This window comes from Caballeronia eucalypticola (assembly GCF_047608185.1).
Taxonomy (GTDB): domain Bacteria; phylum Pseudomonadota; class Gammaproteobacteria; order Burkholderiales; family Burkholderiaceae; genus Caballeronia.
Map to the genome: position 1 here is coordinate 57,672 of NZ_JBLKRU010000004.1, position 56,349 is coordinate 114,020.

The window sequence follows — 56,349 nt, forward strand, 5'->3', positions numbered from 1 at the left end:
GCCCGAACTCTACGCGCGCGGCCACGCATGGCGCGCGGCGATCGGGGATCGCCCGGTTTGGGTCGCGGCGAGCACGCGCGAGGGCGAGGAAGCGCTGGTGTTGCAGGCGTTCACCACGTTGCGGACCCGCGTGCCCGATGCGTTGCTGATCCTGGTGCCACGCCATCCGCAGCGATTCGATGAAGTGGCCGTGTTGATCGATGCCGCCGCGCAGTCCTACGTCCGGCGTACCGCGTGGGCGGGAAAGGCGGCGGCAGCGGGATCGGGAATCGATGCAGCGCCCGTCTTGCCTGCGAACGTCAACGTGCTGCTCGGCGATTCGATGGGCGAGCTGAGCGCGTATTACGCCACATCGGACCTGGCGTTTATCGGGGGGAGTTTGTTGCCGCTGGGCGGGCAGAATCTGATCGAGGCGTGTGCGGCGGGCGTTCCGGTGCTGATTGGTCCGCACACCTTCAACTTCACGCAAGCGACCAACGATGCAATCACCGAAGGCGCGGCATTGCGCGTGAGCGATCCGGCGGCATTGGCGCGCGGCCTGCAAGAACTTCTCTCCGATAAACCCCGCCGGCTCGCCATGAGCGCAGCGGCGTCGGCATTCGCGGCGAAGCATCGCGGGGCGACGCAGAGGACGGTGGCGGTGCTGGGGGCTTTGTTGCGAACGCAGGCCGAGGAGCAGTGATCCAGGCAGTAAGGGCGCCTACCCGCGCTCTTTTAGAATTCGCGTCACGCACGCCACAAACCGTTCATTGCTCGCCTCCACGCCATACGCCCGCGCCCGTTCCAGCGCTTCACGCGTAAAACCATCGCGCAGGGCATGGTCCGACAATAACCGCGACAGCGCCCCGGCCATGGCGTCTACATCGCCGATAGGAACCAGCAGTCCGAACCGGCCGTCGTCCAGAATTTCACGCGGCCCCGTCGGGCAATCGGTTGAAATCACGGGCTTGCCAAGCGCCAGCGCCTCGAGCAGCACCATCGGCATGCCTTCGTAGCGCGAGCTCAGTACCAGCGCGCTTGCGTGCGCGACCACCGCATGCGGATTGTTCCGATACCCCGTGAAATGCACGCGCTTGCCCACGCCCAGTTCCACGGCCAGCGCTTCCAGCTCGGCGCGAAATCCACCGTCGCCGACAATCACCAGATCTTCCGGCAACTCACCGCCGCCCTGCGTCCTGAGAAGCTTTGCGTAAGCGTGCAGCAAGGTCCTGTGATCCTTCTGGATCTCGTCGAGCCGCGCCACCGAAACGATGTACGGCCCCGGACACGGCGGCGGTTCCACATACGCGCCGTTCTCGCGAATCCGGTCGATATCGATCGCATTCGGCAGCACAAACACATTGCGCAGATGGCCGTCGAACAACTCGCGCGCTTCATCGGCCATTTGGTGGTTCAGCGCGGCAATGCCGTCATATCGGCCGTATTGCGCAAGCAGGCGTTTCATTTTCCGGCGCCGGCCGCCCAAACGTGCATCGAAGCTGAAATGGTTCACGCCGAGCCACGCCACGCCGAAGCGGCCGGCCAGACGACGCAGCGACATGTCGAAGTCGATGATAATGTCGTGACGCAACGCCAGCGCAGCCACACGCGCTTTCACGTAGGGGCGCACGGCGAGCGTGTTGAACACATCGCGCCCGACGCGGCCGAGCTTGCTCAGCCGATGCTCGTAGCGACGCGCCTGGAACAGGTTGAGCCAGGGTTTATCGGTGAGAATCTCGACGCTGACATCCGCGGGAACCAGCGCGCGAAAGCGCTGTTCGAACGCGGGGGACGAAAACATCACGGACAGCGTCACCGTGAAGCGCGCGCGGTCATAGATCTGCAGCCACTGGATCAACGACGATTCGATGCCGCCGTCGTTGAAATCCGCGATGTGAAACAGCACGGCAACGCGCTTGGAGGGTTGCGCCATGGGTGTCGAGGACGCTGCGGGCGACGGGTTGAGCCGCACGGCGGTGTCGCGAATGAGGAGCGTGTTGGGGCTGTCGATCAGAGGTCTCCGAAAAGCGGGCCTATGGCCGTAAAAAAGGGCAAGGCGACATGCTAACGCACTCGATCGGCCGGGAACAGTTTCTCCCCCACGCCGAAACCTGCCCTCAGACCGCCAGCAGCCCTTTCTTTTCGATAAAACGAACCACCACGTCGAGCCCTTCCAGCGCCTTCAGGTTACACATGACAAATGGCCGTTCTCCGCGCATCTTCCGGGCATCGGAGGCCATGATGTCGAGATTTGCCCCTACATACGGTGCAAGATCGATCTTGTTGATCACCAGCAGGTCGGACTTCGTGATGCCCGGACCGCCCTTGCGCGGGATTTTTTCGCCGCCTGCGACATCGATCACATAAATAGTCAGATCCGATAATTCCGGGCTGAAAGTGGCTGCCAGATTATCCCCACCCGATTCGATGAACACGATATCCGCGTCCGGGAAACGCTCGATCATCTGGTCGACGGCTTCCAGGTTGATGGATGCGTCTTCGCGGATCGCCGTGTGCGGGCAGCCGCCCGTTTCCACGCCCATGATGCGTTCGGCCGGCAACGCGCCCGCGACCGTGAGCAGGCGTTGATCTTCTTTAGTGTAGATGTCGTTGGTGATCGCGACGAGGTCGTATTTGTCGCGCATCGCCTTGCAGAGCATTTCGAGCAAGGTGGTCTTGCCTGAACCGACCGGACCTCCCACGCCCACGCGCAAGGGCGGCAGTTTCTTGGAGCGGCGGGCAGCGGCGGAATAGACAGGTGCGTTCATGGTTTTAAGAGCGGAACAAGCGTGAATATTGTGATTCGTGGCGCGCCGACAGAATGCCGAGTTGCGGCGCGAAGGTGTTGATTTCATCCGGCGACGTATCGAGCGCTTTTTCCACAGCGGTATCGATGGCAACGCGCAACGCAACGATGATCCGCTGCCCCGCGATCTGGCCCAGCGGCACCGCTTTTAGCGCGGCGGCGGCCTGGTTTTCGACCCAGGAGAATGCGTAGGCGGCGAGGGCGGCGTCAGTGGCGGCATCGTGAGCGTAAGCGGCGAAGGCAAATGCGGTGGGCTGCGAGACTGGCTTGATGGCGTTTAACGTGGCTAAACGCGCGGCATCGCCCCATTCGAGTTGCGTGCACAACTGGGCAAGCGACCAGCCCATTTGCTGCGTCTCGCGACGTAGTTCTGCCGACTCGCGGCTGGCGAGGAATTCTTCATCGGCACCGGCGAGGCCTGCTGCATCGTGATCGCGCCAGCGGGTCATCTGGTGCGCGAGAAAGGGCAGCTCGCCGCGGGCGAGGACGTTGGTCAGCCCGCTTGCGATCCATTCGCGAGCGCTGTCGCCATCGTGGATCAAGCCGTGTTCTATCGCCGACTCAAGACCCTGCGAATAACTGAACGCGCCAATAGGCAGTGCCGGCGACGCCAGATGCAGCAGCGCAGTAAGCTCAGCGATGCGCATGACCGTGGTCGTGGTTATGGTTGTGATCGTGGCCTTCGTGGCTGCACTGCGAGTGATCGCCGTGGTCGTGGCCTGCGCCGTGAGCGTGGGTGGCGTGGTCGTGTGCTTGATCATGAGCGCCATGGTCCGCATGCCCATGCGAGCACTGCGAATGGTCGCCATGATCGTGGCCTGCGCCATGTGCATGACCGTGATCGTGTCCATGATGTTCATCGAAGACTTTTTGCGCGAGCGCGTAGTCTTCTACAAACGTCTCGTCATGCCCGTGTTTGTGACCGCCGCCATACGCGCCCGTCTCCGGTTGGAACGGCGCTGTCGCGTGATCCACGTGCGCGCCCAGGCGCTTGAGCATGTCTTCGAGCACCGGATCAGCTTCCAGTTTCAACTGTCCCGCGGTCACTTCAACCGGCGTGTGGCGATTGCCCAAGTGATAGGCGGCACGCGTCAGCGTAATGGGATCGTGAGCGTGTACAACCATCACATCTTGCGGCGCGGCAATCACGCGCACCAGGCCGCCATCGTCGGCGACCAGCATGTCGCCATCGCGCAGCACCGTTCCGCGCGGCAGCACCAAGGCCACTTCCTCACCGTTATCCAGTGTCGCGGCCAACCGGCTCTTGCAGCGCTCATCGAAGGCAAGGGTCAAGGTCGGCGCGCGTTTGATCAGCGGTGCGGCAAGTTTCGCTTCGATACGTTTATCGATCGTGCGCATAGAGTCTCGGCAATCAGAAAAGGAAGTAGCGCTGCGCCATGGGCAAGACGGTTGCCGGCTCGCAGGTGAGCAACTGGCCGTCGGCTACCACCTGATACGTTTCCGGATCGACGGTAATGAACGGCCTGTACGCATTGTGAACCATGTCGGCCTTCGAGATATTCCGGCAGTTCTTCACCGCGACCACTTGCTTCTTCAATCCATATCGTTCGCCGATGCCGTCATCCAGCGCCATCTGCGATACAAACGTCAGCGAGGTCTTGCCCAACGCACCGCCGCGTGTCGCGAACATCTCGCGATAATGCACCGGCTGCGGCGTGGGAATCGATGCGTTCGGATCGCCCATCTGCGCGACCGCGATCATGCCGCCCTTCAGGATCATGGCGGGTTTCACGCCAAAGAACGCGGGTTCCCAGAACACGAGATCCGCCCATTTGCCCGGTTCGATAGAACCCACTTCATGCGCGATGCCATGCGTGATGGCCGGGTTGATCGTGTACTTGGCGACGTAGCGTTTCGCGCGGAAATTATCGTTGCGCGATGAGTCTTCGGGCAACGCGCCGCGCTGCGTTTTCATCTTGTGCGCGGTCTGCCACGTGCGCATGACGACTTCGCCAACACGCCCCATCGCCTGCGAATCCGATGACAACATGGACAACGCGCCCAGGTCATGAAGAATGTCTTCGGCGGCAATGGTTTCGCGTCGAATCCGCGATTCGGCGAACGCGATATCTTCAGCAATCGATGGATCCAGGTGATGGCAGACCATCAGCATGTCGAGGTGTTCATCGAGCGTGTTGATGGTGTACGGCCGCGTAGGATTCGTCGAAGAAGGCAGCACGTTCGACTCGCCGCAGACCTTGATGATGTCCGGCGCATGGCCGCCGCCCGCGCCTTCGGTGTGATACGTGTGGATCGTGCGGCCCTTGAACGCGGCCACGGTCGTTTCAACAAAACCCGCTTCGTTCAGCGTGTCCGTGTGAATGGCGACTTGCGTGTCGGTATCGTCGGCAACGGATAAACAGTTGTCGATAGCAGCCGGCGTCGTGCCCCAGTCTTCATGCAGCTTGAGCCCGATCGCGCCGGCCTTGATCTGTTCGATCGCGGGGGCAGGCAGGCTCACATTGCCCTTGCCGAGAAAGCCGAGGTTCACTGGCCAGCCATCGGCGGCTTGAAGCATGCGTTCAAGATGCCACGGTCCCGGCGTGCAGGTCGTGGCGTTCGTGCCCGTTGCCGGACCGGTGCCGCCGCCGAGCATTGTCGTGATGCCGGAGGCCAATGCTTCATCAATTTGCTGCGGGCTGATGAAGTGAATATGCGAGTCGATACCCCCCGCCGTCACGATCATGCCTTCACCGGCAATCACCTCGGTCGCCGCGCCAATTGCTATGGTCACCCCCGGCTGGATATCCGGATTGCCCGCCTTGCCGATCGCAAACACGCGCCCGTTCTTGATGCCGATGTCCGCCTTCACGATGCCCCAGTGATCGAGGATCAGCGCGTTCGTCACGACCGTATCCACCACGTCGGCGTGCACGCGTTGCGACTGGCCCATGCCGTCGCGGATCACCTTGCCGCCGCCGAACTTGACCTCCTCGCCGTAGGTCGTGAAGTCGCGTTCGACTTCGATCAGCAGGTCGGTATCGGCGAGACGCACGCGGTCGCCGGTGGTCGGGCCGAACATCTCCGCGTAAGCGCGGCGTCCGATGCGTAGCGTCATTTTTGTAATCCTGAAGGTGAAATCAAAGCGGACCCATCACGAGGCCGTTGAATCCGAAGACCTTGCGATCGCCTGAAAGCGCCACGAGTTCAACCGTGCGTTCCTGGCCGGGTTCGAAGCGCACGGCCGTGCCTGACGCAATGTTCAGCCGGAAGCCTCGGGCGTTGTCGCGATCGAAGGTGAGCGCCGTGTTGACTTCGAAGAAATGAAAATGCGAGCCGACCTGCACGGGCCGGTCACCCGTATTCGATACCGTCACGGACACCGTCTCGCGGCCCGCGTTGAGTTCGTGTTCACCATCGTCGATCAGATATTCGCCAGGGATCACGGGCGGCTCCTTCAGGGAATCGGATGATGGACGGTCACGAGCTTGGTGCCGTCGGGGAAGGTCGCTTCTATCTGGATGTCCGGGATCATTTCCGGCACGCCGTCCATCACATCGTCGCGGGTGAGCAGCGTGGTGCCGTAGTGCATGACGTCGGCGACGGTGCGGCCGTCGCGCGCCGCTTCCATCAGCGCTGCCGAAATGAACGCGATGGCCTCCGGATAGTTCAGCTTCAGCCCGCGTGCGCGACGCCGTTCGGCGAGCAGCGCGGCGGTGAAGATCAGCAGCTTGTCTTTTTCGCGGTGAGTGAGCTTCATGGGTTCGGAGCGTGTCTTGTTTGAAGTGCTGAAGTTAAATGAAATCCTAGCATTGCTATCCTACGATTTCATTGGATGAACTTCTGTAACTCGACGGTCGTCGGCCGCTCGAAGATCTCTTCCGGGGTGCCGCTTTCCCACACGCGCCCCTGATGCATGAAGACGACCTTGTTCGACACGCGCCGCGCGAAGCGCATCTCGTGCGTGACCATGATGAGCGTCATGCCGTCGGCGGCGAGGCTTTCCACAACGGCCAATACTTCACCCACGAGTTCGGGGTCGAGCGCGGAGGTGATTTCATCGCAGAGCAGGACCGAGGGCTTCATGGCAAGCGCCCGTGCAATCGCCACGCGCTGCTGCTGTCCACCTGAAAGTTGTTCGGGATAGGCGTTGAATTTATCGCCGAGGCCCACGCGTTCAAGCACTTGCTCAGCGGTCGCGCGCGCCTTCGCCTTGTGAACCTTCTTCACCACCGTCTGCGCGAGCATCACGTTCTGTCCTGCGGTCAGATGCGGAAACAGGTTGTACTGCTGGAACACCATGCCGACCTTGAGGCGCAATGCACGCAGATCCGCATGACGTGCGTCCATGTGCTCGCCGTCGATTTCGATCGACCCTTCGTCGATACTTTCCAGTCCGTTCAAGGTGCGCAGCAGCGTGCTTTTACCTGAGCCGCTGCGTCCGATGATTGCCACCACCTGACCCGACTCCACCGAAAAATCGATGCCCTTCAGGACCTGGTTCGCGCCGAACTGCTTCTTGAGGTTTTGCGTTTCAACGAGCGGCATTCCATTTCCTTTCGAGCGTGCGCGCGGTGCGGGTAAGCGGATAACAAATCACGAAATAGATCACGGCGACGAGACCGTAGACCACGAACGGCCTGAACGTCGCGTTCGAAATCATCGTGCCGGCTTTCGTGAGTTCGGTGAAACCGATGATTGACACCAGCGCCGTGTCCTTCACGGCTTGCACACCGAAGCCGACCGTCGGGCCGATGGCAATGCGCGTGGCTTGCGGAAGAATCACATGACGCAGTTGTTCGAAGTAATTCATCGCGAGACTGGACGATGCTTCCCATTGACCCTTGGGAATAGCCTCGACGCAGCCGCGCCAGATCTCGGCGAGATAGGCGCTGGTGAACAACGTAAGTCCAACCGTTGCAGCAATCCACGGCTGAACTTCGATGCCGAGCAGCGGCAAGCCGAAGAACACGAGGAACAGTTGCATCAGCAGCGGCGTGCCCTGGAATATCTCGATGTAAACCTTCACGATGGTCCGCAAAACCCGCGAACTCGACACGCGCATCACAAGCAGCACGAAGCCCACGATCCCGCCGGCCACGAAGGAAACAATCGACAACACGATGGTCCAGCGCGCCGCGAGCAGCAGGTTCGTAAGGATCTGTTCAAACGTAAATTCGATCATCGGGCGCCTCGCAGGTTGCGGGCGAACAGGCGTTTGCCTGCTTCGTTGAGGACGAAGCGCAAGAGGATCGCCATCACGAGGTACGCGGCCGTGATCAGGAAATACGTTTCGAACGCGCGGAAGTTGCGCGACTGGATGTAGCTTGCGGCATAGGTGAGATCAGAGACGGATATCTGCGATACCACCGCCGAGCCAAGCATCGTGATCACGATCTGGCTTGTCAGCGCCGGGAACACCTTGGCGATGGCTTGCGGCAAGACCACATGCCTGAACGTCTCGCCGCGAGTCATGGCAAGCGACGCCGCCGCTTCAAGATGCCCCTTCGGCACGGCCGCGATACCCGAGCGGATGATCTCCACCGAATACGCGCCGAGATTGAGCGTCATCGCGAGGACGGCGGCCACGTATTCATCGATGCGAATGCCCAGCGCCGGCAGCCCGAAAAACACGAAGAACAATTGCACGATGAACGGCGTATTGCGGATCGCTTCCACGTAACCGCCAACGAACGAACGCACCGCCGGATACTTGCTGCCTTTGCCCGCTGCACCGAGTATGCCGACCGCGAGGCCGAGCACCGTTGACACGGCGGTCAGGCCAAGCGTGACTGCCGCGCCGCTCGCGAACATGCCGGCGTACTGCCCGAGATCGCCGAACTGGAGTTGATAAGCCATTGAATCGGCGCCTTGTTATTTGAGCTTTGTTTTTAAGCTTGATGTCGAGTGACGCGCAAGATTACAAACCGGCCGGCAATGGCGCCTTGAACCATTTCTCCGACATCGCTTCGAGCGAGCCGTCCTTTTTCGACTGGGCGATGGCTGCATCGACCTTAGCCAGCAAGCGCGGTTCGTTCTTGTTCATGCCGACGAAACACGGCGAGTTCTTGATGATGAATTTCGGTTCCGGACGGCGCGGCGGATTCTTCGAAAGGATGGCTGCGGCCACGATATTGCCCGCCGCAATCAGATCAACCTGGCCGGAGAGGAATGCCTGGATGGTTGCGTTGTTGTCCTCGAAACGCTTGATGGTCGCGTTCGGCGCCATTTGCGTCAGCGCGATTTCTTCGAGCGCGCCGCGGGTTGCGCCGACCGTCTTGCCGGTGAGATCGGCGGGGCCGGTGACCTTGACATTGGCGGGCCCGAACACGCCCTGGAAGTACGGCGCGTAAGGCGCTGAGAAGTCCATGACCTTCTCGCGATCCGGCGTCTTGCCCAGCGACGAAATCACGAGATCCACTTTGTTTGTCGTCAGATACGGCACGCGATTCGCGCTGTTGACCGGCACGAGTTCCAGCTTCACGCCGAGCGACTTGGCGAGCAGCGCGGCCATGTCGATGTCATAACCTTGCGGCTGCATGTCTGCGCCGACGGCGCCGAACGGCGGGTAATCCTCCGGCACGGCCACTTTCAGGACGCCGGCTTTCGTGACGTTATCGAGCGCATCGGCTTGGGCGGTCAGCGGGATTAGAGCAAACGCCGGGAGGGCGATGAGAGCGGCAACTGCAGAGCGAAGCGCGTGGCGGCGAAGCGTGTTGGTCATTTGATTCTCTTTCCTTGGATCGCGGTGTGGCGCGGTGCGTCTCGTTGATGGTCACTGATGGACGCACTCGTCGGAAAGGGATTTAAGCGAGAGTCGTGCCATTGCTTTTGCGCCTTGCTGGACGGGCTTGAGCGGGGCACAAGCCGTTGCGATGCACAAAACATGGGCTTAATTGTGCGCTTTTGTAGTGCGCATTTTATGAGGAATAACCCGGCTACGTTGTCCAAAGCCGCAACGGTCTGGCATCGACGCGATGAATGAGCGGGCGCAACGTGGTCCAGCATTCGGTCATTAATCGTTGGAGAGGTTCCATCGAGTGGCTGGCGGCACGGATGATCAGTATGCCCGGCGCGACGCAGGAAGCGGCGGCGCGGAGGCTGTCATTGAACGGAAATTGCGATGTCAGGGACTCCGCCAGCGCGTCGTCGCACCCCGCACCGAGTGCCCATAGCGTGCCGTAGGCGGGAAAGCCCGCAAGGCCTTGTGGCGCAAGCCGCAGGGGGTCATTGGCGCTGAGCAGCGCGCGTTCGAACCAGCGCAACCGGCCCTTGCTGTCCTTGATCCGCGCGGTGGAAACCAGGCGGCCGTCCGACCATCGTTCACCCGCTGCTTGCCGGCCCAACTGCATTGCGTCCCAGCCGATAGCCGTTGCCGATTCATCCATTGTCAGCGTGAAATCCAGCGCCACATTTGATGACTCGAACACGATGTTGTTCTGCGGCAGCCAGTCGAGCTTTGCGTTCGCGTCGACGCGGATATGAATGCGCTGCGTGGCAAGTTTGCCGTTCGCCTTGTACCACTTGGTCGCGCCGGGCGTCGTGATGACCGCGTGCGTTTGCTCGCCCAAGTTGATATTGATTGCCAGCCGGTCGCCGCCTGCCACGCCGCCTGGCGGATGCACGATGACCGCGTGGCAGATGGCATCGCCTTCGGGGTACAAGGGCCGTTGCATGCGCAGCGGGCCCATATGCTTGCGATGCGTGAGCGCGGTGCGTTCGGGAGGCTGATGTGTAAAGCCGAGTTCGAGCTGGCCGTGCCACTCGCCGGAATCAGAGTCAGGGTCCGGGACAGTCGAGGGCAACAGCGCAGCGATAGGTTCGTGATGCATGGGGCTTTCTGGAGTAGAGCGAGTCGCCAATAGTACGGCGAGCGTCAGACTGCGATCAACTCCCGCACGCCTTCGGCTTCCATGTCCGTGCCCGCGCCGCCGGCTACGATTTCGCCGCGGCTCATGACCCAATATCTGTCCGCCAGTTCCCGGGCGAAGTCGTAGTACTGTTCGACGAGCAATACCGTCATGCCCATTTCATCGACGAGTTGACGCAACGTGCGCCCGATATCCTGGATGATGGACGGCTGGATGCCCTCGGTGGGTTCATCGAGAATGAGCAGTTGCGGTTCGCTCATCAGCGCGCGGCCGATTGCAAGTTGCTGTTGCTGACCGCCCGATAGATCGCCGCCACGGCGGCTTTTCATGTCTTTGAGCACGGGGAAGAGTTCGTAGATTCGGTCCGGTACTTTCGATGGCGTCTTGCGGCTTGCTGCGCCGACGAGCAGGTTTTCTTCAACGGTCAGGCGGCCGAAGATGTCGCGGCCTTGGGGTACATAGGCGAGGCCGCTTGCGACGCGCTTGTAGGTCGGCATGGAGGAGATTTTTGCGCCGCGCCAGGAGATTGTGCCGCTTTTGGTCGGCACTACGCCCATCAGGCAGCGCAGCAGGGTGGTCTTGCCTACGCCGTTGCGGCCGAGTAGAACGGTTAGCTTTCCATCCGGCACGGTCATCTTCACATCGCGCAGGATGTGGCTGCCGCCGTAGAACTGGTTAAGTGAATCGACTTCGAGCATTTTTATAATCCCGGGGTGGCCAGATCAACGACCAAGATACGACTCGATCACTTTCTCGTTGCGCTTCACTTCGTCAAGCGTGCCGTGCGCGAGTACGCTGCCTTCGGCCATCACCGTCACGCGTCCGGTATCGCCTGAGAGCGCAGCGACAAATTCCATGTCATGCTCGACAACCATCATCGAACACGTACCGCGCAGCTTATTGAGCAATTCCGCAAGCTGCATCGTCTCGTGGTCCGTCATACCGGCGGCCGGTTCATCAAGGAGAAGCAATGCCGGCTGCTGCATCAGCAACATGCCAATCTCCAGCCGCTGCTTCTGACCGTGCGACAACTCGCCGGCATAACGCGTGGCATCGGCTTCGAGATGGATCAGCTCCAGCGTTTCTTCAATGCGCGCTTGCGCTTGCCGATCCAGCTTTGACCTGAGCGATGCAAGCCACCCTTTGTCAGTTTTCATCGCGAGCTCGAGGTTCTCCCACACCGGATGATTCTCGAACACAGTCGGCTTCTGGAACTTGCGCCCGATTCCCGTACGCGCAATGACCGGCTCCGACATGCGCGCGAGATCGAACGTCTGCCCAAGAAAAACCTTGCCGGAATCCGGCCGCGTCTTACCCGTAATGACGTCCATCATCGTGGTCTTGCCAGCGCCATTGGGCCCGATCACGCAACGCAGTTCGCCTACATCAATAGACAGCGTCAGCTTGTTCAGCGCGCGAAAACCATCGAAGCTCACGGTCACATCTTCAAGGTACAAAATCGTGCCGTGCGAGACATCGATCTCACCGGGCTCCAGCACGTGACCGAGACCCGTGATGCCGTTCTGGTTACGCTCGTTGATTTCCGGCAGCGGCGGCAGATCGACGATCAAGGCGTTGTACGCATTCGCTAATGTGTTCAATGTGGATGTCCTCCGGCTTTCTTCTTGCGCAGCGCGATATCGATAAGACCCATGATGCCGTTTGGCAAAAGCAAGGGCACGAGCGTGAAGATCAGGCCCAGGAAGAACAGCCAGTATTCAGGGAAGTTCGCCGTAAAAAAGCTCTTCGCGCCGTTCACCGCGAACGCACCGATAATCGGCCCAATCAAGGTTCCGCGCCCACCCACGGCGACCCAGATCGCCATTTCGATAGAGTTACCCGGCGACATCTCGTTCGGGTTGATGATGCCGACTTGCGGCACGTACAACGCCCCCGCAATGCCGCACAGAATTGCTGATACGGTCCAGATAAAAAGCTTGTACGACAGCGGGCTATAGCCAAGAAACATCAGCCGCGCTTCGCCATCGCGAACGCCCGTAACCACACGCCCGAGCTTCGACGTCACAATCGCCCGTGCCGCGATAAACGCAAGAATCAGCACGCCCAGCGTCATCATGAACAACACCGTGCGCGTACTCGCCGACGTGATCGGAAAGCCCGCTATGCGCTTGAAATCGGTGAAACCATTGTTGCCGCCGAAGCCGGTTTCGTTGCGATAGAACAGCAGCATCGCGGCGAAGGTCATGGCTTGCGTGATGATCGACAGATACACACCTTTGACGCGCGAGCGGAAGGTGAAAAAGCCAAAGATCCATGCAAGCACCCCCGGCACCACGATCACCAGCAACAGCGCGTACCAAAGGTGCTCAGTGCCTTGCCAATACCAAGGCAGCTTGTGCCAGTCGAGGAACACCATGAAGTCGGGCAGATCGCTTTGATAGTTTCCTTCGCGGCCAATCGAGCGCATCAGGTACATGCCCATTGCGTAACCGCCGAGCGCGAAGAACAGCGCGTGCCCGAGGCTCAAGATCCCGCAATATCCCCAGACGAGATCGAGCGCCAATGCACCTATCGCGTAGCACATGAGCTTGCCGACAAGCGTCATCGAATAAGCACTTAAGTGGAACGTGCTCGACTCCGGCAGCACCAGCGCCGCGACCGGCACGTAGATACCCATCGCAATGATGAACGCGATCAGCGCAATCCAGCCGTTGCGAGGAAGGAGAGCTGCGCGCGGCGGCAGGCCCAACGCGAAACCTTCGCGCTTTGCCTGCTCGTCGGGCTGCGGCGCGACGTCGAGATTCGCGGAGACGTTGGGTGTATTCATCTCAAACCTCGGCGCTTCGGCCCTTCAAGGCGAACATGCCTTGAGGACGTTTCTGGATAAACAACACGATCAGCACGAGCACCGCGATCTTCGCAAGCACCGCGCCCCAGAACGGCTCGATCGTCTTGCTGACAAGCCCGAGACCAAACCCGCCGATCACTGTTCCCGCCAGTTGTCCGACACCGCCAAGCACGACCGTCATGAATGAATCGATGATGTAGCTTTGCCCCAGATCCGGTCCGATATTGCCGATCTGCGAGAGCGCACAGCCGCCGAGCCCGGCGATGCCGGCGCCAAACGCAAATGCATAGGAATCCACGCGAGCGGTCTTCACGCCAACGCACGCCGCCATGCGGCGGTTTTGCGTGACGGCGCGCACGAACAAGCCGAGGCGTGTCTTGGTTAGCACGACCCAGGCGAGCAGCACGACGACCAACGAGAAGCCGAGAATGGTGAGACGGTTGTACGGCAGGATCAGGTTCTGCATGACGGAGACGCCGCCGCTCATCCACGATGGGTTCGTCACCTGCACATTTTGCGCGCCGAAAATCGTACGCGTGGCCTGGATCAGGATCAGGCTGATGCCGAAAGTGGTCAGCAGCGTTTCGAGCGGACGCCCGTAGAGATGTTTGATTACCAACCGTTCAAGCACGATGCCGACGACCGCCGCCGCCGCGAACGACACCGGCACGGCGAACAGCGGATACCAGTTGAACGCGCCCGGTGCGTAGTGCTGGACGAGGTTCTGGACCACATACGTGGCATACGCGCCGATCATCAGGAACTCGCCATGCGCCATGTTGATCACGCCGATCAAGCCGTACGTGATCGCAAGGCCCAGTGCCGCGAGCAACAGCACGCTGCCGAGCGACAACCCCGCGAAGATCGTGCCGACAATCTCGCCGCGTCGTTGTATCGAGTTCAGTTCTTCGATGCCTGCCTGCGCTGCGGCCCGCACGCGTGCGTCGGGCTCGGTAAAGGTGCCGTCCGCGTTCTTCGCAACGATCGGGCGCAGCAGTTCGTTCATATCCAGGTCGTGACGCGCGGCGACCAGTTCGACGGCTTCGAGGCGCTTGTTGGCGTCGGTATCGTGTAATGCGGTGGTGGCCCAGAGCGTATCGAGGCGCTTCTTGAGCGCTGGGTCGGTCTCTTTTGCGCGGGCTTTATCGACGAGCGGTTTGATAGACGGATCGGCGTTCTTCAGCAATTCGTCGATAGCCGCGCGGCGCACAGCAATATCCGGCGATGCCAGCTGCAACCCCGACAACGCACCCGATACCTTCGAGCGCAGCAGATTGTTTAATGTGACCGGTTGCGCATCGGGCGCTTCCACCACTTTGTTGGTGAGCGGATCCTTGTTGCCGTCATCGGTCTGGATCAGCACTTTGCCGGCATCGGTGGCGACCAGCGAGCCATCGGAAAGCGCGTTCAGCACCGCCACAGAAGGGGCATCGGCGTTAGCGATCAGCTTGTCGACGGCGGCTGACTTCGCGTCGAAGTCGTCAGCGGCAAGTGGCGCGAGATCGTCAGCTGTCAGGGCCGCGAATGCGGCGATCGGCATGCAGGCAATCAGGATTGCGCAGAGGCCACGGCGAGCGAAGCGAAGCATCGAATCAGTCATGAATGGCCTGTCAGGTGGAGCGGAGCGGGGCGTGGCCTGTTGCGTGCTGCCCGGAATCGTACGAACCGCCGCTCTTGTTGTTGTGCTTCGAGCGCGGCGGTTCGATGTTTCAACGTTGGTACTTACCAAGGCTTGATGCCGAGGCCCAAGCCACTCAAGCTCCTTAAGCCACGCGTCGGCGGCGCAGGAAATCCGGAATCGAGCTGACGACATCCGGCTTGCCTTCGTTGCCCGGAATGTACGGACTCCACGGTTGCGCGCGAATAGCGGTCTTGGTGCGCCACACGACGTTGAACTGGCCGTCCGCACGCACTTCACCGATCATCACTGGCTTGTGCAGATGGTGGTTCCCGTCCATCTCCAGGGTGAAGCCCGACGGCGCCGCGAACTTCTGGCCGACCATGGCCACGCGGATCTTGTCCACATCGACGCTCTTCGCTTTTTCAGCCGCCTGCTTCCACATGTGGATGCCGACGAAGGTCGCCTCCATCGGGTCGTTCGTCACGCGCTTGTCGCCGCCCGGCAGGTTGTTCTTCTTCACCCAGTCGGCGAACATCGCCTTGAACTTCGTGTTCTCCGGGTTCTTCAGCGACATGAAGTAGTTCCACGCGGCCAGGTTGCCGACCAGCGGCTTTGTATCGATACCGCGCAGTTCCTCTTCGCCCACCGAGAACGCGACGACCGGCACATCGGTGGCCTTCAGGCCTTGATTGCCGAGCTCTTTATAGAACGGCACGTTGGAGTCGCCGTTCACCGTCGAGATTACGCAGGTCTTGCCGCCTTGCGAGAAGGTCTTGATGTTTGCAACGATGGTCTGATAGTCCGCGTGGCCGAACGGCGTGTAGACCTCCTGGATGTCGTCGTCCTTCACGCCTTTGGAGTGCAGGAACGCGCGCAGGATCTTGTTCGTCGTACGCGGATAGACGTAGTCGGTGCCGAGCAGGAAGAAGCGCTTGGCGCCGCCGCCTTCCTTGCTCATCAGGTATTCGGTTGCCGGAATGGCTTGCTGGTTCGGTGCCGCGCCCGTGTAGAACACGTTCTTCGACATTTCTTCACCCTCGTACTGCACCGGGTAGAAGAGCAGGCCATTGAGTTCTTCGAACACCGGCAGCACCGATTTGCGCGATACCGATGTCCAGCAGCCAAACGTCACCGCAACCTTGTCTTGCGAGATCAGTTGACGGGCTTTTTCGGCGAAGAGCGGCCAGTTCGATGCCGGATCGACCACGACCGGTTCGAGTTGACGTCCGAGCACGCCGCCGCTTGCATTGATCTGGGCGATGGTCATCAGCGCAGTGTCTTTCAGCGACGTTTCCGAAATCGCCATCGTTCCAGAGAGCGAATGGAGAACGCCGACTTTAATCGGTCCGGTATCGGCGGCTTGCGCCTTTGAAATGGGCAGTTGGCCCGCAATCGCGAGCGCGCCCGACATGGAGCCGAACTTCAGGAGACTGCGTCGTTTCATTGTGTTTCCCCTTGCCGATATGTTTGTTTGAGGCGGGTGTCGGATGGATTTTTTTATATCGCTGACGAAGGGTCAGTGGGTTGGACACTGCAAGGGTTATGCCAATCGACGGTTTGTGCTGAGGGAAGGTGAGATTGAAGGTGGGACGGGGCAAGAGGGGGAGCAGCGGTGTCAATGCTGATGCATTGATTTGGTGCAGAGGCGGAAGAGACGCCTTGTGGCGGTGCGTCAGGCGTGGGGGTGGAGCGCGGGACTTTTGCAAATAAGCAGTGGGTCGCTCCGGGCGGAGCTTCTACCCGATTTCCAGATGCGAGTTTCGGGTTCGTATTGCAACAACAGTTTCGCTATTCAATATTTTCGCGAGAAGCTTTTAAAAGTGCGGGCGAGGATTGATTAACCCAAAGATGGCCTTCGTTTGAACCCCTCGCTTGGGCGGTCATTCGGCCGGAGCGCCATTCTTGCCGGCGGCGCCCCGATTGCAAGTGCATTCGGGCTAAATCCTGCGTGACGCAGGTTTTATCGATTCACCATCCGCTTCGGCACGCTCAACGCGAGCAATCCACCCAGCACCATAAACGCGGCGAGCATATACATGCCGCTGGCGTTCGATGCTGTCACTTGCTTCAACCATCCCACGAGATAAGGACTCAAAAACCCCGCCAGATTCCCGAGTGAGTTGATCATCGCGATCCCGGCGGCAGCACCCGTCCCAGCCAGAAATGCGGTAGGCAAGCTCCAGAACAGCGGCAACGTAGTGAGAATCCCCATCGTAGCCAACGTAAGCCCGAACATCGCCATCGGCGTATTCGTGGACCACACCACCGACACCACCAACCCCAACGCCCCCACAACCGCCGGAATCGCGATATGCCATCGCCGTTCGCCACGTTTATCGGCACTACGCGCAACAAGCAGCATGCCGATCACCGCCGCACCAAACGGAATCGCCGACAACAATCCGATAGTCAGCGCATCGGTCACGCCCGTCGCCTTGATAATCGTCGGCAGCCAGAAGCTCACGCCATAAAGTCCCATCACGAATGCGAAATACGTCAGGCTCATCAACCAGACCCGGCCGCTTTTGAGCACCTCAAGCACGGGCATGTCTTCCTTCTCGACGTTGTCCTTAGCAATATTCCTCTCGAGCAACTCGCGTTCTTCAACCGTCAGCCACTTCGCTTTCGCGATGCCATCGTCCATGAAAATGAACACCACAATCCCGACCACGATGGATGGAATGCCCTCCAGCAAGAACAGCCATTGCCACGCATGCCAGCCGTTGACGCCATCGAAATTTTTCATGATCCAGCCCGACACTGGGCCACCGATCAACCCCGATAACGCGATCGCCGTCATGAACAACGTGGTCATGCGCCCGCGCCGTTCAGCCGGAAACCAGTACGTGAGATAAAGAATGATGCCCGGGAAAAATCCCGCTTCGGCCACGCCCAGAATGAAGCGCATGACATAGAACATCGTAGGCGTGGTGATGAACATCGTCAGCGCCGAAATGATGCCCCACGTGATCATGATCCGCGCGATCCACACGCGCGCGCCGACCTTGTGCAAGATGACGTTGCTCGGAATTTCGAAGATGAAATAGCCGAAGAAAAAGATGCCTGCGCCGAAGCCGTAAACAGCATCGCTCAAACCAAGATCCGTCGACATCTGCAGCTTCGCGAAGCCCACGTTCACACGATCCAGATATGCCACCACATAACAGATCAGCAGCAACGGCGAGAGCCGCCAGGCGACCTTCTTATACGTCGCCGCTTCGAACGCGGAGGGTGGCGCGCCCGCGCCCGGTCGATGCAAATCACCCGCAGTACTGGCCATTTTGTCTCCTGACTATTTTTATCGATGGGAAAATATGCTGTCGATTTTAGCCGCTCGCTCCAAGCCGCAACCATCTGTTTTCTATGGGGAATACACCGATGATCGGCATCCGGTGCGCAAGCACCGGATACCGTTTCACGCATGCTTGAAAGTTGCTCAAAAGCGCGAAATTCGAACGCTCAAACGCAGCGCCCGCCGTCCACTTCCAACGCCACGCCGGTGATGAACTCGGCGTCATCGGAGGCAAGATACAGCGCGGCATTCGCAATGTCCTGCGGAGTCGAAAGGCGGCCGAGCGGAATGGTCGCGAGAAACTTCTGACGGTTCGCGGGCGTGTCTTCCATGCCCATGAACTCCGAGAGCAAACCCGTTTCGCCCATCACCGGGTTGATGCAGTTGACGCGAATCCGGTCCGGCCCAAGCTCGACCGCCAGCGCCTTGCTCGCGATAATCACCGCCGCCTTGCTGCCGTTGTACCAGATCAGACCAGGCCGCGGCCGCACGCCCGCCGTCGATGCAATGTTGATAAACGATCCCCCGCCAACCTTGCGGAAGTAGGGCACGAATTGCGCGACGCTGAAGTAGATGCTCTTCACATTCACCGCATAGACGCGGTCGAATTCGGCTTCGGTAATTTCCATCACCGGCTTGTTTCGATGCGTCGTGCCCGCGTTGTTCACCACGACCTGGACGCTGCCGAAGTCTTCGATGGCAGCGTCGAACAGCGTTTGCCAGTCGGCTTGTTTTGTCACGTCGCCGGGGACCGCGATCGCCTTGCCGCCGCTCACCGCAATCTCGCTCGCGACGCGCTCGGCCGCCTCGCCGTTGAGGTCATTCACCACGACGTTCGCGCCTTCGCGCGCAAACGTCTTCGCAATACCTTCGCCGAATCCCGATCCGCCGCCGGTCACAATCGCAGTCTTGCCTTGCAGTCTCATGTCGTCTCCTGTGTTTACTGCTTAACCATGTTTAATGGCGATGGTTTTCAGCACCGTGAATCCATACAACGCTTCGAAGCCTTTTTCGCGGCCATGGCCCGAATGCTTGACGCCGCCGAACGGCAGTTCCACGCCGCCGCCCGCACCGTAGTTATTGATGAACACTTGCCCTGAGCGCACCTTGCGGGCAATGCGCATCTGTCTGCCGCCATCGCGTGTCCAGACGCCCGCGACCAGGCCGAAGTCCGTGCCGTTGGCGAGCCTCACCGCGTCGGCTTCGTCATCGAAGGGCATCGCGCACAGCACCGGGCCGAACACTTCCTCGCGAGCGAGCCGATGCGACGGCGGGACATCGCGCAAGAGCGTCGGCGCCTGATAAAAGCCCGCTTCGGGCGCTTCAGAAACCACTTCGCCGTGCGCGGCCATCGCGATGCCATCGTGCTGGGCATCGGAGAGAAAATCCCATACGCGTTGCTGCTGCTTCGCGCTGATCAGCGGACCGCAATCGAGATCGAGCTTACTGGGGCCCACCTTCAACGCGCTGAACGCCGCCGACAACCGCTCGAGCAGCGGCTCGTACGCCGATCGCTCGATCAATACGCGGCTGCCCGCCGAGCACGTCTGCCCCGCGTTTTGCACGATCGCCGAGACAAGCACGGGCAGGGCGGCGTCGAAGTCGGCATCGGCGAAAACGATCTGCGGCGACTTGCCGCCGAGTTCGAGCGTGACGGGGACGTGGTTATCGGCGGCCATCTTGACCACCGCCGCGCCCGTTGCCGGCGATCCCGTGAACGAGATGTGATCGATGCCCGGATGTCTTGCCAGGGCCGCGCCGGCTTCGTATCCATACCCCGTGACGATGTTCAGCGCGCCTTCCGGCAAGCCCGCTTCGGCGGCGAGTTCGGCAATGCGCAGTATCGATAAACACGCGTCCTCCGCCGGCTTTACGACGCACGCGTTGCCGGCCGCGAGCGCCGCGCCGACGCTGCGCCCGAAGATTTGCAATGGGTAGTTCCAGGGCACGATATGTCCGGTCACGCCGTGCGGTTCGCGGATCGTGAGGACGGTGTAGCCGGTTTGATAGGGCAAGGTCTCGCCGTGAAGCTTGTCGGCGGCGCCTGCGTAGAACTCGAAATACCGCGCGATGCCCGCTGCGTCGGCGTGGGCTTGCTTCAGGGGTTTGCCGGTGTCTCGTGCTTCGAGATGCGCCAGTTCGTCCTGATGGGCGGCGATGATCATCGAAAGCCTGTACAGCACGCGTCCTCGATCGGCGGCGCTTGCGTGGCCCCACGGGCCTTCGTACGCGTGGCGTGCTGCCTGGACCGCGCGGTCGATATCGGCTGCGTTGCCACGCGCGAGTTGCGCGAAGACCTGGCCGTCGGACGGATCGATGACGGCAATGCTCTCGTGGCTTGCCGGCGCCACCCACTGGTTGCCGATGAAATGCTTTGCCTCTTCCATGCCTGACTCCTGTCTCCGTGGCTGTTGGTTAGGGGGCGCGCCGTCGCGTCAGTTCATTGCGCGGCGCTTCATTCACTTTGTTTGAGGTCATTTACGTTAGCGATCACATGTCGACAACCTATTTTGCGCCGTTTTCCCGGCTCGCCGCGAACGGCGGAGCGCACTCTTCGATTGGCTATAATGAAGTAATTGGGCCGTTTCATGGCCAAACGTAAAACTTCCACGCAGCGTTGCAGTCAGGGCGTTCGCGCTTCGCGCGTGTTGTCGCGTTGCAGCAAAATGCGGCGTTGGTGCGTACCGATACGTTTATCTCCGACACCGAATTTCCACTTTGAAGAGAGTGCATATGAGCTTTAACAACGTACCCGCAGGTAAGGATCTTCCGCAGGACTTCAACGTGATCATCGAAATCCCGGCGCAAAGCGATCCGGTGAAGTACGAAGCGGACAAAGACATGGGCCTGCTCGTGGTCGACCGTTTTATCGGCACCGGCATGCGTTACCCGGCGAATTACGGTTTCATTCCGCAGACGCTTTCAGGTGACGGCGATCCCGTCGACGTGCTGGTGATTACGCCGTTCCCGTTGCTGGCTGGATCCGTGGTTCGGGCACGCGCATTGGGCATGCTGCAGATGACGGACGAATCGGGTGTCGATGCAAAGCTGGTTGCTGTTGCCCATGACAAGATTTGCCCGATGACGGCGCACATGAAGACGGTCGATGACGTGCCGGAATATCTGAAAGACCAGATCAAGCATTTCTTTGAGCACTACAAGGCGCTTGAGAAAGGCAAATGGGTGAAGGTCGAAGGCTGGCAAGGCGTGGACGCAGCGCATAAGGAAATCACGGACGGCGTGGCTAACTTTAAGAAGTAAGTTAGCGATTGATTATGGAGATGTTGAAGACCGCCTGGTCTTGCCAATGAGGCAGGACCAGGCGGTTTTTTTATGCTGAAAATCGATGTTGCTGCGATTCACGGCGCTGCCGAGCCATCGCGTAAAAACACCGCGCCTACTAACTTGCGAGTAATCAGAAAGTACGATTTCCATATATTGGTTGCGTATTTACGACAACCCCATCAACGGTCGAAATCTCTCTTTCAGGTTTCGTGTTCTCGCCTCCAGATCAACAAAGAGAGGCGACCTTCCTGCGTTTAAAAATTCTCGACACTCCTGCTGCATCTCCATGCTGACTCCGATACGGCACACCCTGTCTTTTTTCGTAGTTGTTATTTCGTCTGATAAAACCGAAAAAGGATACGTGGCTGAAGTCCGACGACTGCGCAGCGATTAACCATCACGATTGATTTGCGACGGAGACTCGCGGTTGTGCGGCCGGAACGATACAAGCATGCGCATTTGAGGCAGGGAACATCATGAAAGAACTCAACGCAGGGACAAGCACTGGCATGGAAAGCGCCCCACTCATGCTATCGGCGCACGCTGCTCCTGATCAACGTTTGCAGCAGGCTGAAGCCGAAGTCCGTCGGCTCACCAGATGCATGGAGATGAAGGACCGGCAGCTCTGCGAGCTGCGCAAGGCGCTTGCGCATTCGGCGACCGTTCACTACTCATTTGAAAATCGCCTGCAGCGTGAACTCGATGCCCTGCGGATCATGATGCCCGTGAACGAGTTCCAGGAGCATCGGGGCAAGTTCGCTCGTGACCGCCCAGAGGAGGGCATCACCGTGAAACTGCCCTACGTGACGTTGATACTGTCGGTCCTGTTCGATGCGATGTGTACGTTCTGGGCGGACTGCGATTGCGATCATCCTCCGAAGTCTGCGACCGTCGCGCACGCGATCGACGAGCGCCTGGGCTTGAGTTCGCAGCGGAATGGTGATGCTTCGCGCAGCGGGCAGGCCTATGCGTCAGCAATCAGGCCGGACTGGATGAAGGAGGCCGACAATCGGCACCATTGCCGCCCTGCAGGCATGCGCTGATCTCAGGGGCTGGTTGTCGAGACTGTCGCGTGCGTGTGGTCTGTTCTGGTGTCCCAAATTGCGAGGGGCACGTCGCCGCGCTCGCTTCAGTCGAATGCGAATGACCCGGCATGCCAGTATCTGCGAGTGGAAGCTGTCCGAAGCGGGTGATCGAGTTCAGAAGCGTGACTGGATCGCACTGGAGTTTGTGGAACGCGGCAGGGTCCAGATTGATTGAGCACGCAACGATATTGCCGTAGCCCGGTGCCGTGCCAACGCCGATATCGCGCAGATCGAGCCCGAAGCGCCGGTACAGACGTGCAACGGAAGGCGAGACCACGCCGATCACGCGTGTCGCGCCGAACGAGAGGGCGAGCGCCATGGCGTAAGGAAACAACGACATGCCCGACGTTGAGCCGGCTCGATGGTCCGGCAGTCCAGATCCGGCGAATCGCGACATCTCCCATATCGAAGGTAATGACGGCAGTGAATCTGGGCCTGCAAGTTTCGGAAAGACCTCACGCAGCAGATAGGGTCCTGTGGTGGGCATGAGCCGCGCACACCCGCACACCGCGTAGTCTGCGGACAGTGCGACTAGATGGACCGTAGCGTCTCCGTCGAATTTGTCCCATTCGCTCGTCGTATCGTGGGACACGCCGGGTATTTCCCAGTGCAGGCGCTGGACAAAGACCTTATGGCGAAAGATTCCGAGATGGTCACGGATATCCGATGGCAGGTCATCAAGCCTGCCGGCGACGATGTATGACATGGGCTCCTCCCTCGTGTTAGGCGTTGACAGCCGTTGACACGACGCTATCAGCGTGTCTGTGCGCCAGAAACTCTGAGCTTTGGGAGGGTGTCGACGAGTAGCCGCGGGCGTGCAGTGATGCGCGCCTCTTATAAGGCGACGGGTTGGAGGTGCGGTGAAAATCGCAGGAAAAACAGATTTAGGGTTTTATGATGCCCTGTATGGTCGCGTGGACTGCAGCGGCCGTCCTGCTGCGGATGTTGAGGGCCTCCATTGCTTCTTCGATGTGGTAGTCAACGGTATGGCGGGAGCACCCAAGGATCTCGCCAATCTCGGCCGAGGTTTTCCCCCGGGCGACCCAGGTCAGACATTCGAGCTGACGCGGTGTAAGCAGGTGTGTCGCTCTTCTTGAAGGTATTAGTGCGAGGCGATGCAGTTCGAAGTGAAACTGTGCGCTGATCAGGTATGCCAGCCGAGAGTTGCTTGCATTGTTGACGGAACGCAGAGAGCCGGACAGGTTGAACAGCAGGATACTGCCATCGCACTGGTGGGCCGGGATACTGATTCCCGCGGGTAGTCCGGCCTCTCTGGCTTCGTCAAGTAGCCGACGCTCGGCTTTGCTCAGCCCGATGATGTCATGCCACCGGTAGGGAGCCGACTGGAGGAACGCAGCCCGATGAACGGGGTCGGTGGCCGCATAATCCCGGCTTTCGTAGTGCCGCACCCACTCTTGAGGATAGTGTGAGCCAATCATCTCAAGCGCTGTTTGCCGGGTACAGCTCGAACGGCTTCGCGTAACGCGGCTAATCACGTAATGCGGGAAGCCGAGTTTCCCAGCTGCATGGCCGAAAGACTCGACGAGGGAAGGAATGTCAGTGGCATTTGCAAGACGCATGACCGGTGCGCCAGGTTGCGGACGATCAGATGTGAGTGACGGCCTGCGCTGGCCCTCCGTCGAACGGCGTCGAGAGACGTGTTTCATGTTCGCTACCCCGGCGCTGCGCCACAGAGTATGGAAGTTCAAGTGCCACATGAGAACGAGGCCCGTACTCAACGGCGGAGCGGTTCATGCGACACACGTTTCCGGGAGTGAGTCACCAGTCACAGGCCCGCCTACGATTGCCGCAGGTCGCGGCACCGGTATTGGCCAACTCGACACGTACTATGCGCCCGCCCCAGTGCATTCACTTTTATTATAGTCTGCAGATTGCCGCGCAGTGAATTATGTAAGGGACTACAACCATACCAATGGTGCAGGTGGGGCAAGCGGACCGAAGCGGGGGCCGAGCCGGCCTAACGATGGCCTAATGGACCAGCAACGCTGCTGCTGAAAACCCTCCGACGCCCCGGGCAAGGAGCAGCAGCGGCCTGCCCGGCACCAGGTCATGACACTGGGCGAGATTGATGAACGCATCGCTGACGGTGACGTGGCCGATGCGGGCAAAATTCTCCGCGAACAGTCGGTCCTGCGGGATGTGAAGCGAATCGAGCAGGCGGCGCCACGCAGGCAGGTCCAGATGGTGAGGCAGGATGCGCTGGATGTCGTCCAGTGTGAAATGTGTCTGTTGGACTGTCTGCCTGATCAGGCTGCGCGTGCTGAAGAAATTCTGCGCTGCCAGGCGCGGTTCGTCATTCGCCAGCACCCCTCGCCAGCCCAGGCCGCTGGCGTGCGTCGCGACCGCAAGCAGGCGGTTCACGGCAGCGCCGCGCTCAACGATGACCGCGAATGCGCCGTCACTCAGAATTCCCTCATCTTTCATTATTCTTTCAGATTCGATCGGCATGACGTCGGCGCCGACGAGCAGTACCCGTTTCAGATGGGGCCGGGCGATGAACATCGCGCGAATCACACGCAGTGCACCAAGGGCGGATGCGCAATGCTGCTGCGCGAACGAGAAGGCCTCGGCGTTGGTGAAACCGAACCGGTCACAGAGCAGGCCGGGTAGCGACTGCGGCGGTGGCGCAATGCTGCCCTGGAGCGTATGCACGTAGACGATGCAGTCGACTTCACCAGGTGAGACACCGGAGGCAAGCAAGAGGCGCTGGATTGCGCTGGCGGCAAGTCCGATTGCGCTCTGCCCATCGGCGCTGCGGTAGTAACGCACCCCGGCTCGCATCAGGTTCTGCACGGTGGCGGTCTTCTGCCGGGTTCGCTCTCCCCAGTTCCGCACGTCGTGGATGCGTCGGGGAAGATGAAATGCGACGTGCGGTATGCCGAGATCGGGAATCATGAGATGGACCGGAAATCGTCGTGCTCATAAAGGTAGGGTGAGCCGTGCGCTTCAAGCAGCGCTGTGCCCACAAAGCCGCCCATGCCGTGGCCCCACAGCAGCACGCGGCGTGTCCCGCAACAGGCGGCGCGGCTGAGCGTGTATGCAAGGCGTACGATGGATTCGGCGGCGCCGAGATGAACCCAATGTTTGTGCTGTACTCCCGTGTCCGGTCGGCCGAGCAGCTCGCATACGGCGTCCGTGAGCGAAGGAATACCCGGGTGCCCGACAACCTCGTCAATTTCACCGTGACGAAGACCGTGTCTTGCGAGCACAGACTCGATCATCGATAGCAGGGTGAATGTCCGGGCATCGGGGGATCCGCCTGCACGGTGGTGGATGTCAACGGGAACGTGCCGGGCTGCAGCATCGAGCAACTGCAAGCCACTTGCTCCGGGGGCGGTTCTTTCAACGAGCAGGGCGCCTGCGGCGTCACCGTGCACGATGCCAGGTGCGCGTATTCTGGAAAACGGTGGGCGCCACTTCTCCGCGGCGACAACCAGTATCGTGTGGGCATCCGGTTCAGCGACGAAAAGGTCGGACGCAAGCCGCAATGCCGTGAACGGCGACACGCCACATTGCTGCGAGAGCGAAAAAGCAAAGCACGGGGTACCGACTTCGGCACACAGCCGTCCGGCAATCGTGGCCGAAACGTGTTCGTCCGGACTGCTATGGCAGAACATCACGACATCGACCGGGCGTGCGCTGCGCGGGCGGGCGGCGCAGATCACGTTCGCCACTCTTGCGGCGAGTCCCGAAAGATCCGTTTCAGTTTCGACCGGCACCGCGCAGGTCATGTCGGGTGGTGGCAGATCGCAATGCACAGGGAGTGACTCTGCGCTTTCCTCACCCGGCCATGCCTCCAGCCAGTGCCCGTAGTCGGGATGCCAGGACCTCATCCATGCGTCCCAACCGGGATGCCCGCTCGCGCGCAGTGCTGACTCAAGCGCCCTCCATCGGGACAGCGGTATGGGGTCTGGCACCCAAGTCGCTAATGCGGTGATGATGGGCGTGTTCATGCGCCACCCACGGGCGAGCCGGAGTCATTGGCGAGATCAACTGGCAGCAAATCATAGAGTACGCGCCCAAACCGCGATCCGTGCATGACGTGGCAATCGCGCTGCAGTCCGATTAGGCGAAAGCCGATCCGTTCGAGCAGGCGGCGCGAGCGCACGTTGCAGTCCACGGCCCACGCGGTGATGCAGTGCAGCCGGTCGCTTGCGAACGCCTCGCGCAGAAGCGTGGTGGAGGCGACAAACGTCATGTTCCTGGAGGCGGGCCGCCGGCTGTCGCGAAGTACCCAGAACGAGCCGGTGCCGAATGCATGTGCTAGATCGCTGACGGCAACAAGACCGCTTGCGGCCTCCTCGCCCGCGCATCCGAACACCCGCAGGCGATGTCGACCGCTCTGGATCATGAGCTGCACGGCGAGCACGGGAAGCGTCTGGCGGCCCTGAGCGAAATCGAACCACTGGTTGATATCCGGATCGGCCAGCCAAGCCGCGATGTCATTCACATCGTTGCTCTTAGGTTCACGAAGCCAGCACGAACAGGATCCTCCTCCCGTCTGGCGGGATCCTTCAGTCTGGTGCGCTTCTGGTTGTGCCTGATCTTTGCTGCTCACGTCGAATCTCCTGCTGGTGAATGCCTCACGCAGACGCGGTGAATGTGTGCAGTGCGGCCTCGACCTTGATCAACAGCATCGCAAACCAGGGCACCGTCAGTAGCCGTGCAGCTGGGGGGAGGCCTTCTACGTAGCCATGACCACCGCAAAGCTGCACAAGGTCCCGCGCAATTTCCATCGCTTCGGTGGCAACGTGACGGGCCATGTGCGAAACGTGGGCGCTCTGCGCCTGCGTATCCTGCGCTGCAACCGAGCGGAGAACGAGGTGTATGGTGTGCGCGGACATGAGCATGTCGGCGAGCCGGGCAGCGACAAGTTGATAGGCGACGATCGGCTTGCGGAAGGCCTGTCGGGTCACGCTATAGGCAAGAGCGAAGTCAATGCACTGCTGCATGGCGCCAGAAAGCAGCGCGGCGAAGTAGACGGCTGTATCGACGAGCCATTGCCGTACCGGATCTCGGCTGACGTGCCTTGCGTTCTTGAATTCGCCGAGGAGGGGAGCGTCGCCAGCGGGCACGGTTGTGCATCGCTCGATGTATAACGCGCCGAGCATGGCAACAGGTGCGGCCCCTTGGGTGTTCGGCTCTCCAGGCATCGTCGCGAGCACGAGCTGCGGACGTTCATCGTCCATGCGGATCATTATTGCGGGCGATGCTGGATGTTGACGCAATACCCAGAGGCCCGAAGCATCGACGTCCGGGATACCCAGCGCAATGGATGTGGTGCCGTCAAAGTAGTGCTGGATATCCCGATCGGGTAGCAGGTCGAGTGCATTGTATTCGCGCAGCGTCAGCAGTGCGGGGCTGCTGAGGGTCAGCTCCGCCGCGCGTTCCAGCGGACCCGCTGCGAACTGTTCAACGACAAGTGCCAGGTCGTGGCGGCTGATTCCCATGCCCCCCGCCTGCTGCGGCAGGATCATCGTCGCGAGGTCGAGCGTCGCCGCGAGCCTGACGCTCTCGCTCCACAGGGCAGGGTCCAGTGGACGGCCCAGCAAAGGCTCGAGGCGCTCGCGTGCAAACTGCCTTGCGGCCATAGCCAGCCCTCGCTGGTCGTCGCTGAGTGCCCAGGATGGTGGTGTCAGGTCTGCCACAACGGACTCACGGGATGCCATGATGTTTCTCCGGATGTCGCCGGCTCACACGAGCATTTCGACGGGTTCGGGATGACTGAGAAAACGTAGCGGGCTTGCCGAGCGCCCATACGCGCCCGACTGTTGCACCACGACGAAATCACCGATATGGACTTCGGGAAGTTCAATGTCGTCCGCAAGACGGTCGAGCGGCGTGCACAGGCAGCCCACCACGTGACAGCGTTCGCGTGCCACACCCTCGGGACGGTTTCCGATGATGACTGGAAAGTTACGGCGAAGGACCTGACCGAAGTTGCCGGAGGCAGCCAGGTGATGATGCATGCCGCCATCCGTGATGACGAAGGTTTTGCCGCGCGAGAGCTTTCGGTCGATCACGCGGCATACGTAGATCCCCGCCTCACCCACCAGGTAACGGCCAAGCTCCAGGATCGGCGTCGTTTCGGGCAGACGTTCGTAAAGCCGTGGTAGCCAGTCGTGCATTGCCTCGCAGACTGCCTTCACGTCGAGTGGTGTTTCTCCCGGGAAGTAGGGGATGCCAAAGCCGCCACCAAGATTCACAAACCGCAGCGGTTGAGGCAGAGCGCTGGCCAGCCGGAAGATGAGTTCAACACTCTGGCGTTGCGCCTCGATGACGGTCGCAGCGTGCAAGCACTGCGAGCCCCAGAAGATGTGAAAGCCGGCGAGTCCGACTTCCCGCGCTTCGAGTTCGCGCAGCAGCGCCGGCACCTGGTCGACATCGACGCCGAAGGGCGCCGCACCGCCACCCATGCGCATGCCACTGTGCGCGACCTGAAAGTCGGGATTGACGCGGATCGCCACGCTGGGCGTCACGCCGAGCTCCCATCCGAGCGCGGTGACGAGCTGCAGCTGGGTTTGTGATTCAACGTGCACGTTGACCCCGCTGGCGATGGCACGTCGCAGGTCGTCGTGAGACTTGCCCGGCCCGGCAAAGCCGATTGCGCCTGGCGTGGTGCCGGCATCGAGCGCGAGCGCCATCTCCTGTGCCGAAGCGACATCGAAACCGTCGACCCGCGCGGCGAGGTAGTGGATCACGGCGGGCATTGGATTCGCCTTGATCGAGTAGTGCAGGTGTATGCCGCAGGGCAGCAGGCTGCGCAGTTCTCGGATGCGGGCATCGATCACTGAGCGGTCGTACGCGAAAAACGGTGTGCGCCCGGCACGGTCGGCCAGCTGGCCCACGTCCACGCCACCGAACTGCAGGCCCAGAGGCCGCCGGATGAAAGTCAGGCTCACGATGATTTCTCCCCTGAAGTGCGCTCAAACGAGGTAAGCCCTGTGCGCAACGCCACCCGGTCGAATTTCCCGTTGGGATTGCGTGGGATCTCCGCACAGCTCACGATGTCTCGGGGGACCATGTAACGTGGCAGGCGCTGCATGCACCAGTCGCGCAGATTGTCGACACCTGAGCCACCTGCGAGGACGACGAGCAGCGCGACAGCTTCGCCAAGCTCGTCATCAGGGATACCCACGGCGACCGCTTCCACGACTAGCCCGCTTGCGTGGATCGTTTCCTCGATTTCTTCCGGGCTGATCCGGTAGCCCGAACTCTTGATCTGGGCGTCATTGCGCGCGATGAAATAGAGAAAACCATCGTTGTCGCGCCGCACGAGGTCTCCGGACCAGACCGCCACGTCACGCGGCGTGCCACCCGCTTTTGCTTCGGGCGAAGGGCGGTAGCGTTGTGCGCTGCGTGCGGCGTCGTTCCAGTAACCGAGTGTGACGCACGCGCCCACGTGTACCAGCTCGCCGGGTTCATCGGGCGCGCACGGCGAACCGTCCTCCCGGACGACGAGCACCCGCGCATTGGGCACGGCCTTGCCGATCGAGTCGGGCCGCCGGTCGACTTGAGCTGGATCGAGAAACGTGGAACGGAACGCTTCGGTCAGCCCGTACATCAGAAAGGGTGCGGCCTGCGGAAACAGCGCCCTGAGTCTCTGCAGTACCGGCAGCGGCAGGCGACCTCCGGTGTTCGCGAAGTAGCGCAGTGTGTTGCGCGGGCCGTCCGGCCACGTCGCGGCTGCGAGTTGCATCCACAGTGGCGGCACACCCGTAATCGCAGTGATGTGTTCCCGCTCGCACGTAAGGACGACATCGTGTGCGGTGAGGTAATTCAGAAGCACCGCTGTCGCGCCCGCGGACCAAGCCGAAGTCAGCTGGCTTAGCCCCGCATCGAAGCTCAGGGGCAGGACGGCGAGGATGCGGTCAGACGGCTCGTGACGCAGATAGTCGGCCACGCTCCAGGCACCTTCGAGCAGATTCCTGTGGCTGAGCATCACGCCCTTAGGCAGGCCTGTCGAGCCGGAGGTGTACAGAAGGGCGGCCAGGTCGCTGTCGATCGTCGCTTCGGACAATTCCGGGATCGGGGCATTGTCGGGGCCGGCGGTCTCGGCGCGCGGCCAGCGATGCACGCGGACCGTGGTCTCGGGGCCCGAAACTGCCGGGTCGACCCCATCGACGAGAATCAGATCGGTTACCGGTGCAACACCTTCTGCAGCGAGGGGACCGGCGCGCAATCCGGTGCTCACGAGGCACCGGGCGCCACTGTCGCGAAGCACGTGAGCCACCTGGTTCGGTTTCAGGAGCGGATTGACCGGGACGAACACGCAACCCGCCGCGCAAGCGCCGAGCATCGAGACAACGGTCTCAATACGTTTGTCGAGAAAGATTGCGACGCGCGCGCCTGGAGCCATGTCGAGGGAAGACAATGCTTGCCCGAACGCGTGGCTGCGCCGCAGCAGTTCGTCGTAGGTCACACGGACATCGCCGCAAACGAGCGCCTGCGCATCAGGTGTGCGGCGTGCTGCCGACTGCACAAGGTCAAGGAGGTTTCTCATGTCCGGGTCGCAATGAAGGTCAGAATCAGTGGCGGATTACCATCGCGCCAAAGCAGCCGGCAAGTCCGCTGGAGAACAGCAGGGAGCAGGAACCCGGTTGCCCGTTTGGCGCGGTGTGTAAGTTGATGAAGGGGTCTGCGCCGAACACGTGGCCGAGGCGCCCGAAATTAGCGGTGAAAAGGTGCTCCTGGGGTACGGAGAGCATGGTCAGTAGGCGGGACCATCCGGGGAGGTTGACGTGGTGAGGCAGGACATGGAAGAGTTCATTAGCCGTGATGCCTGCCTCTGCCAGGGCCGCACGCATCGTCGTGAATGCCGACCAGTAGTAACGGTCATCCGACACGGGCTGCAGGTCGTCGTCGGTGCCGCGGAAGTAGCGACCGTCCGTATAAAGATGCAGCCCCACAATGCAGTTGCGGCCGGTACCACGCTCCAGGAGGATTGCGCACGCCCCGTCGCTGTGCAGCGCAAGGTCCTGGATGGCGCGCAGATGATCGCAGCCTGAGCCCATCACATCCGCGCAGACAACGATCGCCCGCTGGATGGGCAGACCTGCGACGGTAAGCACGCGCAGCATGCGGATGGTGGCCATCGGCGAGACGCAATTTTGCTGCATCACCGAAAATGCGAGTGCGCGATTCAGTCCCATGCGGGACTGAATGAACGCCGCGGTACCGGCCGGCGGTGCGAGGACGCTGCTCTGGATTGTGTGCGTGTACACGAGTGCATCAATGCTTGCCGGTGTCGCGCCGGTGTCTTCGAGCAGGGCGGCAACCGCTTCGCATGCAAAGGTGACCGGTGACTGCGCTGCAGCATCGTGGAATTGCTGCACACCGTTGCGCAGCAATGCACTCGCGCGCGCCTCGGGCAATCCGCAGCGACTCGCCCAGGTGGCCACATCGACCGTGCGGGACGGAAGGCTGAACGCGATTCCGGACACGGACAGCATGGAGTCGGGCAGGGGCGCAGACATCGCTAGCTCCCGCGAAACTCGAGGATCGCGCAGGCGGCCTGTCCCTGGAAGCCGACAGACCAAAGCAGGATGCGTTGACCGTGCGCCGGAGCAGCCGACTGCAACAGCATGTCGAGTTGCACGGGCGCGTCTGCGGCACACAGGTACCCGATGTCCCCCGGGTCCGGATACCACATTCGCTCGGCAGGCAGTCGGGCCCGTGCGTTGACCTCACGTGCCAGGGTTGCGTTGATACGCGGAGGCACGATCCAGTCAAGTGCGGCGGGTTTCAGGCCCGCCTGCGTACACGTCGCGCCGATGACTTCGGCTACAGCCGCTTCGTCAATAAAGGCATCGTGCGGCGGAGTGGAAACGGAGGTGAAGGGTGTACATACCATAACGCTGCGCACGCGCCATCCGGGTCCGGCCCGGCGCTTGACCAATACGGCAGCCGCCCCATCACCCAATGCGGCCAGCGAACCTGTCTGGCGGGAGAATGGCGGCAGCCAGCGTTCAGCCGCGACGATCAGTGTGGTGGACATGCGCTTCTCGCTGGCCATCATGTCGGCCGCCATCTGCAGCGCAAGAAAGAAGGACACGCCCTGGAGCTGTCCGATCGCGAACGGCACGCCCGTCGACCCCAGTTCGCTGTGTAGGCGACCCGCGCACGAGAGCGCGAGATCGTGCTCGAAGCTTGTCGCACAGACGATAATCTGATCCGGCGCGAGTTTGTCTTTCCCGGGGGGGCGCCGGATAGCTTCCCTCGCTACCATTGAGGCCATTTCCGAGAGGAGGTGATGTGGCTCGCTGGCGAAGCGCACCGACTTCGACGAATGATCGACGGGACCGGAGCCTGCCACCTCGCGGCTCCAGCGCAGCGTATCGGCATAAACTGATCGCATGATGGTCTCCCGCGCCAATGAAGGCGTGTCCGCTGGCTGCTCAAACGTCACGTCGGGCTGCACGCGCGCTTGCGGGACGTACCGCGCGGTGGCCGCGATGCATGCTCGCTCGCGAACGTGGTTAGTTGCGACAGACATGGGATTCAACGAAGGAGACGAGGTTGTCGAAACGCATGAACAGATCGGCAGAAAGATCCTCCGGCGCGAGCGTGAAGCCAAAACGCTGCTCGAGTTGAAGAAGCAGGTCTGTCATGTTCATGGAGTCAACGCCGACATCGAACAGGTTCGTGTCGTCCGCGATCAGGTCGGCAGCCATCGTGCTGCCGATCGCCGACAGCAGGCATGACCTGATGGTGGCTGCGATTTCCTCGAATCTGGGGCCGTGCGGGTTATGCGTCATGAGATGTCTCCTGCCCGGATCTGTGGGCGTTGGAATTGTCCGGCGCGCTGGAGCAGTCTCCAGGCACGTCCGTGATGTCCCACGAACGTGCCGTCGATCGCTGCGCTGCCCGCGCAATCATGAGTCGCTGCAGGTCGCCGGTACCTTCCATGATGTCGAACGCCTTGGCATCCCGGTAACCCTGCTCAAGCGACGGACAGGCGGCGATGCCATCGATACCAGCGAGCTCCATTGCAGCGCCCGTCACCCGTGCGGTCACACGCGAGGCGAACGCTTTGGTCATGGAGGAGTCCATTGACGTTGCGATGCCTTGATCCGCCTTCCAGGCCGTGCAGTGACAAAGCAACCATGCAGCCGTGATCTGGCGATCGATATCGAGCAGCGACGCCTGCACACTGGCCACGCCTCGATGCCGGTTCGCGGGCGTGCCGCCCGCATCGAGCCAGACCTTAAGGTCCGCGCGTACTCGCCGACAGGTACCGACCATGACTGCGGAAAGCAGTGGCCTGAAGTAGTCCCAGGACCGCTGTGCACCCGAGAATGCGTCATCGAGCGGCTTTTCGTCGCCGCGGGCGAGCAGCGCGTCATCGGTGAGTTCGCAGTCGGTGTACGAGAGCACGGCAAGTTGGGTCGCGCGCAGGCCAGCCATGCGCTCGATGCGCGACACCGTGAATCCAGGTGTATTGCAGTCCACTAGGAATGCACGGATACCGTAGCGGCCCATCTGTCGGTTGATCGTTGCAAACGTGATCACGCAGTCGGCGCGCGCACCGTTCGTGATAAAGCACTTTGTTCCGTTCAGAACCCAGCCACGACCGGTCTTTATTGCGCTGGTACGCATGGCAGTCGCGTCGGAACCACAGTCGGGCTCGGTGATGGCAAAGGCTCCCCAGCGCGGCGCGTCGGATTCGAATCGCCGCAAGAACTGCTCGCGCTGCTCCGTCGAGGCGAGCGCGACGACAGGTGGCATGGCGAGCCCCGGGCCCGGCAAAGCAAGCGCCAGGCTTGCGTCGGCTTCGCCGAGGTAAGCCATCAATGTCGCCTGCGCCACGAGGGACTGGAGGGCCGGGCAGCCCCCGTGGTCTGCAGGCACGAGGTTCATATTCAGAGCTCGCACGTCATCTGAGCGCCACGGAGGACCTCCGATTTTGCCCGTTGCGTCCGATTCGCGACTTACGGCGCGCATGCTGTTGGCGAGCCGTTCGAGATCAAGTCCCCGATCCGCGAGAGCTCTGCCGATGTACTCGATCGCATGGACTTGTTGTGACGTCGGTTCGTCTTGAGTCATGACGTGTTTCCCAAAATGGCGCGCGTGCGCCGAGGCGTAACGTGCACCGGAATCACGGGGCAGTTGCCCGCGTGCCGTTCGTCTAGAGCCTAGGAGCAGGAGCGTCGCATCGCCACCCCCGAACTTTAGGAGGGCGCGGGCCGGCGTGACGTGGCGTAAGGTCGGCCATGTCGCCAGTAGATGACCGATAATGATGTCCCTATTGAACGATGATTGGCCAACCACGGGTGTGACGAATGGCAGCGCGAAAACAGACGACAGCAAAAAAGCCGTTGCTGCAACCCGACAGCAGGGGACCCCGCACGACCAAGCGGGGAGATCGGGTGGCCGAGCTCATCAAGAGCTCGATTACCGATGGAAAGCTGCGCTCGGGCATGCGATTGAACAAGGAAGCCGAGCTCCAGGAAATATTCAACGTTAGTCGGGGTTCCATACGTGAGGCGCTGAAGGCCTTGGAGGTACAGGGGCTCGTGCGTCTGAGTACGGGTCCAGATGGCGGGGCCACGATCACCCGCGTGCCGCTTACCCGCGCTTTCCAGGCGCTGCAGAACTATCTGTTTTTCGAGAGCATGACTCTGGAGGACATTTACGCTGTCCGGCGAGTGCTGGAGCCGCGACTTGCGGCTGGCGCGGTAGAGTATCTGACGGATGCGGAGCTGGACGCGCTGGAGGGCAGTGTTGAAGTGTGCGAGCCGTTTGTCGCAAGTCACGAACATGCGCTTGGCCAGCGACACGAGGACATCCACTTTCATGATGTGTTGGCGGCCGCTAATCCCAATGCATTCCTTCGCTGCGTGTGCCAGATCATCAACCAGATGCTACACAGTCTGGTGATCGTGGCGGGCAACGTCACCCAGCAGGAATACCAGGCGTTCGGGCGGCAGACCGTCGCTGCTCACCGGGCGATTCTGGATGCGGCAAAGCGGCGCGACGCCAGCGAGGTCGAACAACTCATGGCGGCGCACATGGAAGAAGCGGAAGCGCAGCTTCGCAAGGTTCATGCGGCTTTACAGCAAAAGCTGGTACTGGATTCGGATCTTGGTTTGCATGCGGGCAAGAAGGGAGGATCGTGATATGACATTGGGCCCCGCGTCCGATAGGCCCGTATGTTCGCCGGACGCAGGGTCTCAGTGCGCTTTACCGCCAGCAACGGACAATGAAAGTGTATGTGCCAGCTCGGCAAACGGGGCCCTTCCAAAGGCGAGTTCGAGAATGTGGCTTGCCCAGAGCACGAGTGCATCCGCGTGGCGGCCTCCCACGATCTGTATGCCGACGGGCAGGCCTTCCGACGTTGTACCCGCATAGAGGCTGGCAGCGGGAAGCCCGAGCTGATTGCACCAGGCGGTGAAGTGGGGGAACAGTTTGTCACCGCGCTGAAGTTCGGTGAGTCGCATCGCTATGCGCGGATATACCGGACAGATCACGAGGTCGTAACGGTCGAAGAATGCGTTGACGCCGGCGCCAAGCTCGCCCCTCTCGATCAGCGCGCCAAGTAGCGCTTGGCGCGATATTCCGGAACCCGCGTCGGAGTAGGCCCGCAATGACGGATCGAGTCCAGCACCGCCGTCGGCCATGCCTTCGGTGAGCTGGCGGCAGCATGCCGGCCAGAGGGTCGCGTGGATTGCATTGCAGCGATCGATACCAGGAGGGTCGTCTGGCTGGACTCGCGCACCGAGCTGACACAAGGTATCGGCTGCTCGCATTACCGCGTCGTGGATGGCAGCTTCCGGCGTGATGCCAAGCCCGAGAGACGGACTGTACGCTATGCGGATACCACCGGGCGCCGGCTTGCACTTAAGACCCAGTTCGTAGTCGCTCGCGTCGAATGGCAAGGCGTACCAGTCGCGGCTGTCAGGCCGGCTGATCACAGTCAGGATGCGCGCGGCATCTTCCACGCACCGGGTCATGGGGCCGATATGGCTTAAGAGGCCAAACGGGCCGCGCGGGGCATGCGGGACGCGTCCAAAGCTTGGTTTGAAGCCGAACGTGCCGGTGAAAGCGGCGGGAATCCGGATGGACCCGCCACCGTCGGTGCCGATTGCCGCTGGCGCCATGCCGAGCGAGACGGCGACGGCGGCACCGCCACTGCTCCCGCCTGGCGTGCGCTCTATATCCCAGGGATTGCGTGTCACGCCCGTGAGCGGACTGTCGGTGACGATCTTGTGGGCAAAATCGGGCAGGGTGGTCTTGGCAAAGCAGATCGCGCCTGACTCGCGAAGTCTCGCCACGCACGGACTGTCCTGGGGCGCCGGTATTTCGGCCGTGACGCGTGAGCCGTATCGCGTGGCAAGCCCCGAGACGGCGACGTTGTCCTTGATGCTAACTGGCACGCCGTCGAGGGCGCCGAGGGGGCGTTTGCGATGCCATCGTGCCTCGGACGCCCGTGCCATGTCGAGTGCGTCTTCGGCTATCCGGCAGAACGCATTCACGGCGGGGTCGAGTTGCTCAATGCGACGAAGCACGGCGTTCATGACTTCCACTGGCGAGGTGCTACCCCGCACATAAAGCGCATGGAGTTCTTGCGCTGTCAGATCACACACGTCGCTGCTCATGTCTTTTCCTATTTAATCATCATAAATAGGAAAATAGGTGAAGCGTTCAGCTAAGTCAAGGATTCCATATGCGGAAATTTATAGGGTAAACGAGCAATTTTTCAACGTTGACAGGCTCGTTTTCAAGACGTAAATTTAATGCTCATAAATTATAAACAAGTGCGATGCCGACAAAACGTTACTCTCGGCACGGAGTTCAACGGATTCGTGTTGCGGCGTCACGAAGAATTTCGCCCGGATGGTCGTTCGTTCAAGATCGATGTCGTGATTGACCCAATCATGGGCCGTGAGCGCTGGCCCCGAGACTCAGGAATTCTTAGTCTATTCCTGCGCGAGCTTTTCTGCACTGTCGAGGAGCGCCTTTTTCTTTTCCTTGCTGAGCCTGCCGGCGATTGCCAGAAGGTTCGCGAGCAAGTCGTCCTCCTCGTAGAGGAAGCCGGTGGGGACAAGGAGTGCGCGCGCCAGGCGCTGACCCGTCTGTATGGCAGGGGTGTGCTTGCCCTTTTCGTACTGATTCACGCGGGTGCTGGCGGAGAACTCGTCAATGCCGGCATGGATGCCAAGCTGCTCTTGGGTGAGGCCCGAGCGCAGCCGCGCCTGTTTCAGGCGTCTGGGGAAAACTGCATCAGGGGTAGGTGTATCGTGCGGCATCCGGTGAGTTTCCCGGATTCGTTCAGGGATTTTACTAAGTAAAACTTAGTCGAGGGATTAAATGTTACTTCGCTTTACGAATTACGGAAGACGGTTGTGTCAGGGCTTCGGCATTCGCGAGGAGGATTTTCTTCTTTCACCGCGTGATTCGGGCCGCAACTGCAAGAACGGCTGCAAGCTGATCGCCTTTCTCGCAGAGAAAAGACGTCGGTACGTGCAGCGCCTTGGCTAGACGCTGCATCACTATGAAAGGGGGTATGTGCTCGCTTCCTTGGTACTAGTCGATGCGAGCACCGGCTGAAAATTTCCTGATGCCGGTGTTGACGGTCAGCTGTTCCTGGGTCAGCCCGAGCGTAACCGGGCCTATCCCAGGCGTCTGGCAAAAACAGAAAATATTCTTGATCGCTCTGAATCTTCGGAGTTTCTAGAAATTTTTCGCGGTCTAAACTAAGAGTTTCTTAGTTTTCTTCCTAAGGAATTCTTTGGGTGATGACGGACAGCGTGTCCAGACTGAAAAGCTGTTCGTTTGCCAGTTGAACGCATCGGGCCGGCGCCCCGCAGATATGAAGACGACTTGGAGCTATGCCAATGACGACGATTCTGAACATTCTTGGTTACGTGAGCATTCTGGTGTTGGTGGCGCTTGGCCTTGCCGTCGTATTCGGCATGATGGACATCGTGAACCTTGCACATGCAGAGTGGGTCACGATCGGCGCTTACACACTGGCTGTCGCGCAGGCGGTTGCTGGGAAGGAGGCGTTCTGGGTTGCATTGCTGGCGGCACCGCTAACCGGTGCACTCCTCGGATGGTGCCTCGAGCGTTTCATCATCCGGTGTCTCTACGACAGGCCACTGGATACCCTTCTCGCGACCTACGCGATCAGCCTGATCCTGCAGAAGGCACTGGAACTCATCTTCGGCACGCAGCCGATGCTGGTGTACGCGCCGTTCGACGGAGCGGTTCCGGTCCCTGGGGGTAGCTATCCAGCCTACCGGATCTTCGTGATCGTTGTCGCACTCATCGTAACCGCCGGGTGCTGGCTGCTTTTTGCCCGCACGCGCTTTGGTATGCAGTTGCGCGCTGTGATCCAGCACCCGGCGATGGCCGAGGCCACTGGCATCGACACCCGACGCCTGAATCGCATTGCGTTCTGTGGCGGCGCGGCGCTTGCCTCGCTTGCTGGTGTGCTCGTTGCACCTATGGTTTCGGTGGAATCGCATCTTGGCGTCTCTTATCTCGCCAAGGCTTTCTTCGTGATTGTGCTGGGCGGTATCGGCTCGATTGCGGGCAGCATCCTGGGCAGCGCAGTCATCGGCACGGCCGAGACGCTGCTGGGTTATCGCGTCGATCCCTCGCTCGCATCGGCGCTGGTGCTGGTCCTCTCCATCGTGGTGATCCGGTTCAGGCCGCAGGGCCTGATTCCGGGATTCAGCGCGGCCCATCAGCTTCTCGGTAAAGGATAAAACGTATGTCTGAAAAACGCGCAACCGGCTTGCGTCTGTGGCTCGCACAGCCGGCTCTCGGTCCCAAGGATGCTCCGCCCCTGCTGATGTGGGGTGCGGCGGTGATAGCTGCAGCAATCCTGCCATTGTTCGTTGGCCCCTGGCTGCTTTCAACCGCGCGTGATGCGCTGGTCATGGGGATTCTCGCGTTGAGTTATGACCTGCTCTGGGGCCGCGCCGGGGTGCTGACGCTCGGGCACACCACGTTTCTCGGTCTCGGCGCGTATGGATTTGCCGTGGCGACCGTACTGTTTGGACAGGCACCCATGGCGGGACTCGCTGCGGGGGTACTGTGCGCTGCGGTTGTCGCCGCAGTGGTGGGTTATTTCCTGCTCTTTGCGGGGGTAAGGCTGCACTTCTTTGCGATCATCAGCTTGGCTGTGCTGATCGTCGCGCAGCAGCTCGCCGTCAGCTGGCAGTCGGTCACCGGAGGAGACACGGGAATCCTCGGCATCTCCGGACTGTCGGTGGGTGAGGGCAGTCACGCATTTGATCTGAGTGGGCCTCGCGCGTCCTGGTACGCCGTGGCCGTGGTGCTCCTCGGAGCGATAGCCCTAACGTGGTTCGTGTGCCGCAGCCACTACGGCAAACTGCTCGATGCGATCGCAACCAATGAATGGCGGGCGAAGGCATGCGGGTATCACACTTCGTTTCATCTGCTGTCTGTTTTCGTCGTGTCAGCAGTGCTGGCGGCTATCGCCGGCGGCCTGATGGCGTCCTGCTCGGGCGTGGTGGCGCCCGACGTTTTCTCGCCGCTGCTGGCGACCGAGGTCATTCTATGGGTGGCCATTGGCGGGCGAGGTAGAACGGGTGGCCCTGTCGTCGCCGCGGTCGCTCTGACGCTCCTTAAGCAGACCATCGCGAGCTACAGCACGGACGGTTGGCCACTGATCCTCGGTGGCCTGTTCCTCGCCTGTGTGCTCTTCATGCCTAACGGCTTGCGAGTCCGTGGTCTCGCAGCGGCTATACGCCGCATTCTGAGAGCGAAATCGAACAGGCCGCTGCTTCGCCGCGCGAGCCACGCACAGGAGGAACGGTAATGGACGCCCACTTTCTTCAGGGCACCGGCCTGTCGCGCGCGTTTGGCGGAATCAACGCCGTGGCGGGCGTAGATATCGCAATCGGGCCGCGGGACCTGCTGTGTGTGATCGGTCCGAACGGGGCCGGCAAGAGCACGCTCGTTGGTCTGCTCTCAGGCGCAATCGCTTCAGGTGCGGGCGAACTGTATCTCGGCGACGAGCGGATGACAGGCCGCCCGATGTACGCGTTCTGCAGGCGTGGCGTGGTACGCAAGTTCCAGGGCACCAACACCTTCCTCACGATGACGGTGCGCGACAACCTGGTGGTGGCTGGTCTTGGGGTTGCGGCTTACCGGGCTTCGCCGATGCCTGATCCCGAAGCGGTGCTGGAGGAGGTGGGTCTGTCCGGGCAGGCGAACGAGCTCGCCTCGCATCTGCCGCACGGCGAGCGCCAGTGGCTCGAAATAGGCATGGCCATCATGTGCCAGCCCGCCTTGCTGCTGCTCGACGAACCTGCAGCCGGGCTGTCCGCGAAGGACGCACAGCGGCTGGTGGGCCTTATTCACCGGTTGCGCGAGCGATGTGCGGTACTCGCCATCGAACACGATCTTGGCTTCGTGCGGTCTCTCGCATGTGAGACGTGGGTCATGCACCGCGGAGAGGTGGTCCGACGGGGGGCGTATGCCGAGATTGCGGACGACGACGAGATCCGCCGCATCTATCTGGGACGGGGGGGCAACCATGCTGCGCATTGAAAACCTGTGCGCCGGATACGGCGACGTGGATGTGGTTCGTAACGTCACGCTCGACGTGCTACAGAACGAGGTGGTCGGTGTGCTCGGCTGCAACGGTGCCGGCAAGACCACCCTGGTGAAGGCGATCATGGGCTTGCTGCCGCGCGTGAGCGGGGAGGTCTCTTTCCTCGGGCACTCAGTCGCGGGCTTGCGCACGCACGAGATTGCACGCCGGGGCATCGGACTCGTGCCGCAGGGACGCTGGATCTTTCCGAAACTAACCGTGCGCGAGAACCTCCTCATGGGCACGCAGGCCGCCGGTGGTGCCTGCATCCTCGATGAGGTGTTTGATTACTTCCCGGTGCTCAAGGAGCGCCTGTCACAGCAGGGCGGCACGCTCTCGGGTGGCGAGCAGCAGGTTCTCGCCATCGCCCGCGCGCTGTGTGGCCGTCCGAAACTGCTCCTGCTAGACGAGCCTTCCGACGGTGTGCAACCCAATCTGGTCGAGCGTATCGGCGAGGTGATTCCCGAACTCTGCCGCCGCTCAAAGCTCGCCGTGCTCCTCGTCGAGCAGAACCTCGAGCTTGTCCTGCAGAGTGCCCAGCGTTGCATCGTGCTAAGCAACGGCCGGCTCGTGCATGCCGGCATCGTTGAACCGCGATCGGGCGGTACGGGCGAACACCCGCTCGCACGCTATCTTTCCCCGGCCGCGGACAATGCGCCGGAATTTCTTCATGAAAACGTTCAGTGAAATCGAGTGAGAAAAAACCATGAACCGTCGTGACTTTTCCCGAACTGTGCTGCTTGGTGCGGCTGCGTCCCTTGCTGCATCGGCCGTCTCCCCGTTCGCGCGCTCGGCCGAGCCGCTGAAGATCGGCGTGCTTGCACCGCTCAGCGGTCCCCTGACGCGCGTGGGGCAGACCAACCGTAACTGCGCAGCACTTGCCGTGGACGAGATCAACGCCGCGGGTGGACTGCTTGGGCGCCCCTTGCAACTGAGCGTCGAGGACACCCAGATGTCTACCGCGGTCACACTTGAGAAGGCGCGGCAGCTCTTCATGCATGACGACGTCGCGATGATCACGGGCATGGTGCTTCCGTCGGAGCGCGAAGCTGCTCTCCAGGCGGCAAGAGCCGCACGAAAGTTGGTGGTCTATCCGAATTTCGACGAGGGACGATGTGACCCGCGACTGCTCACGACAGGCCTTACCGCAAGCCAGCGGATCGAACCGCTGATTGCATGGCTCATGCGTGACGGGGGACGGTCCGTCTGCGCGGTCGTGTCCGATATCGGCAGCAACAGGAAGGTGCTGATCCCGCAGTTACAGGCAGCGGTGGCGCATCACGGAGGGAAATTCCTTGATGTCTACTGGCTACCCTTCGGCACGCGCGACTATGGTGCGGTCCTGCAGCGTGTCGCGAGCTTAAACGCGCAGGTCGTGTGGCACAGCATCGGGGATGACCCGGTGACGTTCGTGAAGCAGTACCGGTCATTCGCAATGAAACCGCTGCTCGTGACAGACATTGCGCACGAATCCCTCTCGATTGCGACCACGGGCGCCTCGACCGGCACGATCGGCGTGTCGTCTTACTTCATGAGCATCGACAATCCGGAAAACCAGGCGTTCCTCACACGCTATACCGCGCGTTATGCCGATGCCCGTGATCCTCGGCTGGGACGTTATGCCGTCGTGCTGCCGCACGGTGAGAACACTTATGCGGGGATTCGTCTATTCGCCGAGGCCGTCAGGTCGGCAGGGAGTGTAGACGCCGAGCGCGTCAAGGCCGCGCTGCCTGCTCTCTCTGTCGCGCTGCCGCGTGGCAGGACCGGGGTGAGCCACGATGGTGGCCACGTGCTCTGCCAGACACGAATCGGTCAGGCACTCGCCGACAACAGTTTTTCGATCCTCGACTCCACCGGACCGGTCACGCCGGTCTGTGAAGGCTAGGAGGGTCCTCCTACGCGAGAAGGTTTATGCATCAAAAATTTAGGAATACATAATGAACGACATTGTCAGGCTCGACGCAAGTCAGTTGGTTGCCGGCTTCAGGCAGCGGACACTCTCGCCGGTGGAGGTCATGTGCGCAGTGCTGGATCAGGTCACAAAGCACGATTTCGTCGTCAATGCGTTTTGCGCGATCGACGAGGAAGGGGCGATGTCAGCGGCTAGGGACGCTGAGCGACGGTGGATGCAGGGTGAGCCGCGCGGTCCGCTCGATGGCGTGCCAGTCTCGGTCAAGGATCTCGTCGCGGTAGCCGGTTTTCCCACGCGTCACGGCTCATTGACCTCATCGCCGCAACGTGAAGGTGAGGACGCGCCGGCCTTGGCGAGGCTGCGCCGCGCGGGCGCCATACCGTTTGGCAAGACTACGACCTCGGAGTTTGGCAACAAGATCGTCACCGATTGTCCGCTGACGGGGGCTACCCGCAATCCGTGGGATACGCGGCTCTCGCCTGGGGGCAGCAGTGGTGGATCCGCGGTGGCGGTTGCGCTAGGGATGGGACCGCTGTCGCTCGCGACCGACGGAGGCGGGTCAATTCGGATTCCTGCGTGTTGGAGCGGTGTGGTCGGGTTCAAGCCCACGTTCTCACTCGTACCGGCCGGCAAAGCGGCGTCATGGACTGCGCTGTCCACGCTGGGACCGATCGCGTGCAACGTACGCGATGCCGCGCTCATGCTCAGTGTGATGACGCACGATGGCGTCGACCGGCATTCAGGCATCGCCAGCAGTTCGGATTATTGGGCGGATTACTGCGTGGGGCTCGACGACGGTGTCGCGAGCCTTCGCATCGCGTACTGCGCGGCTCCCGCTGGCGTGCGCATCGAGCCGGCCATCGAAGCGTGTGTCAGGCAGGCAGCCAGTGCCTTTGAGGCGCTTGGCGCGCATGTTGTCGAAAGCGATGTGACGCCGCTTGCGGACTATTACGGCGATGGGCGCATGCATTCGGTCCAGTGGTCGGTGTACTTCGCGCAGCGTGCCCGACATATGGAGGCGGCGCACCGGACATTGCTCGATCCCGAACTGAAGGCGCTTGCCGATGCAGGTGAACGGGTGGACACCGCAACGTTTGCTGACGCATTGCTTGCGCGTCATGCACTCACTGCGGCGATGAAGGCTTTCTTTCAGCGCTACGACCTGCTGCTCACGCCAACATTCCACTGTGGTCCGCCGCCCGTACCGGGCCTGCCCGCCGGGCTGCGTACGGCACCTGCGCTGACCGCGTGGTGTAACCAGACCGGGCTTCCCGCAGCGAGTGTGCCGTGTGGCTTTGCCGGAGGATTGCCAACCGGTGTGCAGATCATCGGCCGACGGGGCGGCGATGCCTTGGTCCTGCGCGCAGCGCGGGCGTACGAGTCAGCAAGGGGTGCGTTCCCGGCACCAGGCGCAACGCTTGAGCGTCCGGCAGACGGGATGGAGGCGCGACCATGAGCGTACAGGTTACGAGGGTGATCGTTCACCTGGTTGAGCGATGTGCAGAACTCGGAGTGCCGGTCGTGCCGCCGCACCGCCAGGCTGTCGCGGCGGCCGTGCTGACGATGGCAGGCGAGGGCACTGATGACGCACTGGACATGCTTTACGCGACGGGTGCCGAACTCGGAGCGCTTCTCACCGGGCGCGCACTGCAGGCTTTGGGTTGCACGCCAGGCGACATCCAGGGCTACGGGAAGGGGGCGCTGGTGGGCACGGGCGTGCCGCTGGAGTATGGCGCGGCGCTGCTTCATCCGCGGCTGGGCAAGGCGGTGCGTGAATGCCTGCCCGGTGCGACCACGATCATGCCGTCGGTGACCAAACGCGGCGCAGCGGGCGCCTGTCTCGATATACCCACGCACGGCATTGCCGATATGTGGAGCTTCGACCATTTCGACACGGTGTCTCTGTCGGTGCCCGACTCACCGGAGCCGGACGAGCTACTGATTGCGATCGCGTTGGCCGAGCGTGGCAGACCGCTTGCGCGCGTGAGGCCGGGCTGAGACTCGGTCAGGAAGCTTGCTCGGCAAAAGGCGAAACCGCAGGACAGATCACCCAAAAAGACGAAGGAGAACACATGCACACGGATTGTCGGGGAAGATGGAGTAAAGGCGTCGCAGCACTCGCGCTATGCGCATTGGCCGGGGCAGTGCACGCACAGTCGTCCGTTTCGCTTTACGGGCTTGCCGATTCGTTCGCGGGCGTAGTACGCACGCCAGGGGCATCGGGCAATACCTGGCAGGTGGGCTCTGGCGGGATGACAACGTCGTACTGGGGCATGTCAGGCTCCGAGGATCTGGGCGACGGGCTGAAGACGGTCTTCACGCTCGAAAGCTTTTACCGCATCAATGGTGGTCAGACGGGTTCCTTCGACGGGCAGTCGTTCTTCGGACGCAGGGCATTCGTCGGACTCAGCGGGCGATTTGGGGAACTGACGCTCGGTCGTAACGATTCCCTGCTGTTCGTATCCACATTGCTGTTCAACCCGTTTGGCAATTCGTTCGTCTTCTCGCCCATGGTTGTTCACAGCTTTCTCGGGTCCGCCATGGGGGCGGCGTCAGTACAGAGCGATACAGCAATCGACGACTCGATCGTGTACCACACGCCGGAAGCGGGCGGCCTATCGGGAAGTCTGCTCTACAGTAATGCTGGCATCGCGGGCTATGCGGGACAAGCCAATTACAGCGCGAACGTGCTCTACTTCGCTGGGCCTTTCTCCGCGACGGCGGCAGTCCAGAGCCTGCACACGGCATCGCTTTTTCTCAATGGTGCGACCGAGCAGACGGCATGGCTTGTCGGTGGTGCGTATCGGTTTGACGCGCTCAAGCTCTATTTTCAGTACGAACGGGTGAATAACAACAACGAGGTGACCGACGATACCGTGCAGGCCGGCGCGAGTGCCCAGCTCGGCACAGGCAGCGTACTGGTGTCATGGGCGGGCACGCGCCGGCGGCCGGTGCAAGGCAGTGACAGCCGCTGGTCGACGGTGGCGCTCGGCTACGACTATCCGCTGTCGAAACGCACGGACGTGTACGCGGCATGGCGTTATGACACGATGACCAGCGTGTCGTCAGGCAGCAGCGTGGGCGCTGGTATCAGGATGAAGTTCTAAACATGGAGACGTAAATATTGCAGAATTATATGATTGCGTGGTTACTCTTTTGGAGAGGCAACCATGCGCAAGCTCGAAATTGCAGACCCGCAGATCATGCAGGTTGCGATTCAACAGGAGATCGAACGGAGCGAGGAATCGCGGTATGACCATCGTCTCCATGCGGTGCTGCTGGTAAGCAGCGGTTACTCGTGCACTTGAAGTGGCCCAGTTGTTCGGTCAAGCGGCCACGACAATTCAGCGATGGGTCCGACGTTTCGAGCGCGGTGGCTTCGACGGATTACGGGAAGGTGAGCGGCCCGGACGTCCACGTACGTTGGATGAATCGCGATGGGCTCGCATTGAGGCTGACCTGCGCAAGACACCACGCGACTTCGGATTTGAAGCGGGCCTGTGGGACGGACCCGTTCTGTCGGAGCACTTGCGTCAGTGCTACGGCATCGAGCTGGGCGTGCGACAGTGCCAGCGGCTGTTTCGCCAGATGGATTTCGGCTGCGCATACCGCTCCCGCAAGTCGCCCAGTCTGATCCCGTATGGGTTGCGACACTGAAAAAACTGCGGTGCCTGGCAAAAGCGCGACAACGTTGAGTTAAGGAGCCTGGACGAATGCCATTTTCAGCAGCATGGATCGCGCTGTCGCATGTGGGTGGCCCTGGAGGTTCGCGATCCGGTGTTGATGCACGCGCCCACGCGCAAGTCGGTGGCGCGCTTTGACGCCGTCAGCCTGAGCACCGGGTGCTTCGCCTGGCAAGCGTGCCCTGTCTTCAACGCAGAAACGTTTGTGTCCTTTCTGCGCCGGCTACTGCGTCATCGACGTCGTGGCAAGCGCATCGTCGTCGTGCTGGACAACGCCAAGTACCACCATACCAACATGCTCAAACCACTCCCGCGCAAATACAGGCGGGACCTGACGTTGCTTTGCTCCCGCCATACAGCTCGCAACTGGCACCTATTGAACGGGTCAGAAAGCTGACAAGGCGTCTGGCGCTGCATAACCGTTACTTCGCCATGCTCGTCGAAGTCCTCTCGGCCGTCGAGGCCTGTTTCCAGCACTGGATCGGACCAAACGAAGTTCTACGAAGATTATGCTGCATAATTTAAGGCGCTATGTTGACCCGCCATCTAGCGGGCGGCCGTATTTAAGGTCTAGCGGCCAATCAACTGTCCCATGCGCCTCGCAAGCAACCAACGCCGGGTGTCCTATCCCGTTTCCGGCGCATACCCCAGCTCTCGCTGGTGGCGAATGGACAGCAACAACACACGCGTGTCCGAGTGCGCGTACAAAATCAGATAGGAGCGCATGATGTATTCCCGCAGTTCAGGCAGGTTTGCTTCACTGGCCAGCCGCAGCACGCGTTCCAACCGGCTCTGACCTTCGACCGAATTCGCGGCAAGTACGCCTGCTGGGCGGCCAATTTTCGGATGGATTGCCACGAGATCGCCGAACCGGTAGATCTCGCTCATCAGGTCCTCTATCCTGCCTGCTGCTGAACTCACGTCTTGCACCAACAAGAATTCTTGAATCGTCTTAAGCCGTTCTTCCAGGGTCTCCGCAAAATCAACACGCATCATTTCTTGGACGGAGCACGACGCCGCATTGTGTCGCGCAGTTCAGCCAAAGGTTTGGTCCGGCCAGCAAGTGCATCCCGGAGACCCTTCTCGGCGTCATCCAGCATGACCAGTCGGCCGTGTTCTGCTTCGAGGGCGTGGTAATAATCCAGCTTCCGTGCGTCGACAATCGCCACATACGCTGAGCCGTTCTTCGTCAGAACCTTCTCGGCGCCTGCGACCACATCCTCCGCCAGCTCCGTCAGCCGTGACCGGGCTTCACTAATTGGTACCACATCATGGGTTCGGAATGACATAGTTAAATCCCGTACAAAATTCGTTAACATAAATGTACAAACATTCGGGCAAACAGTCAACCCAACCCGTCCGCGCGCTGCTCCATCGGGTTTCTGGTTCATTCGCCGTCGAAGTTGAAGTTGAGCCTCTTCGGCGCGAGCCATGCCACCTAATTCAACCGGCTCCTGACAGATGATCCCGGCCATGATGGTCGACAATATTCAAACGCCGCTGCCTCTCGGGTTTTTCTGTTGCGGAGGCATGATCACCCCATTTCGCATGCGAAATAACGCTGTTGGCTTCTGAGTATGAACCGCGTTCAACCGTAACGTACAAAGGCTAGGAATTCAACTGACCCTACCGGCGTCAGCTCGACGAAAGCATAAAAAGGTCGAGATCGTGCTGATTAGCTTTCGCAGCATATTCAATCAATGCCGGGAAGCGGCATTCGTTAGATTGGCTTTATTGGCCCCGTCGTAGCGGCCTTTGTGCCGCCGTCAACCAATCGACAGGCGAGTCCAACGCCCGGCTGCTTGCAACTCCATGCACGGCGATCGTGCTCCAGATCGTCGCCAATGTATGGAGCGCACTATGAAAATCGTTCGCCGTTGCCTAGCCTGCGGAATTCCGTTTCGTCCTCGCTCGCAAAACCCTAACCAGCATTACTGCTTCGCCCCCGCCTGTCAGCGCGATCGCCGACGCGAGTGGCAACGGCAACGCCTCCAAACCGACCCCGACTACCGTGATAACCAGGCGAGAGCCCAGGCTAACTGGCGCGCCCGTCACCCCAATTACTGGCGTCAGTACCGCGCGACGCATCCCGCCTATCTCGACAGAAATCGCTTAATGCAACGCCAACGGAACATCTGCCGACGCGCGACGCCGATTGCAAACATGGACGCGTCACAGCTGGATGGTCCACTAGCGTCCGGATTTTACGTTTTGCGGCGTGTAGTGGGGACCAGCATTGCAAAGAAGAACGCGTACGTGGTGCGCATCGAGGTTGTGTCAGCGCCTCAGCGACCCAAAACGTGATTGCAAATAGATGACTTGATCGACTTTAGCGCGGCGACTGCTATCTTTTTCATGTAGCGCTCTCAGTCGGTGTCGCCGCTATATCTGATGCGGACGAAGCGACGTGGAGACCTGCGGTGTTCGGCAATCGACTCCACACGCAGGCTCAGAGAGCCAGAACTTGTCGCTGCCCGGAGCAGGACCGTGTCACTTGATCTCACCGCCAATGCAACTGCCTCGCAGCCTCCAGCGACGCGTGCCGCGAAATATGTTCGCATGTCGACCGAGCACCAGCAATACTCGACCGGAAACCAACAGGCCAAGATTCGCGACTATGCTGTCCGACGAGGTTTCGTGATTGTTCGCACCTACGCCGACGAAGGTAAAAGCGGTCTGCGGATCGACGGGCGTCAAGCCCTTCAACAGCTCATCACCGATGTTGAAAGCGGTCATACCGACTTTCAAGTAATCCTTGTCTATGACGTGAGTCGCTGGGGCCGATTCCAGGATGCCGATGAGAGCGCCTGCTACGAATACGTATGCAAGCGCGCCGGCATTCAGGTGGCCTACTGCGCGGAGCAGTTTGAAAACGACGGCTCACCGGTCTCGACCATCGTCAAGGGGGTCAAGCGTGCGATGGCCGGTGAATATAGCCGCGAGCTTTCGGCGAAGGTATTTGCCGGCCAATGCCGGCTGATTGAACTGGGGTTCCGGCAAGGCGGACTGGCTGGCTATGGACTACGCCGCGTGTTGATCGACCAGCACGGCATCATGAAGGGGGAACTGCACCGCGGAGAGCGCAAGAGTCTGCAGACCGATCGAGTTGTCCTGATGCCAGGGCCTGAAAGTGAGATTCGGATCGTCAATCTCATTTACAACTGGTTTATCGAGGAATCGCTCAACGAGTATGAAATCGCCGCTCGTCTTAACGCGATGTGTGTGCACACCGATCTGGATCGCGAATGGACACGGGCGACGGTAAGAGAAGTCTTGACCACCGAGAAATACATCGGCAACAATCTGTACAACCGAGTCTCGTTCAAGCTGAAGAAAATGCGCGTGGTCAATACCCCGGATATGTGGATTCGTAAGGAAGGTGCATTTGAGTCGATTATCCCGAGCGAAACGTTCTACACGGCGCAAGGCATCATGCGGGCACGTGCCCAGCGTTATTCGAATGAGGAGTTGATCCAACGCCTGCGCAAACTGTATTGCAGTCGTGGCTTCTTGTCCGGCCTAGTAAACGTTGCCCAAGGCGCCTGACAATTCCGCCTTGATCTGATCCAGCAGCCCCGTGACCGGAGCGTAGCTCGTGTAGACGAGGTGCAGCCGGTCATTGAATGTCGCAGCGCCAATCACCTGCCCGCCCACCAGACCCAAGGCGACAGTCGGTCCCCAGGCAGCGTCGAGGCGCAGCGCGCCAAAAGCCTCCGGCAGAGCTACGATGCCCAGATTGGTCACGGCAGCCTCACTACCGAACATAGCCGCGAAGACTGTTTTCGCTTAGGCGGTCTCAGTGACACCAGCCAGCGCATCGCGACTTGCGAGCGCTGCTTCCGCCAGCGTCGAAAGCGTTTCAAGGCGTGCGAAACCCTGTCCGAGATACGCGCCCGGCCGCACAAATCATCACCGCCGGGTCCGTTATCGGCGAGAACGACGGCGCTTGCACGCATGCCGAGGTGGTCGCTGTTATCAAGCACCGACGTCGTAGATCACCCGGCGATGCTATCCGCATCGGTTCCGCGTCAACATGCACCCGTAAAACGCGGCGACGGTTTCCAGTTTGTTCGTCAGATGCAGCGTGACGCGATCGCCCGGTCTCAGACCCTGAACGAGCAGGCCTTGTGAAAGGCGTCTGACGTACCGTGCCAGACAATCATAGGTCCACGTGTTATTTCCGGCGATCAGCGCAATGGCGTCGGGGAGGGCGGCGGCAGCCTCGAACAAACGATCGTGCAACCTAACGAGTCGCGGCGTCTGGATGGATTGGAAGCGAGTGGCGGGACAAGACATGGCGGCTGCTCCAGAAGATCTATTGAATGTCGGTGACGGACGTGTCTTCAGAAAAGGCAACGCTCGCACTTTATTCCTGCGCTTTCGCTGCTGCGGCCAATCTTCAACCTCCAATCTCCCGTCTCGTTTCCACGCCGATGACAATGGCATGTATATCCAGCGCGATCGTCTAGTCCAGCGGGACGGTAATAACGGCACGCCCTGCGACACGTTTCACCAGCTCTGCGTGGTTCGATGGCTGAGCCCACCACCTTGCCAGTCCGCGCGGATTCCGGTGCCCCAACACAAGCAGATCCGCGTTGATCAGGCCAGCATACTTGGCCATGCTATCAACCACGTTACCTGCCGCGATGTATCCCCGTGCAACCGTCCCGCTCTCTCTCAAATGATCCAGCGCTTCCTCCAGGAGCCGCTTGGTCGCCCCTTCCATCTGCACACACGCTATGTCCGATACGTATCCGACACTACTGCCGATAGCCGAGCCAATATCCGTCACCGACAGCACATGAACGGTAGCGGTTAACGCACACCCCAGACGGGTCGCACGCAGCAATGCCGATTTGGATTCAAGTGATCCATCGTAGTAGACGAGCAGATTGTAGTGGTCAGGCATAGGGACTCTCGGTCGTGCGACGAAGGAAGTTTCGCCGGATCTGTAAATCCATAACATCCTGAGGGACGCGGTATTCCAGAAAAGCGTAATTGTTTTTGTCGCACGCCAAGCGGAATAAAACTGCAGCAACAGATGTTCAGAGAAGGACTATCCAGAGCCAAGGGAGCCAAAGGGATCGGGCAATTCGGACTGCGGGATTACCGTCTCTCCTTGCCTGTTTCTTTGCGCGCGCTTCGGGAAACGTTCGTTCGCGTGCACCTGCGGACAGAGACAATCGCGGCGGTTCCGTGTCGTCTGCGCCACCGGAAAACCCGCTTACAGTCCGGCGCCTTTTGCCGTTGCTTCAAGCTCCGGACTGAACGCCCGATATCTTCCATTGCTTGTGACGAGCGCCTGTCCGGCCTGAACATTGTTCCATTGATCGAGCGACATTCTTCCTTGCCTCTTCGTCTGCAAGATTCCCCATGGCTTCCGATAGTAGATAGCCCAGGACGTGATGGAAGCGTTCTCGCTGATCAGGAGATTGATCTTGGCGAAACACGAAAGCGGCTTGCCGGAAATGTTATTGCTCGCCTTGTTGCCGTCGTAGAGGGTGCATGGGCTATCCGACAGATACAGCTTGGCCGTGTCGGGCTGCTCGCCATTGCGAGCTTGCGAGTAGTCTTCCATGATGTCGGGCCATGCAAGGATCAGTCTCTCCTCGGCGTGGCCAACCGTATCCCTCAGACCCTGAAGCCCGACCTCAGCCGCGATCCTCTCATTGATGTTTCGCCGATGCACCGCAGAGATTGCTTGCCCGGAGTTCCGGACGGCCGCCTGCTCGATTCGATCCTTGATCGCTTGGCCGATCACCTGCACGACATTCTGTGTGGAACGCGTGGCCCAATAACCGCTGTTTCCAGATGCCGAGTTGGATAGCTCGACGACGGCCCAGACGCAATTACGTCCTTGGTTGGCCGCAAGAATTGACTGGAAGGACTGACTCAAACTGTTCGAGGTAACGATGTGATTCGGCAGCACTCGGATTCTCCTTTAGAAGTGGGCATGAACATATCGACGTCGGGCAATGCGTCTTTATTCAACATCCCATGAGCCTTTTTATTCCGCTGCATGATGGAGACGCTATACCGAGCCCCCGGTTTGCCGCGGATAGATTCTATTGCGCGGCCATGCATCGAAGCGCACCCTGTCCGATACTCCTTTCTTGGATCGACTAACATGCTAAATAGCGGAGCCAAGCGGCCGTCTCTGGAGCTAAGGTCAATCTATCGGCGATATCTCAAAAAACGCGAACCACAAGGTTATCTCCGTGGAAAGTACGAGCTATGGTTTTTTCGGAAGATTCTTACATCGTTCACCCGCGATTTCAGCGATCGTGAGAAGGCAAAACTGTCGGGTCTGAAACGAGCGACTCCAACCTGGACGCTAGCGCTTGCCGGGTGCGTTGAATCGTTGGCGAGTCTTCTCCCGTGTCCACGAGATTTGTCGGACTTCCTGGACAGGAAGATCGTCCCAGCGTGCGGGACGGCGCGACTCTAATAATGCGGGAATGATGATGCGCGCGCGAGATGGAGTCGAATGGCCGGTGTTGATAGGTTGGTAGGATAGAGATGGGGCGCCGCGTCTGTTTGCAGTCGCGAAGACTCATTCGCACTTCGTCGAAGCCGACATCGATCTACACGGCAACTCCGATAAAAGGCAAAGCGGCATACAGTCGCCACACGGCGCTTGAACGGCCGATGTTTAGCCAGTGCCATGATTCGTTGGGGATCGATGGTACGTGACGGTTGTCCGGCTGTATTTGCTGCCCTCCAGACGAGCGGTTCGAAGGCCGCAACGGGGGGCGGGCATCAAATCAATGGCGTCGGCACCCGAAGTTCGGGACTACGACATCGCGAACGACGGCAAAGCGCCTCTCAGCGGCCAATACTCCCACGTCCGCGAAGGCCGAAGTTGCGACAAAAATAATCGACCGAAAGTCACTTAACTGGGTGAAGCGGGGATTCGAATGTCCAATCAAGTCGACGTTCTGCGGTCCCCTCCCGGCCGAACCCGGTCCCATATCGAACAGCCGAAGTCGACTCGTCGTAGCTAGGCGCTTACGTTCAATGCGCGATCCGCAAAAGACGCACTGCGCTCTTGCATTGTCAGATCTCAAGCAAATTCGATTAGAAAATTCAATTGACCGATGCGAAGTTCGTGATCGCCCTATAACCTTGTGGTTGGTAAATGATTGAACTAATTAACGTAACTAATTAGGTCGACAGCAAAGGGCAAAAGTGCGAGACTACGTTCGACTTCCCGGTGCGCGTTGGTATTGGCACGAGCACTCGGCGTTGGCAAACCGCAGCCCTGCCGTCGAGAATGAAGTGTCAAACCGCCCGCCATACGACGATACGAGTCAACATGCGCTTTGGAACCGGAAGAAATTCACCGCGATCCTACCGCTGTTCCGTCGAGTGATCGTCGCGCATGTCGATGCGCCGGCCGGCAAGTCGATATCGCTGATGTTGGGTCTCAAAAACTTTCCGTCCATTTATGCACCGGATCTAGGCTCGACACGCCGACTTCTCGATGAATGGGGCGCTCAAGTCATGCTTTTAGATACGCGTCTCGACATCGATGCCGATTTCGCATTCGTCCGCGGCTTCACTTCCAATCCGACAAATGCAGACCGGTTAGTCATTGCACTGAGCAGCATCTATCCCGAAGACTCGATGGAAACGCTGCATGCCGCCGGCTTTGACGGGCACTGTCGTCGCCCATGCCCAATTTGGAGGCTCTCAGATATTCTCAGCGAATATTTCGACCGAGCGCCATACCCTTAAGCCAAAGGCCACGGGAACCGGGCTGATCTCTACAGACTTTGTCAGGATTTCTCGCATTCCGCGATACCGGCAAGACGGTCCAACTCGAAACATTGACAGGCCATCGTCATTGGCCACACTCTGCGCACGAGCGGCTAGGCTACGCGCGGAATCGGAAAATCAACGACCGATTCTGGAAGAATCGATCCGCATCGGAGCTTCGTTCTTGCTCCGCAGCAGACATTTGGGATCACCGTGAGCACGATGCTCTTTGAGGCCATCTCGGGAAAGGTGTAGATCGATCTATTGGTTACGACGAACAAAGTAGACGTTGCGTAAGCTAAGCGCCAGTCGATACTCGTAGGCGAGCGCCAAATGCAGCCGACAAAAGGGGATAGTGCGCCATGATGCATGAATTCCTTTCGAACAATCGTGATGATCTTATCGAGCGATGCCGGACAAAAGTGGCGCACAGGCCCTCTAGAGATGCGACCGCGCAGCAATTGCAGAACGGCGTGCCGCTTTTCCTTGATCAACTTATCCGGACGCTTCGTTTTGAACAGACGGCAGAGCCTATGGATCGTCGTAAGATCTCCGGCCCTGTAGGAGGCCGGTCCTCGTTTTCGGAGATCGGAAAACGCGGCCTCAAAACATGGAGGACAACTCTTAGAACTCGACTTTTCAGTTGACCAGGTTGTCCACGACTATGGCGACCTGTGTCACCCATTAGCCGGCCCAAGTCAAGGGGTTAAATAAAATCCTCGCAATCCTCCGCGATAGTTAATACGGCCATCGCTCAGGTCTCCACATGAAATGATGTTCGTGCCCTTCGCCTCTTCGTGTGGTTGCATGAATCGCACCAGTCACCCATGTGGATCAAGCGGAAGCGTTGAAATCCTGTTCCACCCTGACGGCTGCGCCGTCCCAGAAGCATCTCGGTACCGTCTTGTGTCCAATTGTTGGGCAGACTTGTGGCTTCCGCGAGGCGGGTCCAAACGCAGGTGGCTCGCAATCCGGACGACTCATTTCATTAAGACATGACACGATGGCAGACGGCGCGGCGTCCAATCAGACTAGGTGGCTCAAAGTCCAACACAGGGCCTGGCTCGCTGGCCGTTGCCAAACTTAAGTGAAACAGCGCTCCACAGAGAATTCCTCTCCCGTTTTTAGCATCAGAAAGCAGGCACGCGCCAGTTTGTGCGCGACCGCTTTGGTCGCGACGATTGCATTCCGTTTGGCCTTCTTACGCTGGTAAAACTTGCGCGCCGGCTCGCAAAATCGGATGGCGAAATTGGCTGCCTCGATGTACGCCCACGCCAGATAGCGGTTGCCATTCTTGGTGTTGCCTTCGCCTTTTTTCTTGCCGTTCGAGAGGTGGGTACTGCTGACACAGCGGCAATAGGAGGCATAGTTCCCGACGTCGGCAAAGCGTCCGACATCGCCCGTCTCCAGCAGGATGACGGTGGCCAGCGTTGCGCCGATGCCGGGCACGGTGTTGAGCAACCTATATCCCGGACTGTTATGGCAGTGCGCCATCAGCACCTTCTCGATGCCGTCGATTTGCGTCTGCAGCGCATCCATGACCGCCAGGTTGGCCTTGACGCCGATCGCTTCGGTGCTGCCGATCGGCATCTTGTCAATGTCAGCCTCCGTCAGCCGTTTGATGCTGTCGCCGCTGATCTGGCCACCCGTTTGCTGCGCCAGGCATGTCCCTATTGAGAGGAGCTGGGTGGTGCGCTG

At 60.4% G+C, this 56,349-nt stretch carries 57 protein-coding genes and 1 pseudogene (2 of these 58 running past the window's edge); 17 read left to right on the forward strand and 41 right to left on the reverse strand.

The annotated features are described in order from the left end of the window. Positions 1–682: the 3' portion of a lipid IV(A) 3-deoxy-D-manno-octulosonic acid transferase gene (gene waaA, locus ACMX25_RS06600; RefSeq protein ID WP_414948748.1), read on the forward strand. The gene continues 644 nt to the left of window position 1, outside the view; only the last 682 of its 1,326 coding nucleotides appear in the window; its start codon lies beyond the left edge, outside the window; the stop codon is at positions 680–682. An 18-nt stretch (positions 683–700) separates the two neighbouring features. On the opposite strand, the gene ACMX25_RS06605 is transcribed toward waaA, so the two are convergent. The 20 genes from ACMX25_RS06605 to ACMX25_RS06700 all read right to left on the reverse strand — a co-directional run bounded on the left by ACMX25_RS06605 (position 701) and on the right by ACMX25_RS06700 (position 20,726). Further along, a complete protein-coding gene (locus ACMX25_RS06605) occupies positions 701–1,912 on the reverse strand; it encodes a glycosyltransferase (RefSeq protein WP_414948749.1) in 1,212 nt (403 codons plus the stop codon). 184 nt (positions 1,913–2,096) lie between these two features. Next, on the reverse strand, positions 2,097–2,747 hold the full coding sequence (gene ureG, locus ACMX25_RS06610) for an urease accessory protein UreG (RefSeq protein ID WP_414948751.1): 651 nt from the start codon (positions 2,745–2,747) through the stop codon (positions 2,097–2,099). Positions 2,748–2,751: 4 nt separating this feature from the next. Next, on the reverse strand, positions 2,752–3,432 hold the full coding sequence (locus tag ACMX25_RS06615) for an urease accessory protein UreF (protein ID WP_414948752.1): 681 nt from the start codon (positions 3,430–3,432) through the stop codon (positions 2,752–2,754). Further along, positions 3,419–4,144 carry an urease accessory protein UreE gene (ureE, locus tag ACMX25_RS06620; protein WP_414948753.1) on the reverse strand — a complete coding sequence of 242 codons (726 nt, stop codon included), beginning with the start codon at positions 4,142–4,144 and terminating at the stop codon, positions 3,419–3,421. The genes ACMX25_RS06615 and ureE overlap by 14 nt, the downstream gene beginning before the upstream one ends. 13 nt (positions 4,145–4,157) lie before the next feature. Then, entirely contained in the window at positions 4,158–5,864 is a 1,707-nt protein-coding gene (gene ureC / locus ACMX25_RS06625; protein WP_414948755.1) for an urease subunit alpha, read from the reverse strand. Positions 5,865–5,886: 22 nt separating this feature from the next. Next, the gene (locus tag ACMX25_RS06630) at positions 5,887–6,192 is read right to left on the reverse strand and encodes an urease subunit beta (RefSeq protein ID WP_414948757.1); all 306 of its coding nucleotides are present in this window, start codon (positions 6,190–6,192) and stop codon (positions 5,887–5,889) included. A gap of 11 nt (positions 6,193–6,203) precedes the next feature. Beyond that, the gene (locus ACMX25_RS06635; protein ID WP_031362362.1) at positions 6,204–6,506 is read right to left on the reverse strand and encodes an urease subunit gamma; all 303 of its coding nucleotides are present in this window, start codon (positions 6,504–6,506) and stop codon (positions 6,204–6,206) included. 68 nt (positions 6,507–6,574) lie between these two features. Continuing rightward, on the reverse strand, positions 6,575–7,294 hold the full coding sequence (locus tag ACMX25_RS06640) for an amino acid ABC transporter ATP-binding protein (protein ID WP_414948758.1): 720 nt from the start codon (positions 7,292–7,294) through the stop codon (positions 6,575–6,577). Continuing rightward, positions 7,281–7,931: an amino acid ABC transporter permease gene (locus ACMX25_RS06645; RefSeq protein ID WP_414948759.1), complete on the reverse strand. Its 651-nt coding sequence runs from the start codon at positions 7,929–7,931 to the stop codon at positions 7,281–7,283. The genes ACMX25_RS06640 and ACMX25_RS06645 overlap by 14 nt, the downstream gene beginning before the upstream one ends. Continuing rightward, positions 7,928–8,605, reverse strand: coding sequence for an amino acid ABC transporter permease (locus ACMX25_RS06650; RefSeq protein WP_414948760.1), 678 nt, complete (start codon positions 8,603–8,605; stop codon positions 7,928–7,930). The genes ACMX25_RS06645 and ACMX25_RS06650 overlap by 4 nt, the downstream gene beginning before the upstream one ends. 61 nt (positions 8,606–8,666) lie before the next feature. After that, positions 8,667–9,470: a transporter substrate-binding domain-containing protein gene (locus ACMX25_RS06655; protein WP_414948761.1), complete on the reverse strand. Its 804-nt coding sequence runs from the start codon at positions 9,468–9,470 to the stop codon at positions 8,667–8,669. A 214-nt stretch (positions 9,471–9,684) separates the two neighbouring features. Then, positions 9,685–10,578 carry an urease accessory protein UreD gene (locus ACMX25_RS06660; protein WP_414948762.1) on the reverse strand — a complete coding sequence of 298 codons (894 nt, stop codon included), beginning with the start codon at positions 10,576–10,578 and terminating at the stop codon, positions 9,685–9,687. 44 nt (positions 10,579–10,622) lie between these two features. After that, positions 10,623–11,315: an urea ABC transporter ATP-binding subunit UrtE gene (gene urtE, locus ACMX25_RS06665; RefSeq protein WP_414948764.1), complete on the reverse strand. Its 693-nt coding sequence runs from the start codon at positions 11,313–11,315 to the stop codon at positions 10,623–10,625. Between the two features lie 24 nt (positions 11,316–11,339). Beyond that, positions 11,340–12,167 carry an urea ABC transporter ATP-binding protein UrtD gene (gene urtD / locus ACMX25_RS06670; protein ID WP_414949053.1) on the reverse strand — a complete coding sequence of 276 codons (828 nt, stop codon included), beginning with the start codon at positions 12,165–12,167 and terminating at the stop codon, positions 11,340–11,342. Between the two features lie 47 nt (positions 12,168–12,214). Beyond that, the gene (gene urtC, locus ACMX25_RS06675; RefSeq protein WP_414948765.1) at positions 12,215–13,405 is read right to left on the reverse strand and encodes an urea ABC transporter permease subunit UrtC; all 1,191 of its coding nucleotides are present in this window, start codon (positions 13,403–13,405) and stop codon (positions 12,215–12,217) included. Position 13,406: 1 nt separating this feature from the next. Further along, positions 13,407–15,026: an urea ABC transporter permease subunit UrtB gene (urtB, locus tag ACMX25_RS06680; RefSeq protein WP_414948766.1), complete on the reverse strand. Its 1,620-nt coding sequence runs from the start codon at positions 15,024–15,026 to the stop codon at positions 13,407–13,409. A gap of 163 nt (positions 15,027–15,189) precedes the next feature. Then, entirely contained in the window at positions 15,190–16,491 is a 1,302-nt protein-coding gene (gene urtA / locus ACMX25_RS06685) for an urea ABC transporter substrate-binding protein (RefSeq protein ID WP_414948767.1), read from the reverse strand. Positions 16,492–17,007: 516 nt separating this feature from the next. After that, entirely contained in the window at positions 17,008–18,327 is a 1,320-nt protein-coding gene (locus tag ACMX25_RS06690; RefSeq protein WP_414948768.1) for an MFS transporter, read from the reverse strand. A 179-nt stretch (positions 18,328–18,506) separates the two neighbouring features. Then, positions 18,507–19,265, reverse strand: coding sequence for an SDR family oxidoreductase (locus ACMX25_RS06695; protein ID WP_414948769.1), 759 nt, complete (start codon positions 19,263–19,265; stop codon positions 18,507–18,509). Positions 19,266–19,286: 21 nt separating this feature from the next. Then, on the reverse strand, positions 19,287–20,726 hold the full coding sequence (locus tag ACMX25_RS06700; RefSeq protein ID WP_414948770.1) for an aldehyde dehydrogenase family protein: 1,440 nt from the start codon (positions 20,724–20,726) through the stop codon (positions 19,287–19,289). Between the two features lie 346 nt (positions 20,727–21,072). Between ACMX25_RS06700 and ppa the strand changes: the two genes are divergently transcribed. Both ppa and ACMX25_RS06710 read left to right on the forward strand, forming a co-directional pair. Then, positions 21,073–21,600, forward strand: coding sequence for an inorganic diphosphatase (ppa, locus tag ACMX25_RS06705; RefSeq protein WP_213768343.1), 528 nt, complete (start codon positions 21,073–21,075; stop codon positions 21,598–21,600). A gap of 626 nt (positions 21,601–22,226) precedes the next feature. Next, entirely contained in the window at positions 22,227–22,667 is a 441-nt protein-coding gene (locus ACMX25_RS06710) for a hypothetical protein (RefSeq protein ID WP_414948771.1), read from the forward strand. Here ACMX25_RS06710 and ACMX25_RS06715 read toward each other — a convergent pair. From ACMX25_RS06715 to ACMX25_RS06770, 12 genes are all read right to left on the reverse strand, one after another. After that, positions 22,603–23,415 (reverse strand): acyl-homoserine-lactone synthase, encoded by an 813-nt coding sequence (locus tag ACMX25_RS06715; protein WP_414948772.1) that lies wholly within the window; start codon positions 23,413–23,415, stop codon positions 22,603–22,605. The genes ACMX25_RS06710 and ACMX25_RS06715 overlap by 65 nt on opposite strands. 178 nt (positions 23,416–23,593) lie before the next feature. Continuing rightward, positions 23,594–24,289, reverse strand: coding sequence for a LuxR family transcriptional regulator (locus ACMX25_RS06720; RefSeq protein WP_414948774.1), 696 nt, complete (start codon positions 24,287–24,289; stop codon positions 23,594–23,596). A gap of 409 nt (positions 24,290–24,698) precedes the next feature. Continuing rightward, complete coding sequence (locus tag ACMX25_RS06725) at positions 24,699–25,625, reverse strand: 3-oxoacyl-[acyl-carrier-protein] synthase III C-terminal domain-containing protein (protein WP_414948775.1); 927 nt, start codon at positions 25,623–25,625, stop codon at positions 24,699–24,701. Then, entirely contained in the window at positions 25,622–26,683 is a 1,062-nt protein-coding gene (locus ACMX25_RS06730) for a 3-oxoacyl-ACP synthase (RefSeq protein ID WP_414948776.1), read from the reverse strand. Before ACMX25_RS06730 ends, ACMX25_RS06725 begins: the two co-directional genes overlap by 4 nt. Next, positions 26,680–27,288: a GNAT family N-acetyltransferase gene (locus tag ACMX25_RS06735; protein ID WP_414948777.1), complete on the reverse strand. Its 609-nt coding sequence runs from the start codon at positions 27,286–27,288 to the stop codon at positions 26,680–26,682. The genes ACMX25_RS06730 and ACMX25_RS06735 overlap by 4 nt, the downstream gene beginning before the upstream one ends. Positions 27,289–27,313: 25 nt before the next feature. Beyond that, a complete protein-coding gene (locus tag ACMX25_RS06740; RefSeq protein WP_414948778.1) occupies positions 27,314–28,399 on the reverse strand; it encodes an acyl-CoA dehydrogenase family protein in 1,086 nt (361 codons plus the stop codon). A 24-nt stretch (positions 28,400–28,423) separates the two neighbouring features. Further along, positions 28,424–29,632: a pyridoxal-dependent decarboxylase, exosortase A system-associated gene (locus ACMX25_RS06745; protein WP_414948780.1), complete on the reverse strand. Its 1,209-nt coding sequence runs from the start codon at positions 29,630–29,632 to the stop codon at positions 28,424–28,426. Beyond that, a complete protein-coding gene (locus ACMX25_RS06750; protein ID WP_414948781.1) occupies positions 29,629–31,233 on the reverse strand; it encodes an acyl-CoA ligase (AMP-forming), exosortase A system-associated in 1,605 nt (534 codons plus the stop codon). The genes ACMX25_RS06745 and ACMX25_RS06750 overlap by 4 nt, the downstream gene beginning before the upstream one ends. Before the next feature lie 25 nt (positions 31,234–31,258). Next, on the reverse strand, positions 31,259–32,206 hold the full coding sequence (locus tag ACMX25_RS06755; protein ID WP_414948782.1) for a 3-oxoacyl-[acyl-carrier-protein] synthase III C-terminal domain-containing protein: 948 nt from the start codon (positions 32,204–32,206) through the stop codon (positions 31,259–31,261). 2 nt (positions 32,207–32,208) lie between these two features. After that, positions 32,209–33,087 carry a 3-oxoacyl-[acyl-carrier-protein] synthase III C-terminal domain-containing protein gene (locus tag ACMX25_RS06760; RefSeq protein ID WP_414948783.1) on the reverse strand — a complete coding sequence of 293 codons (879 nt, stop codon included), beginning with the start codon at positions 33,085–33,087 and terminating at the stop codon, positions 32,209–32,211. Positions 33,088–33,208: 121 nt separating this feature from the next. Continuing rightward, positions 33,209–33,487, reverse strand: coding sequence for an acyl carrier protein (locus tag ACMX25_RS06765; protein WP_414948785.1), 279 nt, complete (start codon positions 33,485–33,487; stop codon positions 33,209–33,211). Continuing rightward, a complete protein-coding gene (locus ACMX25_RS06770; RefSeq protein WP_414948787.1) occupies positions 33,477–34,775 on the reverse strand; it encodes an acyl-CoA dehydrogenase family protein in 1,299 nt (432 codons plus the stop codon). The genes ACMX25_RS06765 and ACMX25_RS06770 overlap by 11 nt, the downstream gene beginning before the upstream one ends. 236 nt (positions 34,776–35,011) lie before the next feature. Here ACMX25_RS06770 and ACMX25_RS06775 point away from each other — a divergent pair, with 236 nt between their 5' ends. Beyond that, positions 35,012–35,848, forward strand: coding sequence for a FadR/GntR family transcriptional regulator (locus ACMX25_RS06775; RefSeq protein ID WP_414948788.1), 837 nt, complete (start codon positions 35,012–35,014; stop codon positions 35,846–35,848). A gap of 54 nt (positions 35,849–35,902) precedes the next feature. Here ACMX25_RS06775 and ACMX25_RS06780 read toward each other — a convergent pair whose 3' ends face one another. Together ACMX25_RS06780 and ACMX25_RS06785 are read right to left on the reverse strand one after the other, a co-directional pair. Then, positions 35,903–37,327: an amidase family protein gene (locus tag ACMX25_RS06780; RefSeq protein WP_414948789.1), complete on the reverse strand. Its 1,425-nt coding sequence runs from the start codon at positions 37,325–37,327 to the stop codon at positions 35,903–35,905. 321 nt (positions 37,328–37,648) lie between these two features. Then, a complete protein-coding gene (locus tag ACMX25_RS06785) occupies positions 37,649–37,978 on the reverse strand; it encodes a helix-turn-helix domain-containing protein (RefSeq protein ID WP_165092308.1) in 330 nt (109 codons plus the stop codon). Between the two features lie 588 nt (positions 37,979–38,566). On the opposite strand from ACMX25_RS06785, the gene urtB (ACMX25_RS06790) reads away from it, so the two are divergent. The 11 genes from urtB (ACMX25_RS06790) (at position 38,567) to ACMX25_RS06840 (ending at position 47,290) form a co-directional block, all read left to right on the forward strand. Next, on the forward strand, positions 38,567–39,442 hold the full coding sequence (gene urtB / locus ACMX25_RS06790) for an urea ABC transporter permease subunit UrtB (RefSeq protein WP_414948791.1): 876 nt from the start codon (positions 38,567–38,569) through the stop codon (positions 39,440–39,442). 5 nt (positions 39,443–39,447) lie between these two features. Further along, a complete protein-coding gene (locus ACMX25_RS06795; RefSeq protein WP_414948793.1) occupies positions 39,448–40,521 on the forward strand; it encodes a branched-chain amino acid ABC transporter permease in 1,074 nt (357 codons plus the stop codon). Beyond that, positions 40,521–41,255, forward strand: coding sequence for an ABC transporter ATP-binding protein (locus tag ACMX25_RS06800; RefSeq protein ID WP_414948794.1), 735 nt, complete (start codon positions 40,521–40,523; stop codon positions 41,253–41,255). The genes ACMX25_RS06795 and ACMX25_RS06800 overlap by 1 nt, the downstream gene beginning before the upstream one ends. Beyond that, complete coding sequence (locus ACMX25_RS06805) at positions 41,242–41,985, forward strand: ABC transporter ATP-binding protein (RefSeq protein ID WP_414948796.1); 744 nt, start codon at positions 41,242–41,244, stop codon at positions 41,983–41,985. The genes ACMX25_RS06800 and ACMX25_RS06805 overlap by 14 nt, the downstream gene beginning before the upstream one ends. Positions 41,986–42,004: 19 nt before the next feature. Continuing rightward, on the forward strand, positions 42,005–43,183 hold the full coding sequence (locus tag ACMX25_RS06810; protein WP_414948798.1) for an ABC transporter substrate-binding protein: 1,179 nt from the start codon (positions 42,005–42,007) through the stop codon (positions 43,181–43,183). Between the two features lie 52 nt (positions 43,184–43,235). Beyond that, on the forward strand, positions 43,236–44,666 hold the full coding sequence (locus tag ACMX25_RS06815) for an amidase family protein (protein WP_414948799.1): 1,431 nt from the start codon (positions 43,236–43,238) through the stop codon (positions 44,664–44,666). Then, positions 44,663–45,208: an amino acid synthesis family protein gene (locus tag ACMX25_RS06820; RefSeq protein ID WP_414948800.1), complete on the forward strand. Its 546-nt coding sequence runs from the start codon at positions 44,663–44,665 to the stop codon at positions 45,206–45,208. The genes ACMX25_RS06815 and ACMX25_RS06820 overlap by 4 nt, the downstream gene beginning before the upstream one ends. A gap of 74 nt (positions 45,209–45,282) precedes the next feature. Further along, positions 45,283–46,317: a porin gene (locus ACMX25_RS06825; RefSeq protein ID WP_414948801.1), complete on the forward strand. Its 1,035-nt coding sequence runs from the start codon at positions 45,283–45,285 to the stop codon at positions 46,315–46,317. A 63-nt stretch (positions 46,318–46,380) separates the two neighbouring features. Continuing rightward, positions 46,381–46,518, forward strand: a complete 138-nt coding sequence (locus ACMX25_RS06830; protein WP_414948802.1) for a hypothetical protein — start codon at positions 46,381–46,383, stop codon at positions 46,516–46,518. Position 46,519: 1 nt separating this feature from the next. Further along, a complete protein-coding gene (locus tag ACMX25_RS06835) occupies positions 46,520–46,867 on the forward strand; it encodes a helix-turn-helix domain-containing protein (protein ID WP_414948804.1) in 348 nt (115 codons plus the stop codon). Positions 46,868–46,915: 48 nt separating this feature from the next. Continuing rightward, entirely contained in the window at positions 46,916–47,290 is a 375-nt protein-coding gene (locus ACMX25_RS06840; protein ID WP_414949055.1) for a transposase, read from the forward strand. A 227-nt stretch (positions 47,291–47,517) separates the two neighbouring features. On the opposite strand, the gene ACMX25_RS06845 is transcribed toward ACMX25_RS06840, so the two are convergent. Together ACMX25_RS06845 and ACMX25_RS06850 are read right to left on the reverse strand one after the other, a co-directional pair. Next, positions 47,518–47,889, reverse strand: a complete 372-nt coding sequence (locus ACMX25_RS06845) for a type II toxin-antitoxin system RelE/ParE family toxin (protein WP_414948805.1) — start codon at positions 47,887–47,889, stop codon at positions 47,518–47,520. Beyond that, positions 47,886–48,380, reverse strand: coding sequence for a type II toxin-antitoxin system Phd/YefM family antitoxin (locus tag ACMX25_RS06850; protein ID WP_414948806.1), 495 nt, complete (start codon positions 48,378–48,380; stop codon positions 47,886–47,888). Before ACMX25_RS06850 ends, ACMX25_RS06845 begins: the two co-directional genes overlap by 4 nt. A 1,000-nt stretch (positions 48,381–49,380) precedes the next feature. Here ACMX25_RS06850 and ACMX25_RS06855 point away from each other — a divergent pair. Then, positions 49,381–50,418: pseudogene (locus ACMX25_RS06855) on the forward strand (recombinase family protein); the annotation flags it as partial. On the opposite strand, the gene ACMX25_RS06860 reads toward ACMX25_RS06855, so the two are convergent. From ACMX25_RS06860 to ACMX25_RS06875, 4 genes are all read right to left on the reverse strand, one after another. Next, complete coding sequence (locus ACMX25_RS06860) at positions 50,413–50,637, reverse strand: hypothetical protein (protein WP_414948808.1); 225 nt, start codon at positions 50,635–50,637, stop codon at positions 50,413–50,415. The pseudogene ACMX25_RS06855 and the gene ACMX25_RS06860 sit on opposite strands and share 6 nt — an antisense overlap. 264 nt (positions 50,638–50,901) lie before the next feature. Then, on the reverse strand, positions 50,902–51,339 hold the full coding sequence (locus ACMX25_RS06865; RefSeq protein ID WP_414948809.1) for an AMP-binding protein: 438 nt from the start codon (positions 51,337–51,339) through the stop codon (positions 50,902–50,904). A gap of 19 nt (positions 51,340–51,358) precedes the next feature. Beyond that, on the reverse strand, positions 51,359–51,802 hold the full coding sequence (locus ACMX25_RS06870; RefSeq protein ID WP_414948811.1) for a universal stress protein: 444 nt from the start codon (positions 51,800–51,802) through the stop codon (positions 51,359–51,361). 315 nt (positions 51,803–52,117) lie between these two features. Further along, positions 52,118–52,822 (reverse strand): hypothetical protein, encoded by a 705-nt coding sequence (locus tag ACMX25_RS06875; protein WP_414948813.1) that lies wholly within the window; start codon positions 52,820–52,822, stop codon positions 52,118–52,120. 1,316 nt (positions 52,823–54,138) lie between these two features. Here ACMX25_RS06875 and ACMX25_RS06880 point away from each other — a divergent pair. Next, positions 54,139–54,630, forward strand: coding sequence for a hypothetical protein (locus ACMX25_RS06880; protein WP_414948814.1), 492 nt, complete (start codon positions 54,139–54,141; stop codon positions 54,628–54,630). Between the two features lie 1,104 nt (positions 54,631–55,734). On the opposite strand, the gene ACMX25_RS06885 is transcribed toward ACMX25_RS06880, so the two are convergent. Continuing rightward, positions 55,735–56,349, reverse strand: the 3' portion of a protein-coding gene (locus ACMX25_RS06885) for an IS110 family RNA-guided transposase (protein ID WP_414948816.1). 399 nt of this gene lie beyond the right edge of the window; only the last 615 of its 1,014 coding nucleotides appear in the window; its start codon lies beyond the right edge, outside the window; its stop codon occupies positions 55,735–55,737.

What these genes read in the sequence shown, in the direction of transcription:
- ACMX25_RS06605 (WP_414948749.1), bottom strand. Translation starts at nt 1,912, where the DNA reads ATGGCGCAACCCTCCAAGCGCGTTGCCGTGCTGTTTCACATCGCGGAT.
- ureG (WP_414948751.1), bottom strand. Translation starts at nt 2,747, where the DNA reads ATGAACGCACCTGTCTATTCCGCCGCTGCCCGCCGCTCCAAGAAACTG.
- ACMX25_RS06615 (WP_414948752.1), bottom strand. Translation starts at nt 3,432, where the DNA reads ATGCGCATCGCTGAGCTTACTGCGCTGCTGCATCTGGCGTCGCCGGCA.
- ureE (WP_414948753.1), bottom strand. Translation starts at nt 4,144, where the DNA reads ATGCGCACGATCGATAAACGTATCGAAGCGAAACTTGCCGCACCGCTG.
- ureC (WP_414948755.1), bottom strand. Translation starts at nt 5,864, where the DNA reads ATGACGCTACGCATCGGACGCCGCGCTTACGCGGAGATGTTCGGCCCG.
- ACMX25_RS06635 (WP_031362362.1), bottom strand. Translation starts at nt 6,506, where the DNA reads ATGAAGCTCACTCACCGCGAAAAAGACAAGCTGCTGATCTTCACCGCC.
- ACMX25_RS06640 (WP_414948758.1), bottom strand. Translation starts at nt 7,294, where the DNA reads ATGCCGCTCGTTGAAACGCAAAACCTCAAGAAGCAGTTCGGCGCGAAC.
- ACMX25_RS06645 (WP_414948759.1), bottom strand. Translation starts at nt 7,931, where the DNA reads ATGATCGAATTTACGTTTGAACAGATCCTTACGAACCTGCTGCTCGCG.
- ACMX25_RS06650 (WP_414948760.1), bottom strand. Translation starts at nt 8,605, where the DNA reads ATGGCTTATCAACTCCAGTTCGGCGATCTCGGGCAGTACGCCGGCATG.
- ACMX25_RS06655 (WP_414948761.1), bottom strand. Translation starts at nt 9,470, where the DNA reads ATGACCAACACGCTTCGCCGCCACGCGCTTCGCTCTGCAGTTGCCGCT.
- ACMX25_RS06660 (WP_414948762.1), bottom strand. Translation starts at nt 10,578, where the DNA reads ATGCATCACGAACCTATCGCTGCGCTGTTGCCCTCGACTGTCCCGGAC.
- urtE (WP_414948764.1), bottom strand. Translation starts at nt 11,315, where the DNA reads ATGCTCGAAGTCGATTCACTTAACCAGTTCTACGGCGGCAGCCACATC.
- urtC (WP_414948765.1), bottom strand. Translation starts at nt 13,405, where the DNA reads ATGAATACACCCAACGTCTCCGCGAATCTCGACGTCGCGCCGCAGCCC.
- urtB (WP_414948766.1), bottom strand. Translation starts at nt 15,026, where the DNA reads ATGACTGATTCGATGCTTCGCTTCGCTCGCCGTGGCCTCTGCGCAATC.
- urtA (WP_414948767.1), bottom strand. Translation starts at nt 16,491, where the DNA reads ATGAAACGACGCAGTCTCCTGAAGTTCGGCTCCATGTCGGGCGCGCTC.
- ACMX25_RS06690 (WP_414948768.1), bottom strand. Translation starts at nt 18,327, where the DNA reads ATGGCCAGTACTGCGGGTGATTTGCATCGACCGGGCGCGGGCGCGCCA.
- ACMX25_RS06695 (WP_414948769.1), bottom strand. Translation starts at nt 19,265, where the DNA reads ATGAGACTGCAAGGCAAGACTGCGATTGTGACCGGCGGCGGATCGGGA.
- ACMX25_RS06700 (WP_414948770.1), bottom strand. Translation starts at nt 20,726, where the DNA reads ATGGAAGAGGCAAAGCATTTCATCGGCAACCAGTGGGTGGCGCCGGCA.
- ppa (WP_213768343.1), top strand. Translation starts at nt 21,073, where the DNA reads ATGAGCTTTAACAACGTACCCGCAGGTAAGGATCTTCCGCAGGACTTC.
- ACMX25_RS06710 (WP_414948771.1), top strand. Translation starts at nt 22,227, where the DNA reads ATGGAGATGAAGGACCGGCAGCTCTGCGAGCTGCGCAAGGCGCTTGCG.
- ACMX25_RS06715 (WP_414948772.1), bottom strand. Translation starts at nt 23,415, where the DNA reads ATGTCATACATCGTCGCCGGCAGGCTTGATGACCTGCCATCGGATATC.
- ACMX25_RS06720 (WP_414948774.1), bottom strand. Translation starts at nt 24,289, where the DNA reads ATGCGTCTTGCAAATGCCACTGACATTCCTTCCCTCGTCGAGTCTTTC.
- ACMX25_RS06725 (WP_414948775.1), bottom strand. Translation starts at nt 25,625, where the DNA reads ATGATTCCCGATCTCGGCATACCGCACGTCGCATTTCATCTTCCCCGA.
- ACMX25_RS06730 (WP_414948776.1), bottom strand. Translation starts at nt 26,683, where the DNA reads ATGAACACGCCCATCATCACCGCATTAGCGACTTGGGTGCCAGACCCC.
- ACMX25_RS06740 (WP_414948778.1), bottom strand. Translation starts at nt 28,399, where the DNA reads ATGGCATCCCGTGAGTCCGTTGTGGCAGACCTGACACCACCATCCTGG.
- ACMX25_RS06750 (WP_414948781.1), bottom strand. Translation starts at nt 31,233, where the DNA reads ATGAGAAACCTCCTTGACCTTGTGCAGTCGGCAGCACGCCGCACACCT.
- ACMX25_RS06755 (WP_414948782.1), bottom strand. Translation starts at nt 32,206, where the DNA reads ATGTCTGCGCCCCTGCCCGACTCCATGCTGTCCGTGTCCGGAATCGCG.
- ACMX25_RS06760 (WP_414948783.1), bottom strand. Translation starts at nt 33,087, where the DNA reads ATGCGATCAGTTTATGCCGATACGCTGCGCTGGAGCCGCGAGGTGGCA.
- ACMX25_RS06765 (WP_414948785.1), bottom strand. Translation starts at nt 33,487, where the DNA reads ATGACGCATAACCCGCACGGCCCCAGATTCGAGGAAATCGCAGCCACC.
- ACMX25_RS06770 (WP_414948787.1), bottom strand. Translation starts at nt 34,775, where the DNA reads ATGACTCAAGACGAACCGACGTCACAACAAGTCCATGCGATCGAGTAC.
- ACMX25_RS06775 (WP_414948788.1), top strand. Translation starts at nt 35,012, where the DNA reads ATGGCAGCGCGAAAACAGACGACAGCAAAAAAGCCGTTGCTGCAACCC.
- ACMX25_RS06780 (WP_414948789.1), bottom strand. Translation starts at nt 37,327, where the DNA reads ATGAGCAGCGACGTGTGTGATCTGACAGCGCAAGAACTCCATGCGCTT.
- ACMX25_RS06785 (WP_165092308.1), bottom strand. Translation starts at nt 37,978, where the DNA reads ATGCCGCACGATACACCTACCCCTGATGCAGTTTTCCCCAGACGCCTG.
- urtB (WP_414948791.1), top strand. Translation starts at nt 38,567, where the DNA reads ATGACGACGATTCTGAACATTCTTGGTTACGTGAGCATTCTGGTGTTG.
- ACMX25_RS06795 (WP_414948793.1), top strand. Translation starts at nt 39,448, where the DNA reads ATGTCTGAAAAACGCGCAACCGGCTTGCGTCTGTGGCTCGCACAGCCG.
- ACMX25_RS06800 (WP_414948794.1), top strand. Translation starts at nt 40,521, where the DNA reads ATGGACGCCCACTTTCTTCAGGGCACCGGCCTGTCGCGCGCGTTTGGC.
- ACMX25_RS06805 (WP_414948796.1), top strand. Translation starts at nt 41,242, where the DNA reads ATGCTGCGCATTGAAAACCTGTGCGCCGGATACGGCGACGTGGATGTG.
- ACMX25_RS06810 (WP_414948798.1), top strand. Translation starts at nt 42,005, where the DNA reads ATGAACCGTCGTGACTTTTCCCGAACTGTGCTGCTTGGTGCGGCTGCG.
- ACMX25_RS06815 (WP_414948799.1), top strand. Translation starts at nt 43,236, where the DNA reads ATGAACGACATTGTCAGGCTCGACGCAAGTCAGTTGGTTGCCGGCTTC.
- ACMX25_RS06820 (WP_414948800.1), top strand. Translation starts at nt 44,663, where the DNA reads ATGAGCGTACAGGTTACGAGGGTGATCGTTCACCTGGTTGAGCGATGT.
- ACMX25_RS06825 (WP_414948801.1), top strand. Translation starts at nt 45,283, where the DNA reads ATGCACACGGATTGTCGGGGAAGATGGAGTAAAGGCGTCGCAGCACTC.
- ACMX25_RS06830 (WP_414948802.1), top strand. Translation starts at nt 46,381, where the DNA reads ATGCGCAAGCTCGAAATTGCAGACCCGCAGATCATGCAGGTTGCGATT.
- ACMX25_RS06845 (WP_414948805.1), bottom strand. Translation starts at nt 47,889, where the DNA reads ATGATGCGTGTTGATTTTGCGGAGACCCTGGAAGAACGGCTTAAGACG.
- ACMX25_RS06865 (WP_414948809.1), bottom strand. Translation starts at nt 51,339, where the DNA reads ATGCCATTGTCATCGGCGTGGAAACGAGACGGGAGATTGGAGGTTGAA.
- ACMX25_RS06870 (WP_414948811.1), bottom strand. Translation starts at nt 51,802, where the DNA reads ATGCCTGACCACTACAATCTGCTCGTCTACTACGATGGATCACTTGAA.